The following is a 55,527-nucleotide window of genomic DNA, read 5'->3' as shown; positions in this document are numbered from 1 at the left end:
GCACACTCGATGATGGCGCCGGAGAGGATCGAACCGGTGGTTGCGGCGAACACGGTGCGCAGGGCGCATCCTGCGGAAAATGCCCCGTTTCCCATCAGTTCCCAGGTGTAACGCCTGAAATTGGGTCCTGTTCTCAGCGCTGTTGCTGCAGCATCGCCTGGATCTGCTGCACCGATTCCTGGGTTCGTCGCGCCAGGTTGCGAACTTCGTCCGCCACTACCGCGAAACCGCGACCCTGTTCGCCGGCACGAGCCGCCTCGATGGCGGCATTGAGAGCCAGCAGGTTGGTCTGTTCGGCAATGCCGCGGATCACTCCAGCGACCTGGGCGATCTGCCCGTAGGTGGTCTGGATGTTCGCTTGCTCGCGTTCGTGCAGGGTGGCTGCGGTCTTCTCGTCGCTGATCTCGCGTACTGCACCGGTGACGTACAGTAGCCGGCCACGATCGTCGCGCAGGCAGCGGCCGCGCTCACGGAACCAGATTTCACCACGGGTCTTGTGGCGCATGCGGTACTCCACCGCGTAGAAACCGTCGCTGCTGCTGTCCAACATCGACGCGTTGAAGGCCTTCATTACCTCTTTGACGTCGTCCGGGTTGACCACGCGAAAGTAGCTGTCCCAGCCATCCGGAAACTCCTCGCGCTTGTAGCCGATCAGTTCGCGGAATTGCTCAGACCAGCGGATCAAATTCTGCGGGTGGTCGGGGTCGCCGTTCACCACGTTCATCGCCCAGCAGCCTTCGGTCAGGGTGCGCTTGGTCAGCTCCCAGACTTGGCGCTCCCCGTCCCACTGCTCGCGTCCGGCTTCCAGCGCTTCGAGCTGGTGCAGGTGCTCCCGCAGCTCGCCGCGCAGTTGTGCACACTCCTGCTCGGCGTGAGCCAGGCGCTGGGTAAGGGCGGCATACTCCTCGGCGTTGCAGGGCGGCGGTGCCTGCCGTTCGGCGTGCCGGCGGATGCGCTGCAGCTCGTCCCAGTCGCGCTGCAGTCGTTCCAGGCTGCCGAGCAGCTGGGGCTGGCGTTGCAGGTGGTGCTGGGCGGCACCGTCCGTACCCTGTTCGCTGAACAGGCGGTCGAGCCACTGGCTGAGTTCATTGGCCAGGTTGCTGGATGCATTGCTGAACCACATCGGCCGGTCCTCCTTGGCTGCACGGGTTGGTAAACGCACGATGCCTGTAGGAGCGAGTTCTGCTCGCGAAAAGCACAGAGCTTCGCGAGCAGGGCTCGCTACTGCAATTGGAGATTCCCAAGCAAATTCCTCTCCAATTGCCGCATCAGCCGCGAACGCGGGTCTTCTCCGGGTCATAGGCCACGGTCGTGCTGCTGACGGTGGCGCGAATGCGCTTCTGCTGGCCATCCAGCTTGCCGACCTCCACCACCGTGCCCGGCTCGCAGTAGCCGATGTCGAGCCGGCACAGGGCGATGTTCCTGCCCAGTACCGGCGAGCGGGTAGCGCTGGTGACGACCCCGACCTGGGCGCGGCCAACGTGCACGCAGTCGCCATGGGCGGCCGGTTCGTTGCCGTCCAGTTCCAGCCCAACCAGCTTGTGCTGCGGGTTGGCGCTGCGTCGTAGCAGTGCGTCCCTGCCAATGAAGTCGGCCTGCTTGGACTTCAGAGGCACACAGAAGCCAATGCCGGCCTCGAAGGGGTCGGTCTGGTCGCTGAATTCGTAGCCGGCGAAGATCAGCCCGGCCTCGATGCGCAGCATGTCCAGCGCCTGCAGGCCCAAGGGTACCAGCCCCAGCGGCTCGCCCAGCTGCCAGAGGCGTTGCCACACCGTAATGGCGTCGTCCGGATGGCACCAGATCTCGTAGCCTAGCTCGCCGGTGTAACCGGTGCGTGAGACCATCAGCGGCGGGCCGTTGTAGTCGTCCAGGCGGCCCACCAGGAAGCGGAACCAGCCCAGGTCCTCCAGCTTCGGCTGGGTGCCCGGCGTCCAAATCATGTCCTTGAGCAGTGCACGGGCGAGCGGGCCTTGCACCGCGACGTTGTGGATCTGTTCCGAGGCGCTCTTGATCCACACCTTCATGCCCAGATTCTCGGCCTGTTCGCGCAGCCAGATACCGGCGTAGTCCTCACCGCCGATCCAGCGGAAGGCATCCGGCCCCAGGCGCAGCAAGGTGCCGTCGTCGAGCATGCCGCCGTGCTCGTAGCACATGGCCGAGTACACCACCTGGCCGACCGCGAGCTTGCGCACATCGCGGGTCAGGCAATGGTCGAGGAGGGCTTCGGCGTCGGGGCCGAGTACTTCGAACTTGCGCAGGGCGGACAGGTCCATCACCGCCACTTTCTCGCGGCAGCCATGGTATTCCTCGATCGCGCCGTGGCCGTCGAACTGGATCGGCGTCCAGAAGCCGCGGTAGTCGACGAATTGGCGGGTGAGGGCGGAGGTGCCGAGGTGAAAGCCGCTTTCGCGGGTCAGCACCGGGTCGGCGTCGGGTGTCTTGCGAGTGGCCATGGCGATACTGAAGCGCTCCTGTTCGGAATACACGCGGATGTGGATGTCGGTGGGCTGCCAGCCGTTTGCCGGGTCGATGTCGTCTGGGCAGGAACTACTGGCGCAGACCAGGTCGGTCATCGCGCGCAGCAGCACATAGTCGCCGGGGCGCGACCAGGGCTCGTCCAGGGTCAGGTGCTGGTGCGCATCCACCCCGGTGTTGAAGAAGAAGTTGATCGCCGGCCAGCCCGCGCGGTTTTGTACGCCGTGTTTTGACAGGGCGCGGCTGATGTTGTCGCTGCAATTGGCATGGCCGAAATAGCCCTGGGATTCGTAATAGCGCGCGGTGCAGGCGAGGGCGAACGTGTCGTGGCGGCCGACGGTATCGCGCACCACCTCTAGCATGGGTTGCAGGTGGCGGTCGAAGAAACGGCTGAACAGGCCGGGGCAGGGATAGGCGTTGCCGTTCAGGGTGCGGGTGACGGTGGGGTCGAGGTCGACCTCGCGGCCGGCATCCAGGCCGCGCCGGTCGAAGGCGACGAAGTCTGAGCACTGGCGCCCGGCGACGTCTATCACTTGGATGAACTGACCAGCTCCCACAACGTAGTCCCGCGCGGTGCCGGGGCTGATGGTGAACTCGTCCACCAACTCACCCAACGGCACCGGCAGCGGTGGGGCCAGCACGCGGCGTGGGTTGACGCGCTGGATCAGCAGGCGCAGTTCGCTGGCGCGTAACTGGCTATCCACCGGCGTCTGTTCGCCCGGTGCGGCGACTATCACCACCAGCGTTTCGCTGGCGCTGAAACTGCGGCTGAAGCCGGCCGGCGTGCCGGGTTGCCAGAGCCGCGCGGCGGGCGGCAGGTGGCGACAATCGATGCCGCGTTGCACCAGCCCCGCGCTGACATGGGCGGCCTCGCGGCTGCCGTCGTGCAGCAGGTGGGCGATGAAGTCGGCACCGGAGCTACCGGAAAGACCGAGGGCGGCCAGCGCAGCGCGGCCGCTATTGGCAAAGGCCAGCAGCTCGGCGCTCTGGTCGCCTTCGAGGTCGATCACCTGCAGGCGGTCCCCCGGCTCCAGCGCCACAACCGTCAGCCCGCACGGGGCGACACGATGGCGCTCAAGCCCGGGGGCACGGGCAAACAGGGCCGGCTCCAGCGGCCGGGATATCACGGGCAGGTTCATGGGTACGCTCCACACAAGGCAAGGAGTAAGGGGCGACCCTGCCGCCCCGAGGGACCGCTCAACTGGCGGTCTTGAACTGGTCAGTCGGCTTGTCGGCGAGGTACGCCGCCAGCGAGTCGTCCAGCGCTTCCAGCCAGGGTGTGTGGTGCGGCGTGGCCAGGGTGCCGGTGATCAGTGAGCGGTGGCAGTAGTCGCGGTAGCCCATGATGTTCTCGTACTTGTCCTTCTTCCATTGCAGGAAGGTCTTGTTCACCTCGGCAATGTCGAAGGTCGGGTAGTCGGTGGCTTCGATGAGCTGGCGGATGTACTCGCCCTGGAACTCGAACATCTGCTGGGCGGTTTCCAAGGTTTCCTCTTCCTGGCGCCAGGCCAGGTCTTCGGCGAGCATGGCGGCCGGGTCGGGCAGCGCGATGCGGCCGAGGATGACGTCGCGGGCGTACCAGGCCTGGGCGTCGAACATGTTGAAGCTGTACCACTGGTCCTGCATGCCGAGGTAGATCAGCTTGGGGTTCTGCTCCCAGAACACACCCTTGTAAAGGTTCAACGGCCAGAGGCGGTTGCCGGTCTTCAGGCGCAGCTCTTCCGACAGGAAGGGGAAGTGATGCTTGTAGCCGGTGCAGAGAATGATGGCGTCGACGTGTTTGCTGCTTCCGTCGGAGAAGAATGCGGTGCTGGCCTTGACATGGGTGAGCAGCGGCTTCTCTTCCCAGTTCTCCGGCCACTTGTACCCCATGGGCGCGCTTCGGTAGCAGCTGGTGATGGAGCGGGCGCCGTACTTGAAGCACTGCGATCCGATGTCTTCGGCGGAGTAACTGCCGCCGACGATGAGCACGTCCTTGCCCTTGAATTCCAGCGCGTCGCGGAAGTCGTGGGCGTGCAGCACGCGGCCCGCGAAGCTTTCGAAGCCTTCGAAGTAGGGCACGTTGGGCGTGGAGAAGTGGCCGCTGGCAACCACCACATAGTCGAAGGTTTCGCTGTAGGTCAGGTCCTGCTCGTAGCTGTGGGCGGTGACCTCGAAGGTGCCGCTGGCGGCGTCATAGGTCACACCGCGCACCGTGGTGTTGAAGCGGATGTAGGGGCGCACGCCGGCCTTTTCCACACGGCCCTTGATGTAGTCCCAGAGCACTTCGCGGGGCGGGTAGGAACCCAAGGGGCGGCCGAAGTGTTCGTCGAAGCTGTAGTCGGCGAACTCCAGACATTCCTTTGGCCCGTTGGACCAGAGGTAGCGGTACATACTGCCGTGCACCGGCTCGCCGTGCTCGTCCAGGCCGGTGCGCCAGGTGTAGTTCCACATGCCGCCCCAGTCCGCTTGCTTCTCGAAGCAGACCAGTTCGGGAATCTCGGCGCCCTTGGCATGGGCCGACTGGAAGGCACGCAACTGGGCGAGGCCGCAGGGGCCGGCGCCGATGATGGCGACTCGTTGTTTCATGCGGGGTTCTCCACGGAAGGTTGAGGCAGGCCGGCAGCCGGGTGCTGGAGGTGCGCCGCGGCCAGGGTGTTCTTCATCAGGAAGGCGATGGTCATCGGGCCGACGCCACCGGGAACCGGGGTGATGGCGGCGGCGCGGGTGAGGGCGCTGTCGAAGTCGACATCGCCGACGAGCCTGGAGCGGCCGTTTTCCTCGATGCGGTTGATGCCGACATCGATGACCACGGCGCCGGCCTTGAGCCAGTCGGCGTCCACCAGGCGAGGCCTGCCCACGGCGGCGACGACTATGTCGGCCTGGCGACAGAGCTCGCGCAGGTGGGCGCTTTTCGAATGCACTACGGTCACCGAGCAATGGGCCTTGAGCAGCAGGGCGGCCATGGGCTTGCCGACGATGTTGGAACGGCCGATGACCACTGCGTGCTTGCCGATGAGGTCGCCACAGGTGTCCTGCAACAGGCGCAGGCAACCGGCGGGGGTGCAGGGCGTGAGCACGTCGCGGCCCTGGCTGAGGCCACCGACGTTCTCGGCGTGGAAACCGTCGACATCTTTCAGCGGATCGATGGCCTGCAGGACGCGGGTTTCATCGATATGCGCCGGCAGCGGCAGCTGCACGAGGATGCCGTGCACCGAGGTGTCGTCGTTGAGGCTGTGGATAAGCTTGAGCAGGTCGACTTCGGCGGTTTCCGCCGGCAGCTTGTATTCGAGGGAGCGGATGCCGCATTCCTCGGCGCGTAGCACCTTATTACGCACGTAGACCTGGCTGGCTGGGTCCTGGCCGACCAACACTACGGCCAGTGCGGGGGCGATGCCCCGTGCCTTGAGGGTGAGTACCTCGTTGCCGACTTCGGCGAGCACGCGCGCGGCCGCCGCCTTGCCGTCGATGAGCGCGGGGGGCAGGACGGTGTTCATCGGAAGATCACCGTCTTGTCGCCGTTGAGCAAGACGCGGTGTTCCAGATGGAACTTCAGAGCCTTGGAGAGGGCCACCGTCTCGGTATCCCGGCCGATGGCGACAAGGTCGTCGGGCAGGTAGGCGTGGTCCACGCGCTGCACTTCCTGCTCGATGATCGGGCCTTCGTCGAGGTCCGAGGTGACGTAGTGCGCGGTGGCGCCGATCAGCTTCACGCCGCGCTCGTAAGCCTGGTGGTAGGGCTTGGCGCCCTTGAAGCCAGGCAGGAAGGAATGGTGGATGTTGATGGCGCGACCCGAGAGCTGTTTGCACAGGTCATCGGAGAGGATCTGCATGTAGCGCGCGAGCACCACCAGTTCGGTCCTCGTTTCGTCGACGATCTGCATCAGCGCCGCTTCCTGCTGGGCCTTGGTGTCGCGGGTCACCGGCAGGTAGATGAAGCGGATGCCTTCGCGCTCGGCCATCGGCCGCAGGTCCAGATGGTTGGAGACGATGGCGGTGATCTGCATGTCCATCTCGCCTTTCTGGTGGCGATAGAGCAGGTCGGTGAGGCAATGGTCGTACTTGCTCACCATCAGCAGCACGCGCATCGGGCGGTTGCCTTCGAACAGCTCCCAGTCCATCTCGAAGGGCACGGCGACTTCATCGAAGCCCTGACGCAGAGCGTCGATATCCGGCTTGGCGCCAGTATTGAAACGGAACACCGCGCGCATGAAAAAGCGCCCGGTGAACTCGTCGTCGAACTGCGCCAGTTCGCTCAGGTAGCACTGGCGCCCGGCGAGGTAGGTGGTGACCGCCGCGACGATGCCGGAGGTGGCCGGGCAGCTGATCTTGAGGATGTAGTGATTCATGTCGGTTGCTCTCGTGCAGGCAAGGAACGGCCGGGCTCAGCCCTTGGCGGTGCGCTTTTTCTTCTCGGGGTCGTCGAACGGCAGCGTGTGGGCGATGGCTTTCACGCTGAGGCTGCCGCGCACTTCCAGGGGCACGCCCTGCTCGGCGATGCCTGGCTCGACGCGGGCGATGGCCATGGAGCGTTCGGTGAGGCGCGAGTACATGGCGCAGGTGATGACGCCGACCTGGCGGCCGTCGTGCCAGAGGGTGTCGCCGTTCTGCGCGGCGACATGGCCGTCGAGCAGCACGCCGAAGATCTTGAAGCGTTCCTGGCCCTTGAGCCGGTAGTGCTCGCCGGCGCCACGGAAGTCCTGTTTTCCGGGCGACACGGTGAAGTCCAGGCCCAGTTCCCACAGGGTGTCGCCGGCTTTCTGGTCGGCGAAGGGGTACATCTGCGAGTTGTCGTAGGGGAAGAACAGCAGGTAGCTCTCCACCCGTAGCCAGTCCAGCGCGGTGAAGGCGCAGGGGATGATGCCGAGGTCCTTGCCCTTGGCCAGGATGCCGTCCCAGATGATTGGAGCGTCGGCGGCCTTGCAGAAGATCTCGTAGCCGCGCTCGCCGGTGTAGCCGGTGCGGGAGATCATCACCGGGCGGTCGAACAGCTTGGTCTGGGTGTGGTGGAAGTAGGGCAAGTCGCGGATGCCGGGCACATGCTCGGCGAGGAAGTCCACGGCCTTCGGGCCTTGCAGCGACAGGTCGTGCAGGTCGTCGTCGAACAGCACCGCCACCTGGCGGCCCTGGGCGGAACGAATGAGCACCTCGTGGCCCGATCCAGCGCCGTGCACCACCATGAAGGCGTTGGGGCCGGTGCGGTAGACGATGCAGTCGTCGATGAACTTGCCGTCCTCGTCGAGCATGCAGGCGTACACCGACTTGCCGGGGTAGAGCTTGCTGATGTCGCGGGTGGTGGCGAAGTCCAGCAGGCTTTCAGCGTGGGGACCGACGTAGTGCACCTTCTTCAGGCCGGACACATCCATCAGCCCGGCGCGGGTGCGGATGGCCTCGTGGTGGTCGGCGAGATCGCTGGCATAGGTCCAGGCGGTGCCCATGCCGTTCCAGTCTTCCAGGTTCGAACCAAGTGCCAGATGGCGTTCGCGGAGCGCACTGATGCGCCATGAGTTGGCCATGGGAATGTCCTCTTGTCGTAGTTGTTCTGTGTGGGAGTGAAAGGTCAGGCTTCGGGGTCGAACCGGCGCAGCCAGTCCACCAGCGTCTGGCGGTAACGGGTGATGCCCTTGTAGTCGGCGATGGGGTCGGGCAGGTCGCGCATCACCCGGTGCAGGCGCTGCGCCCACGCCGGATTGGTGACCAGTTCGTCGAGGCTGATGAGGTAGGTACGGATGCCGAACAGCAGCGCGTTGGAGCGCGGCAGGCGGGTCATCAGTTGCAATTCGACGCGCAGGTGCACCAGGCGGCCGACGTTCTCCGGGGTGACCGTGCCACGGTCGCTGCCCCACTCGTGGTAGGTCTCGGGCGAGGTATCCAGGCGCGGGTTGATGGTCAGGGTCCAGTTCAGGCGGCGCACCGGCTGGCCGACCTGGATATTCAGCAGGTATTTCAGCGCACGGTCGAACACGCCGATCTGGTGCGCCATGGGCACCGGCGAATGCCATTGCTTGAAGCTCATGCCGGCGTCGAAGCGCAGCGACCAGTCAGCCGGGCAGGTGACCATGCCGGCGTCCATGTAGAGGTCGCCATCGCGCTGGTCGAGCACCGCGAAGTCACCCTGCATCTGCCGGGTGATGTACTCCAGCGGCTCGCAGGGCAGGGTGGCCGGGTCGCCGTAGATGAAGTGCTGCTCGATGCCCAGCGCCAGGTTCTGCCAGTGCCAGGCGTTGCCGTCGCGCGCCAGGCGGAAGTGCTGTGGGTAGTCGCGGGAAAGGTGCTCCATCAACATTTCCAGCGTGTCCCAGGCGGCCTGGGCCATGTGCGGCATCACCAGGCAGCGGTCGGGGTCGAGTTCCAGCACGCGGGCGCGTTCGGCCATCTCGGAAACGTAGTGCTCGTCGACGTCGAAACTGTGCTCGAACACCGAGCCGGGATCGCGGGACACCGCCGGCTCCAGGTTGACCGAGTACATGTACTGGTCTTCCGGGAACGGAAAGGGAAAACGGGCGATGGCGGCCGGACTGTTGCGAAAGCTGAAGTCGTCCCGGTAGGTTTGCAACGGCTTGAAGGTCAGGGTCATGGGGGCGTCTCCGGGGTCAGATATCGAGCAGGATCGGGCTGCCGCAGCCGCGCGAGACGCAGGGCATCAGGCTGCTGGAGCGTTCATCGGCGCTGAGGAAGTGGTCGCGGTGCTCCACGTCGCCATTCAACCAGGGCGTTTGGCACTGACCGCAGACCCCGCCCCGGCACAGGTTGGGAATGTCCACGCCGGCAGCCTCCAGGGCTTCCAGCAGGCTCTGGTCAGGGCCCACCTCCAGTTGCTGGCCGCTGCGCGCCAGCTCGACGCGAAACGGCTGTCCGGGCTCGGGGGCGGCGAAGGCTTCCCAGTGCACGCGGCGCGGGCTCCAGCCTTGCGTTGCGGCTTGCTCCTGCAGGTCCAGCAGCAGGGATTGGGGACCGCAGGCGTAGACATGGGCACCCAGGGCGCGCTCCTGGAGCAGGGCGGCGAGGTCGAGCCGGCGCACACCGCCCTGGTATTCATGCAGGCGTGGGCCGAGCAACTGGCGCAGTTCGTCTGCATAGGCGTCGCTGGTGCCGGTGCGGTAGGCGTAGTGCAGCTCGAAGTCGGCTCCCCGGCGCAGCAGCTCCCGGCTGTAGGCGAGGAAGGGGGTGATGCCGATGCCGGCGGCCACCAGGATGTGTTCTCGTGCCTCGCCATGCAGCGGGAACAGGTTGGCCGGTGGCGAGAGGCGCAGGCGGTCGCCTACCTCCAGGCTCTGGTGCAGGTAGCGCGAGCCGCCCCGCGAGCCGTCCTGGTGGCGCACCGCGATGCGGTACTGGCGGGTGTCGGCGGGGTCGCCCAGAAGCGAGTAGGCATTGCGCCGGCCGTTGGGCAGGTGCAGTTGCACATGGCTGCCCGCCGAGAAGCCGGGCAGCATGCCGGTCAAGGGTTCGAAGCGGTATTCGCGGATCACCGGAGTGAGCTCACGGATGGCGGCGACGCGGACATCGAGCAGGGCGCTCATGAGCTGACCTCCTGATACGGCTGGTCGGCATCGGCGCATACCCCGAGGTAGGCCCCCAGGCGTTGCGAGAAATGGCGACGCACTTCCAGTACTACGCCGCAATGGACGCAGGTGAGGGTGGTTACTGCAGCGGCGCTTTGGCAGGTGGCGCAGTGCACGCAGAACACCCGGCGGATGCCTTCCGGGCTGCATCTGAGGAGGATTTCGTCCACCTGCAGGCCGGCGGCGCGGGCCAGGGCGTGCAGGGGCCAGACGAAGGCTTCGTCGCCACGCAGGTCCAGGCGCAAGCCAACGCGGGCTCCCTTCAGACGAGCGCTCAGGGCGAGGTGCAGGGCGGCGAGGTTGGCGAAGTCCGGTAGTGCAAGGTGGCTCAGCCGGGCCTGTCCCTGCTCGGCGGCAAGGGCGGCGCAGTCGTTTTGCCCCGTGCCCTGGGTCACCAGCAGGTGCTCGTGGGCTGCCAGGCTCGGCTGGCCGCTGGGGTAGCGCGGCACGCTGAACGGGTGGTCGGTTGCAGTGGCGCTCATGGTGTCCTCGCGAATTCGCCTGTTTCCTCGTGGAGAAAATATTTTCTCTTTGGGAATCAGCGCTCAATCCGCAAGAGGAGATACGCCAAAAGGGGTAATTGCCTCTATGAGGCATAAAAGTTGCTGCTTCCTGGAACTTGCCAATCCAAAGTCGAGCGCCGGAGGAGGAGAGGGATGCACTACGCCAGCCTGTTACTGACCGCCATTCCTCCAGCGCCCGTCTGGAATGAGCTGACCGAACGCGAGGGACAGACCCTAACGTTGATCGCCTCGGGGTTCAGCAACAAACAGATCGCCCGTGAGCTGGGCATTAGCGACGGAACGGTGAAGATCTACGTGCGCAACCTACTGCGTAAGTTCCGGCTTAGTTCACGACTGGAACTGGCCACGCGGGTCTGCCGCAGTGGTCCTTCCTTGCGCACGGCGGATGAGATCCATTTGCACAACGAGGGTGCAATCCCGGCCGCGCCTGCACCGATTCCGCCCGCAATGGGATTGCTGGATGAGCTGCCTGGGCTGATCTACCGGGGGGAAAACGACCGTACTTGGTTCATGGAATACGTCAGCGCCGGCTGCCTGAACCTGACCGGCTACCCCGCCGAGTATCTAACCAGTAGCCCGGGGCACAGCTTCGGTTCGCTCATACTCGACGAATACACCGACTACATCTGGTACTGCGTTCAGTGCGCGCTGCTTAAGCGCGAGCCCTACCAGCTCAATTACCGCATCCGTTGCGCGGACGGCCAGATCAAGAGCGTATGGGAGACTGGGGTGGGTATATACGCTAGAACGGGCGAGGTGCTCGGGGTGGAAGGGGCAATCTTCGAGCGGTGGGACTGACCGCCACGCAAAGCTTACGGGCCCGGCAGCACAAGCAGGCTGATTCAAAGCCGCGAGCTGTCGCTCCTATAATCAGTGTGCCTAGCCGGAAGAGTAGGGCAGCTGAAGATATCGCGAGAAGGTATTTCGCGACCCGGACGTATAAGTTCCGTTGTAGCTGTCACCTAATATTGACAATGAAAGGGCCACTTCTGGCTATGCAATATCCATCCTTGACTATAAAGCATTCAATGCTGTGGCCACCCGAGTACGAAGTAGCTTCACGCCTCTCTAGATGCCCTGATTGAACAATGCCCTCATCGAATTCGCCTCGCAAACCACGTTGCCGTTGTGCGTCGCTACCTGTATTCACTACTTGCCAGATCACTTTGTAAGGGAACTGAGTATTGGTGTTCGCATGGAAGAAAAGGCTGGCCTGCTCGGGAAGTGCTGCCCCATCGTTTCCTACCTCATGCGGTCGGAACCCGTGTTGGCTATGCGGTATCAGCAACCGCCGCCAGGCAGTTGCCGTAAGTTGGAATGGCAGGTGGCTCTGGGGGCGATCTTGATTCGAGGTTGACTTCGTTTCATCAACGGAATCGGCGCGAAAGCGAACGCTACGATGGCGAACAGCTTGCCCTGCCGTTGAGTTGTCTGATCTGGCGAAACGAATTGACCCGCCTTGCCGTACCTTGGACGAATTGGAGGGGGCTGTGCTTCATCGGATGCTGCCAGGGAACTAGTCCTTTCCCGATATCTGCATGACGCTTTTCGAATTGCTGGAGAACAGACCCCTGTTGAAGCCTCCACCTGGCTCAAGCATTGCTAGGTGAAGAGCACGATGATCTATTCACGAGCATGCCGACACATTCCCGCGAGGTCTAAGCTTTCAATCTGCACGCTCTGAGGACGTCTCAGCAGAGGAGAATTTTCGTGGCTTCCTTGCTCCAAATCACACAGCGAAGCCTCTGATTGGATTGCCATGATTTCTAGGCCGTTCAGATTTTGCTCACTTACGCCTAGAAACTTTGTTCTGTTGATCCGCGGAGCAGTTGTAGATGGCGAGGTGAATAACCGGTGCTACATCAGTACTTCCGTAGTTTAGCAGTGCGTGATTTGTGTAGTACCGCTATGGAAAACCGTGCGACCAGGACACTGCGGGAGCTGTCAATATCGGAGGATTGGGATATGGGATTAATACTAGGTTTGACCCAATGAACGGTATAAGTGACCGAAACATGAGGTGCTTGATCTGTGGGGCAGAGTCGGAAGAGTGGAAGCCGGCAGAGGGGTATCGCTCGTTTTACTGCCCTGATTGCGGACATTACCGAATATCTGAAGGTTTGGAGTTGATCATTACACTAGGTCGCTACTCGTTCAAATTGAAACCTGCAAGAGCTCGGCTAAAGGAAAAACTTGCCCAAGGCCACCTTCCAACCCTCACCTCTGCTGACAGTGATTTGGTGCACTTCGTTGACTAACACGGACCCACTTCGCCTCCACTTGACACCCAGCAGCCAATCCTACTGACGGGACAACAGCGGGTGCACACCCACCGAGTAGTCACGCCGAACGTAATCGTCATTACGGGCAACAGCCCTCATCGCATCCAGGGTAATAGCCAACAGCGGGCGCTGGGGGCCGGCAGACATTGCTCCATTTTGGGTTTTGAGATTTGGCGGCTGGTCCCCTGTGGCAGGAACAAGCCCTGCTCCCGGCAGAGGAGCCGTATTGCAGCAGCGCTTTCACACTAAGATCCGGCCCTCGACGGTGCTGACCGTTATTCCGCCTCGGTGATGTTCAGGACGGATGCATTCATTCCTTCAGCCTTGAACTCGAAGGTGACTTTCTCTCCCACTTCAACACTCTCGAGTTGATCCTGGCTGGCAGCAAAGACCATCGTCATCGCTGGCCATTTCAGGTTTGGCACGGCGTCATGGGAAATCGTGATTGTGCCCTTTACTGAATCGACTGCCTTGACCGTGCCACTTGCCTTGGCGGCTTGGACCTGCGCAACGGAAGTCTCCATGGGCATGCTCCCTGTGTTCATACCAGGCATATCGTCGGCGAGAGCGGGTAGGGCCGAGCTCAAGACAAGCTTAACTGCAATGGTGAGTGCTGTTCTCATGAAGATTCTCCGAGGGTGGTTTGCGGAATTGGGTGGGGCTGTGTGCGACGGCGCATAAGCCAGTAGGCAGCCGGGACAACGAACAGGGACAGCAGTGGGGCGGTGATCATGCCGCCGACCATGGACACGGCGATCACGCCATTCGACCTAGTCCCCCGCCACCCCACGCTGCCGGCTGGCATCCGCCTTGATGATGCTGGCGTCGATGGCGAAGTTCTCACCTTTAACCAGGCAGGCAGCCATGCAGCGCCGCGGCACTTCATTGAATAACCAGCGGAATAGGTCACTGTCACGGAAGCGCCCGTGGCGGCCAGCCCCTCCTCTTCAGGAGGAGAAGTGGCAAGTGCGGATTACCTTGTGGACTCAGTCAGGGGGGAGGAAGTGCCGGAAGTTCTTTCGTGGCAATCGCCTGAGCTTCTTTGGCGCCGATTCCCAGCGCCCTCAGAATAAGTTCAGCGGCGTCCGAGCCGGCATCTCTCCAAGTCTTGTGCCCTTCCAGCACGAGGAGCATCCCGGTCAATGCGACGCCACCGATCATAGCGACGACCGACGCCAACTGCTCCTGGCGGAAATCGTAGCGATGCAGGGCCAAGCCACTGAGTACGTCCTGTACGGGCGGGCCGCTCCACATATCCTGCAAGGTGGCACTGGTGGCGGCGTAACGCACGATGAATCGGCCCCAATAGGGCTCTTCATGGGTACGGCGCATGTAGAAGCGGATCCCGTTGGACAGACGTTGAGCAGGATCCATGTCCGGATGCGCGCTCTTGGCGACCCGAAGGTTCATTTCGCTGCTTAGTTGGGCGACAACGTTCTCGAACAAGGATTCGATTGAGCTGAGGTTGTTGTAGATGGTGCCGCGGGAGACCCCGGCGACCTGCGCCAGCTCGCTGACATTCACCTCACCGATGCTCTTCCCGGCAAACAGTCGCAGGGCTGCGTCATGGATGCGTTTCTGAACTGGGCTCATGGATCAGGCACAGCCTCTTATCAAGATGCATGACCCCAATTTAACACTTGTGTTCAATTGGGGTCAGTCTAGTTTTTTGCTATGGCAAGGTATCGCCAATTAGCTCGAAATTGTCCGCGTCCGGATTGGTCTTTCCAGATTATCCGGGCGCTGCTTCCACGTGCTGACCTGCATGCCACCAGTGAAACTACCAGCTTGCCCCAGCCAGGTATTCATATCGAGTTTCGGTGCGGCGGCGACTCCAAACCGAATCGCCAAGGCTGCCATGGAGGAGAACCTGGCCGATGACGATCACGCACCGGGAGAAGCACTGGTCAGACTCTATCGGCGTTGGGCGGAGCAGGGCCGGCCTGATCATTACCGGCAACGCCATGTTGACTGTTACGCGCTGAGGCTCTCGATTTCCGGTGCGCAGAACCACCGAGGGCTTTCCAGCACACCTTGCTTGGCCCTGACTGTAATCAGCTCCGGGTCGTGATCTTGCACGGGGTGATGAGATAGTGAGCGTCTATTCCGGCGCGTAAGCCTTCAGAAAGGTGAAAACAGCTCGATCGGCCGCGAGCGCAATTTCCTTTTCATCGGGAGCGCTGTCCCGCACGCGTAACAGCAAGGGTTCGGCAAGGTCCGCTTCGAGTAGCGAGCGGAGGTGCTCCGCGGCAAGTTGGGGATCGGCGGGTCGCAAGACTCCCAATGCCATGCTCTTGGACAGAAATGCTGCGACGTGCGCCCGCAGGGAGATGATCCTGGAAAAGAACAGTTTGCCAATGTCGGAGCGGTCCGCCTCGGCGATCATCAGGCGGCGCACAGCCACCATGTCGGCGGAACAGATCAAGCGCAGGAAACTCGCTCCGAAATCCCGAAGTACTGAGCCGGGGTCGGATCCAGACGCGTCCAACTGCGCAATGGCCCCCGTGATGTACTCCTCGGCGGCGCCCACCATGCATTCGACGAACAGGTCCTCCTTCGAGGGGAAGTGGCTGTAGATCGTCGCCTTGGAGCCGCCAACCTCGGTGGTTATTTGTGAGACCGAAGTCTTGTCGAACCCCTGCGTTCGGAATAGCCGGTAAGCAGTGTCCAGAATGGCCTGGCGCTTCGCGCTCCTTCTACTCATGCATCCCCCTTCTCAATTGAACTGAACTGTTCGGTACAGTTTTTCTTGACGGCGAGCCGAAGTCAAGGATATAAACTGTACTGTACAGTACGATTTGCGTGTCCGTGAGTGCTATCACCGTCCCAAGGCCGCCCGCCGCCCGCCGTGCTTTCGGTTGATTGCTGGCTGAAATCCTCGTCGCGGTCGGCGGTTTCGCCCGAATCTACGAATGAACAACTCAAGGAATCCGAGGAGCTATCAATGAACCAACCTATCGAACTCTTTACCTCTAGCCCTACCAGATTGGTACGCAAAAAACGCGGGCGACAGACAACCCGGCTCGGGCTGCTTGCCTTTATCCTGGCCATTGCCGGAGTCAGTGAATGGGCCTACTCGACCCTGGTGGATTCTCGCCATATCGAGAAAGAGCCGGGGCTCGTGGTCGATAGGGGAGCGTTGAGCTTCTTCCGCCATGTAATGGAGCAGGACTATTTGATAGGGCTTTCCGGTGGCAAGTCGGCCCTGTTGGAACTGTCCATGGTCAGCCCGGTAGAACGGCTGCAGAGTTCCAGGCTGGCAGCCCTGTACGGAGAAGACGAGGCGACGGCCAATAAGTCCTACAAGGGCAAGAGAGTTATTGTCAGCGGAGAAATAGTTGCCGTCAGGGTCAACCTCAACGATGACGTAATAGTCGAACTTCCCGGTACTCGCCCTTTCTCCAATGTTCAGGCGGTTCTCCACAAAGACGTCAAACGTTACACCGGCCCCATTCTGAAAGGTGAGAATGTGCGGCTTTACTGCAAGGTGCATGGGAAGACGCTCGACGACAGTGCCAGCCTGGTCTACCTGACGGATTGCGAATCGATCGACTTCAGCAATGAGGCCCGAGAGTACTCAGCGCACCTCACCGAAAAGATGAATACCTGGCTGCAGACCGGCGGTGCGCATGAGTTCCCTTCCGATTTCGCCGCCTCTTACTTTCTGGCGACTTACCTCACCGGAACCAGGCTTCCGGGAGAAAACCCATGCCGACTCAACCAGGTTTCCCTTGATCAGTGTGTCAGCGCACTCGAGTCTGTCGACACGCAGGCCCTGTTTGAGATGGCCAGGGGCGACCTCGAACGTTGGCGCCAGTGGCTGGTATTGCGGCCACTGGCAAGGTATGTCTCCAGCCGCTGATTCGCCGCATTCCTGAGGTTCTAAACCATGATGACTCATACCTACTTTCCTGCCCCGTACAGCACGGGGAGGGGACTCCCTTCGTGGCTCCTGCGCAAACCGGGAAGCGCCCTTGGCTTGCTGATACTGTCGCTGGCTTGCCTGGGTTCACCGGCGGCCCTCGCCCAAGCTCAGCTTCGTGCTCATTGGGTGCAGGAAATTCAAGACCAACCGGCTTTAGTCGGCGTCCTGAGCCGTGGGGAAGGTGAAGACGTCCGCTATGTCGATCTCTACGTCGAGGTGTTCAGTTCGGGCATGTCGCTGGGTACCGAGGTCCGCCGGGTCGAGGTGGATGAAACCGTGGCGCTCTTCTCCCTGCCGGTGGCCGAGGGTGTCGACTGCTATGAAGTGGACGCAGTCATCGGTCTGGACCGCGATGGCCAGGAAATGTCAGGCGACGTCAGTTCACCCGTAGAGGAGCAGCGGTGCAGTGCCAGTGGCTTGCACTACTTTGAAACCGCGCTCCACACTCTGGCGATCTGACCCAGGCAGGGCTGATTCGGTTCGACGGCTGAAGAGGTATGCAAACGATAAGTGGGAATGGTCGGTAAACCTAACCGCCAACGTCACCACTCGCGGCTTGTCGCTTTGTTCAGGCGGGTTGGCACTGTCCGATCCTAGGCGCTGACGTCGGCCAGCGGGCACTAACTGTGCGTTGCCTGCTGCCGGTGTCAGGGCATAGACGGGCGGTGGTGTATCGGTTCCGAGGCGCTTCGCTGGAAATGCCCCGAACAATACATTGGCGACCTGTAAATGACGGGTCTTTCGCTCATCGAGGTCATCCTCAGCCGCTTGATCGGCTGAAGCTCGTTGTTCAAGTAGGGTAGGCCGGTCGCCCCAAATGATGTTTATTTGCCGGCGAACGGTTGAATCACTAGTGCTGGGCTTGGCTCTATCGGAGCAGCCTAGGCCTCGCTCAAAGGCCCTCCACCTCAATTCCATGCTCAGCGAGCCAGTCCTTGCGCTGAGCAAAATAGGGCGTGGCGCGCTCCAGGCGTAGCCGGAACTCCGTGGTGTGGTGCGGCTCGTGCAGATGGACCATCTCATGGACGGCCACATACTCGGCGATGTGCTTGGGCAGCAGGATGGTTTTCCAGTGGAAGTGCAAAATGGCGCCTTTGCCGCATGAGCCCCAGCGCAAGCCCAAGTCCTGTACGCGCACCCCGCCGGGCGCCACCTCCATGCGCGCCTGGTAGCCCTCAACTCGCACGGATAGCCAGTCGCGGGCATGCTCCCTGTACCAGCGGATGAAATGCTCGCGCGCCCGCTCGAGCTCGCTGCGCAACAGGCGAAAGCGCCCGCCCGACAGCTTCAGCGGCACATCCTGCTCATCCACCAGCTTCAGGCGATAGCTGCGCCCCAGGTAGAGGAAGCCCTCGCCGTCCACATACTCCTTGATCGGGATGGCTCGCTGCAGACGCTCCTTTTCGGCCAGTCGTGAGTAGATCCAGAAGCTTTTCTCCTGCACGAACTGGGCACTGGCCTTCTGCGTCGGCAAGCGCCAGAGCGAGTACTTTTCCAGCCAGGCATTCCGCCCGGCCCATGTGGAGGTCGAGGTTTCGCCCTCGATGCTCACCGAGTTGACCGAGTAGCAGTCCATCGCAGGCCAGCGCTTGGCCGCACTGCTGGGGTTGCTATTCCCTGGTATGTCCGGGGCCTGTTGCTAGCATCAGCCGAGACAAATCACGAACGAAGGGAACACCCACGATGAACCTTCGACCCTTCATGGCGCTTGCACTGGCCATGGCTTGCAGCACCGCCGCGGCAGACGAGTACCTTGGCAACCTCAGTGCCAATCCCTATGCGCCGAACTCAACCGCCAACCCCTACGGAGCCGGCAGCCGCTACGCGCCGAACAGCATCAACAACCCGGCCGGCCAGTCTGGCAGTCCCTACTCCAGCACCAGCGCCAGCAACCCCTACACGACCAGCGCGCTCAAGCTCTACGACAGCCAGGGCAACTACCGCGGCAAGCTGAGCGGCAATCGCTACGACCCCGGTTCAGTGTCAAATCCCTACGGGCGCTATGGCAGCAAGTACTCGCCCGACAGCATCAATAACCCCTATGGTGCCGGCAGCCCGTACCCTGCGGACAGCCCGAACAATCCCTATGGAAACGGGTTGAGGATTATCGGCGATGATGAATAAGCGCAGGCAGGTTGGCTGTAGCCTAGCGCTGGCCCACCGCTTGCCTCCGACTTGAACAGTAGGCGGCAGGGATGCGACAGGCAGAGATCGGCCAAAAGCTGCCTGCTGGAACCGGCTGAAATCGACCCGAAGCTGCCGGTGGGGACCGGCAGAATCCGGCCATAAGCGGACAGCGGCCGCGCTCAGCTTCTAGCCGATAGCGGATCGTCACGAGATGTAGCTTGTGGGCGAAAAGTGCCGATGTACTGAGACGGCTCCATCCTTGTCGCTCCTCATTAGGCAGGACTAGCCCTGATCACGGTACTCAGCATCATCCTTGGTACCGCCGAAATACATTCGCTGTTCCTCACTCGCACCATTAGGCGCGATCACGCCGCTTCCTCTAGCCGCTGGCCCCACCTACGGGACTAACCGTGGCGACCCGGTCACGGGCAACTGAATGTTCTCCTAGCCCACCGCATCTGGAAGGTCTGACGGCCGTCTGGGCGTCGCATTTGCCACAACGGAAATCTCCTTGACGCCTGTGAGGTGCATCGCTAGCATTCTTCACAAATGCGTCATGTATACATCAAGTATAAAAACAACGGAGAATGAGAATTGAGCAAGCAGCTATGCAATGAGGATCTGGGGCTTTGGTTCACCGGGCCGAACATCGGGATGGCTGAGATCGCGAAGCTCATCGGGTATCGGGTGGCGATCCTGGATGTGGAACACGGGATTTTCGATCTAGGCACGCTGGATAGCTTCATCCCGTTCCTGAAGGCCCTGGGGTTCGAGGTCTTCGTAAAGGCACTTGGTCCGACCCGGGAAGCAGTGCAGCAGGCGTTGGATTTTGGCGCGGATGCGGTGGTTATTCCGCACATCAGCAGTGTGGCTGAAGCACAGCGCGTCTGTGGCTACGCCAAGCTTCCACCGTTGGGTGATCGCAGTCTTGCTGGGGGACGCACGACACGATTCGCCTATCCGGCGGACGAGTGGATCGACCAGCAGAACACCAATACTCGCTGCTACCCGATCATTGAAGACGCGCAGGCGCTTGAGGAAATCGACGGCATTCTCGCGCTGCCGGTGGTAGATGGCGTTTTCATCGGACCGACCGATCTTTCGATTCGCCGGGACCGGGGCATCTACAAGAAGCAGCCGGGGGACTGGGAAGACATCGCGAGGATCGTCGAAGCGGCAAAGGCGGCTGGCAAACCCTGGATCTTCCCTGCATGGAGCCCGGAAGAGAAGGCCTTCGCCATCCAGCATGGCGCGGAGCGAATCTTCATCGCCATGGAACAGTTCGCGTTGGCCATCGGGTTGCGACAGCTCTGGGATGCTTCGGTCACATTGCTGAACGAAAAGGGGTAATGACCAGTGGCTGGGCAATCGAAAGAGACCAATTGCATCGGAGGTTCTGACGTGGTGACCAACGGTACACATTCAGCGAAAGCACCCAGTTACACCTGGGCGTGGGTCACGACCGCTACTCTCGCCATTGCGATGGTCATTTCCTTTATTGATCGATTCGCCCTTTCGCTGCTGGTGGAACCGATCAAGGCGAGCCTGGCTATCAGCGACGCGCAGATCGGTCTGCTGCATGGGCTCGCCTTTGGCCTGTTCTACTCGATTCTGGGAATTCCTTGTGGGTGGTTGGCTGACAGATGGTCTCGCACCGGGACCATTCTGCTGGGCCTGTTCGTGTGGTGCCTGGCCACGGCAGCCTGCGGGCTGGCAGGCAGTTTCGCCGGTTTGCTCGTCGCCCGGATGTTTGTCGGGGCGGGTGAGGCGGCGTTGGCTCCGGCGGCCTATGCAGTGATCTACGAACGATTTCCCAGGGCAATCCTGAACAGGGCACTGACGCTGTTCCAGGCCGGTGCCGTTGTTGGAGCCGGGACCGCCTTTTACATCGTCGGGGCGTTGTACGACTGGCTCGAGCCTATTGGGCTGGTCGACCTCGGCTGGCTTGGGGCCAGTCAGCCCTGGCAGACGACTTTCCTTCTGGTCGCCTTGCCGGGCCTGGCGCTTCTGCCGGTACTGTGGTGGGTGCTGAACCGTCGCGTCGGAGCTGCTCATGGTGCCACCCCGGCGGCTACTGCCGACCCGCGCAGCAAGGGTACGAAAGTCATTCCCTACCTGATCGAGGACCGGGCCTTCATCGCTGCCATATTCATTGGCATGTCGGGCCTGCTGACCATGAGCTATGCCTTGCTTACGTGGATACCCGCCATCTTCGTCCGCGAGTTCCAGTGGGTGCCCGGCGAGATCGGTCGTATCTACGGTGCCGTGGTGCTGTTCTCCTGCATGGGCGGAATGTTCGCCGCCGCCTGGATCGCCGACCGCCTCTCGAGTCGCGTGAGGTCCGCCTTCTCTGCCCTTCGCGTGCCGCTTTACGCCGGCGTGCTGGCGATACCGGCCGCACTGGTATTCCTGCTGGCATCCGGCCCCATCGGCGTGCTGATTGCCTGTGCCGCGCTGCATGGGCTGTGCACGTGCTCCATCGGGATTGCGCCGGCACTCATCCAGAGGCGCTCGCCCGAGGATATCCGAAGCCGTATCTCCGCCCTTTACGTCATGGTCGTGAACATCTGCGGGCTGGCGGTTGGGCCGATTCTCGTGGGGAGTGTTGTTCAGCTTCTGGGCAGTGGTGCTCCAGCCCTGAGAACTGCTGTGTTCATTGTCGGTGGGGGAGGGCTGCTGGTTTCGGTAGCGACGTTGGGATTCTTCCTAAGACGCCAGTCGGCCGTAGGGAAGGTTCCAACTGAGCAGTCGGTGTGACCCCCTGGTGTGATCGAAAATTCGTTGCAACAACAAGAGGAATGAGTAAGTGAGAATTACCGTTATCCAAAAGAACGTTTCTGATGACAAAGGTGCCAATCTCAAGTCCGTGGCGGAACTCATCGAACGGGCGGTGGAGCAGGATCGTTCGGATTTCGTGATCCTGCCTGAGATGATCGCCTGCATCACCGGTTCTCCTGTGTCCATGCGGGAGTCTGCCGAACCATTTCCTGGCGGCGAGCTTTTCGACTTCTTCTCCGGTCTGGCCAAGCGCTTGAAGGTGAATTTGCACATCGGTAGCGCGATGGAGCTGGATGGGGAAAAGGTCTACAACACTTCGCTGGTATTCGGTCGCGAGGGCGATCTGCTGGCCAAGTATCGGAAGATCCATCGCTTCGATGCGGTGCTGGCCGATGGCTCTGAGCTTAAGGAGTCTGCGCACGTTGAGGCGGGCAAGGACATTGTCTGCGTCGATGTGGATGGTGTTCGCGTGGGCCTCGCAATCTGCTACGACCTGCGCTTCCCGGAGCTTTTCCATGCACTCTGTGAAGACGGAGCGGAGGTCATCGTGGTTCCGGCAGCGTTCACCTTCCAGACGGGCGCGGATCACTGGGAAGTGCTCCTCAGGGCGCGTGCCATCGAAGGCCAGTGCTATGTCGCGGCGCCCTGTCAGGTGGGAAGCTTCGACAAAGGCAAATACATGACCTGGGGCCACTCGATGATCATCGATCCTTGGGGGCAGATCGTGGCGCAGACCCCGAACACCGAGGCATTTGCCACGGCCCGGCTCGATTTCACCTATCAGCACGCGATTCGCAAGCGGATGCCTCTGAAGAGCCATCGCCTGCTCGCACGTCGATTCGTGGCTGGCTAGAGGAGCGCCTTACATGTTCAAGATCTGCTCCATGCCAGAGCTGATGCCCTGGAAAATTGTCGAACGCGCTCTCTTGGCCGAACCCGCCACGATCGGACACTTCCGCTTGATGGGCTTTCCTCATTGCCGGATCCGTCCCATGCACCCGGTACCGAGAATTGCTGGACCGGCCGTGACCCTGGCGCTTCCGGCAGCAGACTCGAGCCTGCTGCACCACGCTGTGGGACAGCTGCGTCCGGGAGATGTGGTGGTCATCGATCGGTTGGGTGACAAACACCATGCCTGCCTTGGTGGCGGAGTTGCCTATGCGCTGGCCAAGGCAGGAGTGGCGGGCGTCATCATCGATGGGCCAATTGCCGATCCTGGCGAGTTGCGGGATGTGGGCCTCGCTGTGTGGGCGAGAGGCGTGGCGAGTATTACCACGCGCCTCCAGGGAATTGGCGGGTCGATGAACGTACCGGTTTCCTGTGGCGGCGCTGTGGTTAATCCGGGCGATCTGGTCATCGCCGATGAAGGGGGAGTGGTATTCATTCCACGTGACGAGGCGGCGATCGAGATCGAGCGCGCCATACAACTTCAGGAAATGGAAAAGAGAGGGCTTCCGCTCATTAGCGAGCAAAAGACATTGGGTGACCTGACGGGCGCCAGCGCCATGGTAATGGCCAAACTAGCTCAGTAATTCAATCTCCGAATAAGCCTATTAATACTGTACACATGACTTTTTGAAAGTCTGTGTGCGTTGGTGATCTTTTGTCTGAATTAAGGCGCTCTATTATTTATGCGCTTGCTCAGCTGATCAATGCCGAGGTAAGTAATGATAAGAACAAAAAATATGAGAAAGATGACGGTGAGTGGCAGTGTATTTGCTCCATTTGCTGGAGGTGGCTTGGCTGCACTGTTGCTCTTGGCTAGCGGGAACTCCAATGCGATGGAAATTCCTACTGGAAACGATGATTGGCAGGTACGTTGGGATAACACCCCTCGCTACACCTTGACACGGCGAGTCGAGTCCCAGGACAAGGCGATCATCAATGCCGTTAACAATAACGATGGTGATCGGAACTTTGATCGTGGCTTTGTCTCCAATCGCCTGGATTTGCTGTCCGAGTTTGATGTTATCTACAAGAACAAGTACGGCATGCGAGTATCCGGTGCTGCCTGGTATGACTATCAATACGATCAGGATCTGGATAACAAATCCCCCACAACTTCAAACTATGTGAAGAATGGTGTTCCCACGGTCGGACTCACTCGATTCACGGATCGTTACTTTACCGGTCCGAGTGGTGAGTTCCTCGACGCCTTTGTTTTCGGCGGTTTCGACATCGGCGAAGTACCGCTGGATGTCAAGGCGGGCAGCCACAGCATTTATTGGGGTGAAAGCCTTGGCCTGACTGCGTTCATCAACGGTATTGCCTACGCGCAGATGCCGCTGGATATCGGCAAGGGGCAAGCGATTCCCGGAATCGAAGCCAAGGAACTTTTCCGACCGCTGAACAACCTGTCCTTCCAAGTGCGACCGACCGATTCCCTGTCCGTCGCCGGCCAGTACTTCCTGGACTGGGAGCAGAACCTGTTCCCGGAAGGTGGTACCTACTTGGGTTCGAGTGACCTGAACATCGGCGGTAGCGAAGGCTCTCTGATCGTCGGGCCAAACCGCTTACTGAAGGGGAGTGACGTGACGCCCGACAAGCGGGGGGACTGGGGGCTTTCGGCACGCTGGTCCCCGGAGTGGCTCCAAGGGACGCTGGGGGTCTACTACCGCAACTTCTCCGACCGTATCCCGCAACTGATGCTCAAGAGCGCCACACCCACTAATGGTATAGCCGGCACTTACCACTGGGCCTACGCGGATGACATCGACCTGTTCGGTATCAGCCTATCGCAGAACTACGGAGGGGTTTCCGTAGGGGCGGAGTTGTCCTACCGCCGCAACATGCCGCTGGTGAGCATCGCTGTCCCCATCACCGAACTGCCGGACGACGGTGATACGCCCGGGGCTCGTGGGGAAACTGTGCACGGTGTCTTGAACCTGGTGGGTGTCATGAGCGGAAACAGTATCTATGACTCCGCGTCCTGGAGCACCGAACTCGCCTGGAGCCACCTGGCTGATGTCACCGATGGTGAGAAGTTCTACAAAGGCAGTCGCGGTTACAACCTGCTCGATCAAGCCGACCGCGATGCGTTCGTGCTGACCGCAACCTACACCCCGACCTGGCTCCAGGTGTTCCCGGGTGTCGATCTGTCGATGCCGATGGTCATCAGTTCAGGCATTAGCGGCAACTCGCCTGTCGCCAATGGGGGTAACGAAGACGCTGGCAGTTACAGCTTCGGCGTCGCTGCGGACATCACGCAAAAGTACAAGGCCGAACTCAAGTACGTCGATTTCTTCGGTGACTACAGCAGGGATCCCAAGACTGGCGCCGTGAAGGTGGCCAATGGCGGATCAGCCTTGCTGGAAGACCGCGGAATGCTGACCTTGACCCTCAAAACCACCTTCTAAGGCGAGGACACCGACATGTTCAAACGATTTCTGCTGATGGGGATTGCCTGTGCTGTAGCTGGTTCGGTCCATGCCGCGGTGACGCAATCCGAAGCCCAGCAACTTGGTACCCAGCTGACGGCTGTCGGCGCGGAGATGGCCGGTAATACCGATGGCTCGATTCCGCCTTATACCGGAGGCCTGACGACTCCTCCGCCGGGATTCCAGAAGGACTCGGGGATACGTAACGATCCCTTCGCGGCGGAAAAGCCGCTGTTCTCCATCAATGGGCAGAACATGGGCCAATACTCGGAGCGCCTGACCGAATCGGTGAAGGAGCTGATGAAGCGCTATCCGAGCTTCCGCATCGATGTTTATCCCACCCATCGCACCATGGCCGTGCCGGAACAGATTCAGAAGGGCACTCTGGCGAACGCCCTGAGCGGCGAGACCATCGATGGTGGCCTGGGCGTTAAGAACGTCAAGGCTGGCTATCCGTTCCCGATCCCCAAGGATGCCTATCAGGTCATGTGGAACCATCTGCTTCGCTACAGCGGCGATGCGATGGAGTACCGCTACAAGAGCTGGAACGTCGACGCTTCGGGACGCCCAATTCTCGCCACCGAAGGCATCAATTCGGACGACTATCCTTACTACCACGCCCCGGGGGCTGACATTTTCTGGCGTCTGAAGGTGCGCTATCTGGGGCCGGAGCGCCGCAACGGCGAAGCCATCCTGCTGAAGGATGCCATCGATGTCGTCGGCAAAGGCCGCAGCACCTGGCAGTACCTTCCGGGACAGCGTCGTGTCCGCCTGGCGCCGTCGCTCGCCTTCGATACGCCCAACCCGGGTACCGGTGGCGCCACGACCTACGATGACGCATTTGTCTTCAACGGGTCGATGGAGCGGTTCGATTTCAAACTGGTCGGCAAGAAGGAAATGTACGTTCCGTACAACACCTACAAGATGACCTATGAAACCAAACCGGAAGACCTGTTGACCCCGGACCACTTGAATCCGGACTTCGTGCGCTGGGAGTTGCACCGTGTCTGGGTAGTGGAGGCCACCCTGAAGGAAGGCAAACGCCATATCTACGGCAAGCGGGTGTTCTATATCGACGAAGACAGCTGGGCAGCATTGGCCAGCGACGAATATGACGGCCATGGCCAGCTCTATCGCACCGTCATCGCTACGCCGACGCAAAGCTACGATGCAGTCGCTCCGTTCACCAACTCGTATTTCGCCTATGACCTGATTGCCGGCAACTACGCCATGGTCGTGCACCTGGGCGGCGAGAAAGGTGGATTGAAGTACATCAAGCCGCTCTCCGAGCGGGACTGGAACGCTGATTCCCTGGCCGGTCGCGGCGTGCGCTGATCAATGCAGAGGACCCTTCCTGACGCCTCGCGTCAGGAAGGTTTTTTGTTGGGCGTGTTTTAGGAGCGATGAGGTAATGAAGGCCTATTCCCTACTTATTTCAATAGTGATCGGGGCAACTGGCATCCAAGCGTCATCGGCACTGGCGAGCGACGGTTTTCGGGATGTCCTGGATACGCCCGCGGCCATGACCGAACTGGCTTCCAGGCAGTTGATCACAGGACTGGCCATAGCCGGAAAGCGCATCGTGGGCGTTGGCCGTCGTGGACACATTGTCTATTCCGACGATGACGGCGCCACATGGCAGCAATCCCGAGTTCCGATTTCCTCTGACCTTAATGCGGTGAATTTCCCCAGCCCACAGGTGGGGTGGGCCGTCGGCCATGATGGAGTAGTGCTTCGAACCACTGATGGCGGACTGTCCTGGGAGCGGATGCTTGATGCGCGCATGGCTCGGGACTTATTGGGGCCTGCACCGCCAGCTGGCAATGAAAGCGATCAGGCCGTGGCGCCGGATCTGTCCTTCCTGGGGCTATGGTTCGAGACGGACCAGAAGGGGTTCGTGGTCGGTGCCTTCAATCAGATCCTCCGTACGACCGACGGTGGCAAGTCGTGGGAGTCGTGGTCCGACAGGGCCGAGAACCCTACGGGGCTTCATCTGTATGCGATTCGGGCGATCGGCGAGGACCTATACGTGTCCGGCGAATATGGTCTGCTCATGAAACTGGATCGTCAGGCAGGGCGGTTCAGGCTGCTCGATACCGGAACTGCTGGAACCTTCTTCGGCGTGACGGGAACTCCTGGGCACATCCTCGCTTATGGACTCAGAGGCAACATCGTTCACTCCACTGATGGTGGCGCCAGCTGGCGCAAGGTCGAGTCCCACATCGCGACCTCCCTGATCGCCGATGGCGTGACGCGGGCTGGCGAAGTGCTGCTGCTCAGCTTGGACGGGCAGGTTCTGGTGAGCCAGGGCCCTGGCGACAGTTTCAGCAAGGCCCCTGGTTTGAGTCCTGTTCCGGTTGCTGCATCGATTGTCCCACTGGATGACGGCCAGTCATTCGTGGTGGGAAGTGGACAGGGTGTCAGCAAACGGGTGCTTCGTTGAGCGGAATCGTGAGTGGAGAATAATTGTGGCGTTTTCTGGTGAGAAAGAAACAGGAATGCCCGTCGTATCCGATTGCAAACTCTTCGATCGGACGTCGGGCGGGTGGCTTGAGCGCATGGTCTTCAATTACCGGGTGCTGATGCTGGTTGTTTGCGCAGCACTGACCATGGTGCTGGGCTATCAATTGAAGAACATCAATATCAACGCCAGTTTCGAGCGGATGATTCCGCAGAGCCATGCGTACATCCAGAATTACATCGATAACAAGAGCGAGTTGCGCGGTCTCGGCAACACCATCCGGGTTGTTGTCGAACGGGTGGACGGCGACATTTTCGAGCCCAAGTATCTGGACGCTCTGCAACGGATCAATGACGAACTGATCCTGATCCCTGGTGTCGATCGGGCCTGGGTAAAGTCCATCTGGACGCCCTCGGTCCGCTGGATGGAGGTCACCGAGGAAGGCTTCACCGGGGGGCCGGTGCTGCCACCCACCTATGACGGTACGCCGCAGCAGGTCGAACTCCTGCGGCAGAACATCAACCGCGCAGGCATCGTCGGCAGTCTGGTTGGCACGGACCTGAAGTCCGCGATGATCGTTGTCCCGCTATTGGACGTGGACCCAGCTAGCGGAAAGAAGCTGGACTACCGGGCGCTGTCCAAAGCGCTGGAGGAGAGGATTCGCAGTCAGGAAACACCGGATATCAAGGTTCACGTGATCGGTTTCGCCAAACTGGTGGGCGACCTGATCGATGGGCTCATCCAGGTCTTCTTCTATTTTGCTGTCGCCGCCATCGTTGCTGCGCTGATCATCTATGCCTATACCCGCTGCCTGCGCAGCACCGCGTTGGTAATTACTTGCTCGATCATCGCGGCAATCTGGCAACTTGGACTCGCCACTGCGATCGGGTTCGACCTCGATCCCTATTCAATGCTGGTGCCTTTCCTCGTCTTCGCCATTGGGGTTTCCCATGGTGTGCAGAAAATGAATGGCATCATGCAGGACATCGGGCGCGGCACTCACAAGTTCGTTGCGGCGCGCTACACCTTCCGCAGGCTGTTCCTGGCTGGAGCTACCGCCTTGGTTGCGGATGCTGTCGGATTTGCGGTGCTGATGGTGATCGATATTCCGGTGATCAAGGGCCTGGCTCTGTCAGCCAGTATCGGCGTGGCGGTGCTGATCTTTACCAACCTGCTGCTGTTGCCGGTGCTGCTTTCGTTCACCGGGGTAAGTGCAACCGCCGCTCGCCGAAGCCTGGCTGCGGAAGGACACGGGACAGGCGCGGCGATTTGGAACTGTCTGGGCCGTTTCACCTCTCGCCGCTGGGCGACATTCGCAATTCTCGGCGCCTGCGCACTGATGGTCGCGGGTTTCGGAGTCAGCCTGCATCTGAAGATCGGCGATCTGGACGCCGGGGCACCGGAGTTGCGGCCAGACTCGCGCTACAACCGGGACAATGCCTACATCACCGGTCATTACTCATTGTCGAGTGATCTGTTCGCCGTGATCCTGAAGACTCCGGCGAACGGCAGTTACAAGTACGAGAGTCTGGTAGAGGCCGACCGCCTCGCCTGGGAGTTGCGACGCATACCGGGCGTGCAAATGACGACCTCCCTGGTGGATGCTGTTCGCCAGGTTACCAGCGGCACCTTCGAAGGCAGCCCGAAGTGGCTGACTCTCTCGCGGAATCAGGACGTCCTCAACTACGGAAGCCAGGTCGCATCGGTCAATAGCCCGGAACTGTTCAATGGCGATGCCTCGGTGATGCCAATCATCGCGTTCCTGACCGATCACAAGGCTGAGACCCTCGATCGGGTGTTGGAGGTTTCCGAACGATTCATCGCCGAGCACAGCACGACCGACAGGCAATTCATGCTGGTGGCCGGTAGTGCAGGGATCGAGGCAGCGACCAACATCGTTGTGCGGGACGCCAACAGAACCATGCTGTTGTACGTCTATGTTGCGGTGATTCTGCTGAGCTACATCACGTTCCGCAGTTGGAGAGCCGTAGTGGTTGCAGTCATCCCACTGATCATGACCTCGATATTGTGTGAGGCCCTGATGGTGATGCTGGGCATAGGTGTCAAAGTCGCGACGCTGCCGGTAATCGCGCTGGGCGTTGGCATTGGCATCGACTATGCGCTCTACCTGCTGAGCATCCAGTTGGCTAGGCAGCGTCAGGGGGATTCGCTGGCGAATGCTTACAGGCATGCCGTCACCTTTACTGGCAAGGTGGTCGGGCTGGTCGGCGTGACGCTGGCGGTTGGTGTCGTGACCTGGGTCTTCTCGCCCATCAAGTTCCAGGCTGACATGGGCATCCTATTGTCGTTCATGTTCGTCTGGAACATGCTCGGTGCGCTGGTCCTGGTGCCGGCTTTGTCCCACTTCCTGCTGTCTGATAGAAGCTTCGCACGTCACCATGCGCTCGCTGAAAGCGCGCCCTGTCGCTAGCGTTGGCCAAGAAGTGGCAGGTAGTTCTAGCAAAGGCTCCGCACTTCAGTGCGGGGCCTTTTTTCTAGGGCGCTGAATTGCTGAATACCACTGTGCAGATTCCCAGGCTTCATAGCTAAAGGGGGCCTGACGCGAGCTTCATCATCGCGGAATCAGTCTCGTCGAGTTGATGCGAGGAGGGATCGTAATACAAGGCGGGAGTCTGGAAGCCAGGAAAGAAAGCGGGGTGGATATCGGTCGCTGTCTATTTTGGAACGCATGGCAGAGCAAAAAAAAGCGAGAGCATTTGCTCTCGCTTCCGATACCGCTAGCAGTCCGGTCAGATGTTTCGCGTTAATCGGACAAAACACTACAAGTGATGAGGAAACCCTTGGGCCTTTTGGGCAGTTGGGCCGCAGAAGCACGCCCGCTCCAGGCATTACCTCCACTTCGGACTCTTCCTTGTCCGCATTCAAGCGAGGATCGGAGGTCGCAGCCCAGTGATCCTGACTAACTTTGGGGGGACTATCAGAATCGTCTAAAGCGCAAAGCGAGATTAGGGTCGAGATGCTTGGAAAGAATTGTGACCATCGCTTCCTCGTCATAATTCTTGAGTGCGTCTACCAATTCCCTATGTTCTTGAAGCACTACACCCAGCAATTTAGAGTCAATCGGTATGGAAGCGCAGGAGAGCAGGTGACGGAACTGCAATGCATCATAGAGTTCCAGCATGACCGCATTACCTGAGAGCGCGACAATGATTCGATGGAGTTCCCTGTCGAGTTCCGCAATTTCATGCGCCATGATGAACTGCGTGAGTGTTGCCATTTCGCTGACCAGATCGTCGACTCGCGGCGGAATAGGGGGGCGAATCGCACATACCTGGCGAGCGGCATAGGTTTCGATCACGATGCGGGCTTCGAAGAATTGGTGCATCTCACTGGGCGATATCGCACGAACCCTTGCGCCGCGTCTGGGAATGAGTTCAACGAACCCCTCCGCGCTGAGTTTGTTGAATGCTTCTCTGATGGGCGTTCTGGAAACGCCTATCTCACTTGCAACAACGCCTTCCTCGACGAAAGAACCGGACGGGAATTTTCCACGAAGGATACTGTCGCGAATGTATTCATACGTCCTGGTTTTTACGGAGTCCGTACCGTGCTCAGTGGCTTTCTTTTCCATGGTCTTTCTCACAAAAAATTGGAGCGTTCCGTCCATTTGCAGTCAAGTATACATGAAAAATGCACGACGTATAGTTTGTGGTTCAAGCCTGTTTAGGCCTTCGCAGCACCCTACCTGAATTTACAGCATTGGGCCTTTTATGTTGGGCTTCGCTGCGCTCAGCGGCCCACCCAGGGTCGAATGGGGTCAGATATGCGCCACCTTCTGGTGGCGTTTTTTGCGTTCGGGCTTGCCACCATCTCAATAGGGGGCCGGGCTTGCGTCGGCATCGGCGGCGTCGAAATGGAGCAGGCGGTCGAAGGGGGCCCAGAAATGGCCTTGTTCTTACTAGCAGACCCTGGCACGGGCCGGGCCAGTTCATCAGTACGCACCTGCTCCTATCGCTTTCCCCAAGACAAAGGCTCGAAAGCTTCGCGGGAAAGCATTTTCGCGTCCAGGAAGTCAGAGTCCATGCCGACGTCCGCTTCTGGCCGCTTTCTGCCGGTTTTGATTGTGGTCGGCAGTTCGCAACCCGGAGCAGTTAGCTACTAGTTGAGCCCATCCCCGGCACTGGGAGTTATTCGGCTATCAGCTGTTGTAATCTGGTTGATGCTGACAATCTGCCCGCTCCAGATCATTTCGAAATGAGCGGTCTGGATGATTGATATGACAGGCCGTGGTGTCATTAGCGCCCAACAGGCGTTGCCTGGGGAGCGGACCGAGTTGTAGCGCAGGCCCGGGCAACCCGTCAGCTTCGTTTCCCTTCCCAGTTGATGAGAATGCGCGTAATCGTCTGGGGCATATATCGAGTGCGACAGTGGCACCCCTGTAGCGTCCCTCATCCCGGCATCGGTGAAGCTACAGGTCAGCCCTCTGAATACAAAGCGCTCGTAATTGAGATCCGGTACGTTCGACCAGTAGCGCTTCTGGTGATGGCGCACCTCGGCAATCGCGGTGTCCATTCTGTCAGCCAGGTAGAGCACGCCAAAGCTGCCATTGCTAAAGCGCGATCCGGTCGGGTTCACATGGGTAAAGGGTGCCGTTGCGTATGAGCACCCAGGAATACCGAACGGAATCTCGTCGCGAGGAATCAGCTCCAGCCGGCCAAGCTCGTTCTGCAATCTTGGATTCGTCATTGCCTGAAGCTGGTAAAGGGCTTCGAAGTCCGCTGCGTCAGCGACGTCATCGAACAAGGCAATGGGGGGAAACTTGGAGTTGACCAGGCGGTAAGTCTGCAGGCTCTCGCCTTCGAGGAGGGGAAAGCTGCTTAGCATTACCACTGGGCGCCCCGCAGAGTATCGATCCTTCTGAATGTCTCATACAGCGAGATCATGTCACCCTGCGCCATGATCTCGAGCGGCGTACGCCCGTTGAAGAACTCATTGCGGTTCTCCATCGCAGGGAAACCATAGACGTTCTCGGGGTTGTCGAACACCAAGCGCAGGGCCGCATGAATATTCAGCACAAGGCTGATGCGCTGCATCTGATCAGAGTCCAGGCTCACCGCCCAATCCGAGTCACGTTGGCTGGCCCGGGTGTAGGTGCTGCGCGAAATGCGTAGGACTCGGCAAGCCTGCTCGCAGGAGGCCTTCCATTTGTCCAGGATATTCAGCGCCGCACGGAGGCCGGCCGCACGTTGGCTTTTTGAGAAGTCCTGAGCTTGGATAGCTGCTGACATAGCTGGCACCTAAATTTGTTCTGCAGATTCAAATCTATCAGGTGTGCGTCTGTGGGTCAAAAGAGCAACAGCTCTACCGATGTTGCAAGGGCTTCCACTTCTGGTGTTAGCGCGATGGAGCTAGAACCGCTTGACCGGGTATGAGGTGTAGGGTGTGCCCTTGCCCATGAAGCGCAAGTGCATGGCGTCGGTGACTGCATTATTGGGCATCCCCCAGCTTTGATTGATCAGCCCGGCACTGGAGCCACAGTTCCTCGAGCCTCTCGGGGTTTTCGGCGAGCATTTCGGCCGACTCGAAGGGCATCGGTTTTTTGCACGCTGTCAGCAGCAACGCAATCAGCAGCAACAGAGCCCTGTTCATCAGGCGACTTCCTCTCGTTGGGTACAGTCAGATAGCAATGCCTGGCCATCAACCGGGCTCACCCGCCCCATAAACCTGGAGAGGTGTTCGGGTGGTTCGCTCTCGCGCCGTACCAGGTAGGTTGTCAGCATCGCGGGACAGCCGGCCAGCGGCCGGGCCACGACGTCCGGGTTGTTGAGTTCGGTGATACGCGCCAGGCTGGAGAAGCCCAGCCCATACCCGGCAGCCACCAGCGCCATCATCAGGTCCAGCGTCGGCACGCGGTCGGCGATGGTCAGCCGCGTGTCCACGGTGCCCAACACTTGCTGCAGCTGATGCCAGAAACCTTCGCAGACTTGCGGATCGCAGAGCACCAGCGGATAGCGGACCACCTCGTCGAGCGGCACGTGGCGATAGGTCAACAAGGGATGGCGGGCAGGTATCGCCACCACCAGCGGGTCGAACCAGACCGGTTCGGCCGTTAGCCCTTCTCCGACCGCATCAGACTGGGCGAAGCCAATGTCGAACAGGTCGTCGTTGAGTCTTCTGACCTGCTCGGTGAAGGTGACTTCCGAGAGGCAGATCTCGACCTCAGGCTCCTCTTCGCGGCACTGGGCGAGCAGGGCGGCCAGGCGTGACTGCGGGATACCGTCAGATAGCGCAACTCGAATGCGCCCGCGGTATCCAGCCGCGGCGCTCTTGACGCTGGCCTTGGCCTGGTCGACGACCGCCAACACGCGACGGGCTTCCTCCAGCAGCACCTTGCCGGCCCAGGTCAGGCGCGTGCGCCGCGTCGTCCGCTCGAACAGTTGTACGCCCAGGCGGTACTCCAGTTCCTTGATGATCCTGGAGAGGGGCGACTGTTCGATATGCAGACGCGCGGCCGCACGTGCAAAGTGCAGTTCCTCTGCGACGGCGATGAAACAGCGAAGGTGGCGCAGTTCCACGGCCTTTCCTCCCTTGCGTGATTCAGTCAGTTGTAGGGCTCGGCCTGCACGTCGCAAGTCCAGCTGCGCGGGCGACGCAGATTGACGATCTGCAGCAGGGCGCCCAGGGTGGCTACGCCGCCAGCGCAAGCGGCCAGGGTCCAGGTGGGCATCTGCAACAGCAGCACGAAGCCACCGGCGGCGGCACCAATGGCGCTGCCCAGGTAAAGCGCCGACTCGTTCAGCGCGATGGCCAGGTTGCCGTCGCCCTGGGTCTGGCGCGCCAGGATCAGTTCGTTGTTCTGCGGTACCTGCAGCGCCCAGCCGACGGCTCCCCAGACTGCGATGGGCAGCATCACCAGCCAGGTGCCGAGGGCGGCTGACAGCGGCAGCACGAACAGCGAAACGGCGAGGATCACCATGATGGCGAGGGTCAGGACCGGTCCTTTGATGCGGTCCACCAGGGGGCCGATCAGGAAGCTGCCCAGCACGCCGCCGATGCCCCAGACCCAAAGGTAGGGGGTGACCGAGCGCACCGCGCCATAGGCCGGATCTGCCAGCAGCGGGGCGATGAAGGTGTACATGCCGAGGCTGGCGATGGCGGCCAGCATTGACACCAGCAGGATGACCAGTACATGGCCATCGCCGAGGATGGCCAGCTTCTGGCCAATCGAGCTGGCTGCGGCAGCCGGCAGAGCCGGGAGTTTCAGCAACAAGCCGAGGAGTGCCACCAGGCCGAGCAAGGTGACCAGCCACAGGGCGGCCTGCCAGCCCATCTGCTCGGCGACCAGCAGGCTGAGCGGCACACCCAGCACCACACCGCTGGCCATGCCGCCCATGATGATGGCGATGGCCTTGCCGCGGCGCTCCGGGGTGGAAACGGCGGCCGATGCGCCGATGCCCATGGCCAGGTAGACCCCGGCGCCGATGCCGGCAACGGCGCGCCAGACCATCAGTGTGGTGAAGTCCTTGGCTAGCGCGCTGGCGGCATTGGCGATGACGAACAGGCCCAGGGCCAGCAGCAGCCCGGTGCGCTGGCGATGCGCCGGGGTCAGGGCGACGAAGACCGGCGAGCCCAGGCCGTAGGCCAGGGTGAAGGCAGTCACCAATTGGGCGGCCACCGCCACAGACACCGCGAACGAGGCCTCGATCATCGGGATCAGCCCGGCGGTGACATAGGAAGCCATGCCGAGGGCAAAGGCTCCGAGCGCTATGAGGTAGATGGGAGATTGGTTGGATGTGTGCATGCTAAGGCTCGCTTGCGCTCCAGCGGAGAGCGTTGAGGAGACGACAGGAGGATGCGGCCCCGAGCTGGGGCCGCATCCGGTTGGGGACTAGAGTTCGAGGCTGACGTCGTACTCGCTCAGCCAGGTGTTGAGGCCGACCGCCAGCTCCATACCCATGCGCTCGTACATGGGCGAGACGCTGCCTAGCGGCTTGGCCAGGGTTTGCTGGATACGGCCGCTGTCGAGCAACGGAGCTACCGGCGCATTGCGATCCGCCTGGATGGCGGCCAGGGCGTTACGCAGCGCCTGTTCGTAGGCCGGATCCTGGGTCGAGGGGTAGGGGCTCTTGACCCGCTCGCTGATCGACGCCGGCAGCAGGTCGCGCGTCGCCGCGCGCAGGATGCTTTTCTCCCGCCCGTCGAAGGCCTTCATCGCCCAGGGGATGTTGAAGGCGTACTCGACCAGGCGGTGGTCGCAGAACGGCACCCGCACCTCGAGGCCGACAGCCATGCTCATGCGGTCCTTGCGATCCAGCAGGGTCTGAACGAAGCGTGTCAGGTTGACGTAGCTCATCTGCCGCATGCGCTGGTCTACCTCGCTCTCGCCAGGCAGCATCGGGGCTTCGGCGATGGCTTGGGCGTAGCTGTCGCGCAGGAAGCTCTGCGTGTCCAACTGAGCCAGCAGACCCGGGTCGAACAGGGTCTTGCCATCGAAGTACTTGCCAGTGACTGAGGCCAGCCAGGGGAAGGTGTCCGCCTGGATCGCCTCCGGATCGTGGAACCAGCGGTAGCCGCCGAACACTTCGTCCGCACTCTCGCCGGACAAGGCCACCGTCGAGTGCTTGCGCACCTCCTGGAACAGACGGTAGAGCGACGGCCACATGTCGCCCCAGAAGGCTGGCGGCAGGTCGAGGGCGCAAACAATTTGAGCACGCAGCACCGGGTCGGCCAGCTCGCGGCTGTCGAGGACGATCTCCTGATGGCTGGAACGAATCTTCTCCACCAGGTCGCGGACGAAGGGAGCATCCAGCGTGCCGCGCACGGCATCACCGGTAAAACCGCTGCCGTGGTCGACGAAGTCGACGGAGAAGGAGCGGATGTTCTCCTTGCCGCCGGCGAGCAACTTCTTCGACGCTAGGGCGGTGATGATCGAGGAGTCGAGGCCACCGGAGAGCAGGCTGCACAGCGGCACGTCGGCGACGATCTGGCGCTCGACGATGTCCTCCAGCAGATCACGGGTATGGCGGATGGTCTCCTCCAGCGAGTGGGTGTGCTCGCGCGCCTCCAGTTTCCAGTAGTGGCGACGGCCCAGGCCCTGCCGGTTGATCCGCACGATCTCGCCCGGCATCACCTCGTGCATGCCGGCGAACACGGCATGTCCCGGCGTCTTCACCATTTCCAGGATCTCGCGCAAGCCATCGGCGCGCACCTTGCGTGGCACCAGCGGGTTGGCCAACAGCGCCTTGGGCTCGGAGCCGAAAATCACCCCGTCCGCAGTGGGGAAGTAGTAGAGCGGCTTGACGCCCATGCGGTCGCGGATCAGCAGCAGTTCCTGCGAGCGCAGATCCCAGATTGCGAAGGCATACATGCCGTTGAGTTGCTCGACGAAGGACTCGCCCCATTCCACATACGCGCGCAGCACCACCTCGGTGTCGCTGCGGGTCTCGAACCGGTGCCCGCGCCGTTGCAACTCGGTACGCAGCTCGCGGAAGTTGTAAACCTCGCCGCTGTAAGTAATGGCGGCGACGTCACGCAGACCACCGTGCATGGCTGCCATCGGTTGGCGGCCGCCTTCCAGGTCGATGATCGAAAGGCGGCGATGACCCAGCCCAACTGGTCCGTCGATCCACAGCCCGCCGGCATCCGGTCCACGCTGGGCCATGGTGTCGGTCATGCGCTGCAGGGTGTCGCGTTGTGCTTCCATGTTCTGGCTGTAGGACAGCCATCCAGCGATTCCACACATAGTCTTCTCCTTGTGAATGGGTTATCCGAGGCTTTCCAGGTCGCTGTCCTCGGCCATCAGCACGCGCGTCTCGCCATGGACGTAGCGCGCCGGTGGTGGGGTTTGGGCGTGGGTGTCGAGTTCGTTGAGCAGGCGCTGCAGGGACATGGCCGTATCGAGGTCAGCGAAGGCCTGGCGCGGCGGTTCCTTGAGCGCTACTGCGCGTACCACCTGCAGGCACAGCCGCGAAAGCTTGTGCAGGGTTTCCAGCCCAGGTATGTCGGGGGTGGTAGCGAACTCGTGCAGCAGTTCCTCGGCGCCGTTGGCTCCGCGCGTCCAGATGCGCAACTGGTCGTGATCCCAACAGGGCGTATCGAACACCAGGCGTGCATGGATCAGCCGGGCGTCGCGGTCGACGAAGCTGAAGTCCACCGTGCGCTGGCGGACGATGTTGACGAAGCTGCTGTAGCCAGTGACCGGTGCATCACCCAGGCCAGCGGTGAGCTGCACGGTGTCGAGGACTTCTTCGCCGGATATTGAGAAGTCCGAGCGCACGCCGAGTACGCCATGCAGCCTGAGCGCGCCCGGACGCGGGCAGATCCAGCCAATGAGGTCCAGTGCATGGATCACCTCGCTGGTCACGCCGCAGGTGGGGCGGTAGTCGTTGATGCGATCCTTGCTCCAGTGGAAGCTGGCGCGCACCAGCTGCCAGTCGTGCCGCTCGACCCACTCGCGCAGTTGCCGGGTGGCGTCCGAGTAGCGCTCCACCAGGTCGAGGGCGAAGCCGCTGACTTGTCCCAGCGCAGCGGAGAGCTCGGACAGGTCGTCCTGCGGAGTGACCAGGGGCTTCTCGCAGATCACGAAGCCCCGGTAGCCGGCCAACTGCTTGAGCACGGACGCATGGCTGTGGTCGTTAACGCTGACCACGACGATGTCCGGCGCGTATTCCTCCAGTGCCCGGCCGACGCTGTCAAAGTAGGGCAGGCTGCTTGGTCTCTGCCGACGGCCGACATAGGCCTGCGACAGCGGCATACCAGTGCTGGTGGCGATGTGTTCGAAGGTGCGGCGGTAACGATTGCCGGCGTAGCCCAGGCCGATGATCAGGATCTTCATACCGAGGCCTCCTGACGAACCAGCAGGCGCTCGTCGCTGACCGCGAAGCCCAGGGCCTGGTACAGCCTCCCGGCGGCCTCGGTGCTCTGCAGCACCACGGTGCCGACGCCGCGGTTGGCGAACCAGCGCAGCAGGTGCTGCATCAACTGGAGGGCAATGCCGCGATTGCGCCATTGGGGCTCCACCACCACCGACTGCACCCAGCCGGACAGGCCATTCAGGCAGCCGGGGGTGGGGGCGCGCTGGTCGATGATGGCCGTCGCGCAACCCAGCACTTGGCCGGATTCCTTGTGCTCGGCGGCGAGGATTTGCACGCAGTCGCTTTCGTTCAAACGGTTGCTCAGCCAGCTGCGGTACTCCGCCCGCCACTGCGCCGAATCCTTCGGCGTCTTGCTCGAGTAGCTGGCCGAGGTGCCGTCCAGCAGGTGTGCGCGCATTTCGACCAGACTGGCGAGGTCGGCCAGAGTCGCCGGGCGCACGGTGAAGAAGAACAAATCCATCTCAGGCCACCTCTGCGCGGAAGGCCTGGGAAGCCAGTGGAATCGAGAAATGCTCGAAGGTCTCGCGAAGCGAAGCCGCCAGGTGTTCGATCTGCGCATCGCTGTGGTTCGGCGTGGCGTTGACGCGGAAGCGCTCGGTGCCCACGGGCACCGACGGGTAGTTGATCGGCTGCAGGTACACGCCGTGGGTATGCAGCAGGCGCTCGGCCGCTGCCTTGCAGCGCCGTGCCTCGCCCACCAGCACCGGCAGCACGTGGGTCTGGGAGCAGCGCATCACGGGCACGTCTTGTTGCTTGAGGCGCTCGCGCAGCTTCGCTGTTTGGGTGTGCAAGCGGTCACGCTCAGCGCTGTTGGCCTTGAGGTGCTCGACGCTGGCCAGGCAGCCAGCGGTGATCGCCGGGGGCAGGGAGGTGGTGAAGATGAAACCGGTGGCAAAGGAGCGTACCGCGTCGACGATCACCTGGGTCGAGGCGATGTAGCCGCCGATCACGCCGATGGCCTTTGCCATGGTGCCCTGGATGATGTCCACCTGGTCGGTCCGACCGAGTTCAGCGGCAATGCCCGCGCCGCGTGGGCCATACATGCCGACGGCATGCACCTCGTCGAGGTAGGTGAGGGCGTTGTAGCGCTTGGCAACCTCGACGATCTCGGCGATGGGGGCGATGTCGCCGTCCATCGAGTAGACCGACTCGAACACCACGATCTTCGGCTGACCCTGCGGATAGCTGGCGAGTATCTGCTCTAGGTGCTCGACATCGTTATGACGGAAGACCTTGCGCTCGTTCGGCGTCGAGCGGATGCCATTGACGATGGAGGCGTGGTTCAGTTCGTCGCTGATCACCACGCAGTCGGGAATGCGCCGAAGCAAGCACTGGATGGTGGCATCGTTGGAGCCAAAGCCGGTGGGGAACACCAACGCCGCTTCCTTGCCGTGCCAGTCGGCCAGGCTGGCCTCCAGGCGGGAATACACCTCATGCGAGCCGCCGATGTTGCGCGAGCCACCGGATCCTGCGCCGTAGGTTTCCAGCGCGTCGTGCATCTTTTCGCGGACGATGGGGTGCTGGGACATGCCCAAGTAGTCGTTGCTGCACCAGACGACCACCGGTTCCTGGTCGTGGCCTTCCAATTTGGCCAGTGGGTATTGGCCGCAAATGCGGCTGAGGGTGGTGAAGGTGCGGTACTGGTTGGAGGACTTCAATGTCTCCAGTTGTTCGCGAAGTAGTGCTTGGTACATCCCTTTATCTCCTTAGCAAGTTGATGACACGTCGATATGTGCTTCCTCATCAAGCAAGTGCCTTGGCTCGCGCGTTTGCGGCCAGGCCGGGGTATTCTTCTTGGGATTTATGGGGGTTACAATTTGACTGTTTATACTGTTACTGGAGGTAATCGGATGAGCGTGCCCCGAACACTCGAACGCACCCGGGCAGAGTTGGCCGAATTCCTGCGCAGTCGCCGCGAGCGCATCTCGCCGGAGGAGGTGGGACTACTCGCTGGCAGCCGAAGACGCACGCCAGGGCTGCGTCGAGAGGAGGTCGCCGCTTTGGCGGGGGTGGGCTTGTCCTGGTACACCTGGCTGGAGCAAGGGCGGGAGATCAGCGTGTCCGCGACCTTCCTCGATAATCTCTCCCAGGCACTCAGGTTGGATGCCACCGAGCGTCGTCATCTGTTCCTGCTGGCCCATCAGCGCCTGCCGGCAGAACCTGGACGGACCTGGTGCGTGGTGCCGCCGCTGATCCATCGCCTGATGGCGGATCTCCCGACGCGCCCGGCCTATGTGCTCAACCTGCGTTGGGACGTGCTGGCTTGGAACGCCGCGGCAGACAGGGTCTTCGGCTTCTCCGCGATACCGGCTGACCGTCGCAACCTACTGTGGATGCTATTCACCAGCCCGGCCATGCAAGCGCTGTTTAACCCCTGGGAGGAGCAGGCGCTGCAGATCCTCTCCAGCTTCCGGCGCGACTTCGTACGGGCAACCCAGGATCCGGAAATCGCCGCGCTGGTGAAGGACCTGGCAAAGGTCTCGCCCGACTTCAGGGTCTGGTGGCAACAGCAGGACATCCATGGCCCGTGTCAGGGCATTCGCAACCTTTGCATCGAGCCGATTGGCCAGATGGTGTTCGAGCACACCACGCTGACCATCGACGAGGATCGCCACCTGCGCCTGGTCTACTACGCAGCCAAGGACGGGCGGCCGGAGAGCCGAGCCTTCGAGCAATGGCTGCAACAGGAGCCGGTTCAGGTTTAGGTGGGGAAAGGCATTCAGCCAATCGCCGGTCCGCGCTGACGTCCCAGTTGCCAGGACACGCTGTTGCCCCGGACCACGGCTGAGAGGTTCTGTCCAAGCCTGGGCTCGATAACCGGCTTCCAGGGCACCAGCCTGAAGCCCACACCGTCATCGAGCATGGCGAATCGCCCGCTGGCCAGTTGCACGCTGCGCCGGTAGGTCCCGCTGATCCGCTCGCCATCAACCAGGGGGCGATATTGTAGGCGTGTCTGCGCAGTGATCTCGCGCGCTGCCGCCGTCAGCTCGCGTTCTCGTAGGGTCGCCAGCAGGTTGCGCGCGAGCACAACGCGCTGCCTCCGGCGTTCGGCCAGGCCCAATTCCACCAGGAAGTCCGCACGCTGCCTCAGTGCTTCGCGCACCTCTCTCCCGAAGCCCTTATCCACTAGCCCCTGGTTGCCCCCGATCAACTGCTGATCCAGCCAGGTCGCGCCGATGGCACGTGTCTGCCGCTCCACCGAAAGCGACGTGCGCAACTCGACGACGACATCGCCAAGACGGGGGGCGTCATGCTGTCGGCCTCGTTCCGGCAGGTCGGCGGGCACGCGCCAGACGCCCTCATCCAACCGCTCCACGATACCGGCCCGACGCAGGGCTTCCAGACGGCGCACATGGCGTTCGACCAGCACATCGGGATCGTGTCCCTCGGCGGTCTGTGACCTTGCCAGCGCGAGGTGATGGTCGGAGCGGTAAATCCCATCCGCAGCCAGTGAAGAAATCGAGCGATCCACCGCCCGCGGTTCGCTCATGGTGCGCGTTTCCACTACGGCGCCGATGGGGAAGTCGGCCAGTTCCGTTCGAGCTGGCAGGGAGAGGTAGTGGGCCTTGCCGTCGAGACCATCCACTACTAGATAGCCGCGGTCGTGCAGCTCATCCGCCAGCCCCTTGGCCACCACCCGGCCGATCACGGCAGGGCTGTCGCCACCTGGCTCAAAGACAACCAGATCTCGCTGCGTACTACCCATCGCACGCTGCATCGTGCGCACGATATCGCCGCGCTCGCCCATGGCTCGCAAGGTCGCCTCGGTGTCGTCACGTATGGCCCATTGGCCGGGTCGAACTTCATGGGATAGATCCAGCCGCTGCAGGTGCTGCAGTCGGCCGATGAGCAACTGCCGGCGGGGATTATTGGCGAGTGTCTTCAGGCTCAGCACGCCCGACTGGCGTTCGCGCAGCAGAGTGCGATCCAGGTTGGTCCAGCGCTCCTGTTGCACCTCGCGCTGCAAGCCGCACTGCATCTCCAACTCTGTGCGCGGGCCGAGCCACTCGGTGGCCAGTTCCGCGGCGCGATTGCGCATACCATCGGCGATGTAGTCGCGGGCAATGACCAGGTCCTTGCCGGTATCGTCCTTGCCGCGCAGGACAATGTGGGTGTGCGGGTTGTCGGTGTTCCAATGATCGACCGCCACCCAGTCGAGGCGGGTGCCCAGGTCAGCCTCCATTCGACTCATCAGGTGGCGGGTGTAGGTTCGCAGATCATCCAGCTGCTCGGCATCCTCGGGTGAGACGATGAAGCGGAACTGGTGCCGGTCTTCCCGGCCACGCGCCTCGAAGGCCTCCACGTCGGCCTGGTCGGTCAGCGGGCCGTAGGCTTTACCAGGGTTGCCCTCGCGACTCACACCGTCGCGCTCGATGTAGCGCAGGTGGCTGAGGGTCGAACGCTTGCCGGCCTGGCGCAGGTTTACCAGACGAGTCTTGATGATGACCCTGCGGGCGTTGGGTGCCTGTTGCTGCCTACTGAAACATGCGGCGACATGGCCGCGACCGAGACGGGCACCGGGTTGCTGGCCAGCTTTGCCCGCCTTACCACTGCCGGATTTGTTGGCCTGGCGAAGTACCTGATTGATGAAGGCCTGTCCGCGTTGCTTCGGTTTCCCGGGTTGGGTGCGGAAGCGTTGTTCGTTGTCCTGATTGCGTTCCTTGCTCATCCGGAGGGATCTCCAAGCTGATCTTAGTGGAGCGTGGTAGGCACGCGCTTGAGCCAGCGTTTTCGCGCCAAAGACGCCAAGCCTGCACTTGATCACACCAGCTCTGTGCCACATACAACCCACGTGCAGACTGCCTTCGAGCGCCACGAAGTGCTGCGCCCTTTTATCTTGCCCTCCGCTTTTTCCCTGCCTTGGCGCTTCTGGGGTGGGTAATCATGTGTGGCCGGCCTGGCCTCGGCGCAGGCCTGAACAGGCGGGCAGGGGCATAGCTGCCGGCACGGCGGCGGCGGTCGTTCGCGCAAGCCAATCACTCGAAGTCGCAGGTCTGGAAGACGTGAAGTGGACGGGCTCATCGGCGCGACTCCAACCACAACGGATGCGCCCGACCGACTACAGCGCTGATGGAGACTGGACCGAAATAGCGGCTGTCGAATGACTCCGGGTTGGCGGTGCTGAGCAGGAAGAGTTCATCGCCAACCAGGCGTCGGCAGGACTGCCAGGCTGGCAGCGTTCGACCATGTCGGTCCTGGTGCAGACGCCTGACGACAACCTTCTCGTCGACCAGAACCTGGTCACCCCGTATGCAGACGTTCTGCGGTGGAACGGCGGCCACCCACTTCAGCAGCGGGACATGCGCCGGCAGATAACAACGCTGTGCCGCTAGTGTCGCCGCGTGTGCAGGCAGGCGGACGAGCACCAGGTCGCCGACCGCCAGTGAAGCGTCCGAGGTGATGAGGTACCAGCCGGTGGGCACACTGTTGGAGGCGTTGTAGACAACCTGTGGCAACGACGTTCCAAGCGTCGCCCAACCCAGTGCGACCAAACCGCCGGCAGCCAATGCCAGTGGCCATCGAATGCAGCGAGCACCTATTGTTATCGCAGCGTGCCCCCAGCGAGCTGCCGCATGTGGGCGGACGGACGACTGCCCAGCCTGCGTGCAACAGGGCACGATCTGGTCCGGGGCTTGCCCCAGGGCCTCGATGGCCTCGATGGCCTCGATGGCGTCGATCTCGGCGACACACGCCTGCACCTGCTTGTCGCTATCCGCTTGCGCTGGCGGCATGCTGTTGCAGGCCGTCATGGCGTGACCTCCGGGAACTGCCGCTCCAGTAGCTCGCGCAACATCTCCGCCACTGTGACGCCCTGGCTGAAGGCCGCCAGCTTGATGCGGGTGCGCAGTGCCGGCGTGATATCCAGTGTCAACCGTGCCGTGTAGCGCTCGATTTTGCCGTTGTCGATGGAGGCGCCCTGGCGTATCCAGGCTTCCGCTTGCGGGTCGGCCATTGGACGCGTGCCGATACCGATACGCTTGCTGCTCATGGCGACCACCGCAAGAGCTCGTCCACCAGGCTGCTGACCTCGCGTGCGGCGGCACTATCTGGTGCCAGCTCGCGTGCCAGTCGGCCGGCCGCGGCACTCTCGGCGAAGACGATGCGCTGACGCAGCTCGGCCTGCAGGGCGGGTAGCGGCTGGTCGGCTAGTGCTCCGCGGGCTTCCCGGCCAATAATCGTTGTACTGATGCGCCGGTTGATGGCGAATGCCGCGCGCAGGGTTGGCCGGAACACCTGCGCCTCACGGATCAAGCTGACCATCTCCGCGCTGGCCCACAGGTCATAGGGACTGGGCTGCACCGGGATCAACACGCGCTCAGCGGCTAGCAGTGCCGAGCGGGCGAGGGCGGCGATACGCGGAGGACCATCAATAATCACGTGGTCGGCGCGTCGTGCCAGCTCCGGTGCTTCCTGGTGCAGGGTTTCCCTCGCCAGGCCGACGGCGCTGAACAGCCTAGGCAGGCCCTGCTGGCTGCGTCGCTGTGTCCAGTCCAGCGCCGAACCCTGCGGGTCGGCATCGAGCAGGATCACGTTGTGGCCACGCAGGGCCAGTTCGCCGGCGATATGGGTGGCCAGGGTGGTCTTGCCGACCCCGCCTTTCTGATTGAGCAGGGCAACGATCATGGCCGGATCTCCCCGACCAAACAGTGGCCCTTAGCACCTGTCCACAACGGGGCGCCTGCCCAATTACAAGTTAGAGCTTTTGAGTTAGTAAAGTTAAGAGCGGCTGCAGGCCGCGCCAGGCGTGGCCTGCAGGGGCATCCGTACTCCTGATGGCACGAGGGTCGTACTCCCGATAGCACGAGCCGGGTTGCGCCTGATAGCACGAGTGAATTCACAGCTTGCCCGCAGGATATCCCCGTGCCGTCTACGGCACGGGACGAAAAGCCAGCAGCTCGGTCGAGGGTGGCAGGTGCACGATGCCCAACTGGTACCCCGGTAGCGATTGCCGAGCGACCAGCGCGCGCAGGTCGAAGGCGAAGTCCGAGTAGCGTGCCATGCTCCCCGACTTGCGGTGCAGGTGACGAAAGTCGAACTGCCAGCCATCCTCCTGCCTCCCGCCGTGCTTGCGCACCAGGCGGTACAGCCAGCGTTCGATGCCGCCGGTGAGTCGGAAGTAGGCCGGATCGATGGTCAGCACTAGGGCCTGGTCGAGCACCCCGCTGTAGAACCAGTCCGGCAGGATCAGCTCGATACCTAGCGGGCGGCCATCCGCCGCGGCCAATTCCTTCCACTCGTTGATCCAGGAGAAACGATGCAGGCGCCTGCCGGTGGCCTCGCGGATCGAGGTGGCCACGCTGGTCGACTGCAGCCGATCCAGGGCGGCCTTCAGTCGCTGGTAGTCGCGAAGCGAAGTACCACGTCCGATGAAACGCAGGATCTCGTAGGGCGTCGCCCGCATCAGGCGCGAAGTGGGAATGCCCGCATCCCGCGCCTCGACGATCTGGCTGGCCGCCCAGATCAGGATGTCGGCATCCCAGATCGTGGCAATGCCATGCTCCAGCGTGCCCTCCACGCGCACCGTCACGCCGCCGGAACGGAAGTCGATGGGCACAGTGCGCCGCGACTTGGCTAGCGAAAAGAATGGATGCGCCATCAGGTCCTGGGCATCGCGCGGTGCCATGTCGCCCGGCAGCGCTCGAAACAGATCCAACTGCTCGCTCTCCTTCGGCTGGGCATATTGGCAGCGACTCATGGGCGAAGACTTCACTGGTCATGTCGGCTGGCTCCCTGGTGGCGGTCGACGTACTCGGGATCGAAGGTGGTCTCGAAACTGCGCGCATCGGCCCAGGCTTGAAGGTCGGCCAGCGCGTACATCACGCGGCGGCCGAACTTGTGGAAGCGCGGTCCGCCACCGATCACCCGCTGCTTCTCCAGCGTGCGTGGCGAAAGGCGCAGGAAGGCCGCCGCTTCGTCGTTGGTGAGGTAGCGAGGGGCAGGGGAGGCCTGGGGCATCTGCGCTGTGTTATCGCGCGCAGTCGGGCTCATGGCGTGTGCCGAAGGGCCGGCCTTACGATGCACGGGTGAGTCGAGATCGACGAGGCGAGGATGACGGGTGAGGTCGGGCGAGTGCGGCATGATATGTCCTCCGTTGACGTGGGAGGAGCACCGTGCGCTAGCCGTCGTGCTTGATCATGCCGGGTTGGGTCTGGGCAGCGTCGATGGGGAGCGGGACTTGGATTGTTACCCAAAGGGTCAGGACGTTGACCGAGCACGCCCAGGTAGGAGATCGAGCACTCCCCGGCAGGCGACTCCGCAACGGCCCGTGCGCGCAGCACCGCTGTTTTACGGATTTGCGGCTTCGCGCAGAACCTGAAAAGCGCATCGGCACTTTTCCGTACTTCCGTAAAAACGTAAATCCGCTTCCCCACAGATCCGCAGTTCCGTAGAAGCGGATTAGCTCATTTGTGCAGATACGTAAGTCCGTAACGGTCCGAATGCGCGACCGCGATTCGGTTCATCTGCCGCTGGCTGATCGCAGGGTGCGTGCAGCACCCGATCAGCCTCCAGGGTGGGGCGCTTGGGTGTCCGAATGGACAGGGGCGCAAAAAACAAGGGCACCGAATCGAACCCGGTACCCGCAGCCCACACTACCCGTTCCAGAACACATACACCTGCTCGACGCCGGTCTCGAGGGTGAACAGGTCGCAGTCGATCTCCAAGGGTGGTGGTGACAGGCATCCAGTGGTGATATGGATCTACTCGGCGAGCCGAAATGCCGAGGCCATTCTTTCCTGTTCTTTAGCGCTGATTCCCAGCTTTTTGGCCGCAGGCCGCCAGAGCAGTCGGACCTTTGCGCGAAGGTCTTCGATGATCTCCAGGGCTTCCTGCTGCTTGAGCCGGAAGTAACCGGAAACAGAAATAGCCAGGTCCAGGTCGAGAGCGTTGTCGGACTCCGAGACATTAAGCTTCAGCCCATCGGAGTAAGGCACCGGATTCATATCGTAGGCGGCGGAAAGCTGCCATCCCTTGCCGGGGACGAGGATAAAACCATGGTTGCGCAAGTGGTCATCGGTGTTGCCGACCAGCATATTGAAAACGATGCGCTTCCATAGCTCCTGAAGATCAGCCTCTGGAGTGGCTCCGTGCCGTATCAGCACTTCGGCGATTTCCAGGTAGCTGGCGCCGGTTGAGTGGTCATCGCCATCCACATGTTCCGTCATGGTCATGGCGGAGGCGAAGTGCAATCTCTCGCCCATGGCGGTGCGGTCGAAGCGCTTGACCATGAAGCAGTGATGGTTGCTGGCGTATTTCCCTGCGGTGGCTTCCGCCACGCGCAGGCCGCAGGCGTTGGCCAGGATATTGACCACCATTTCCCAGGCGCCGACATCGTATTCGTCGTTGTTGCTGGGGAACTTGGCGATCCACAAGGCGTTGTCCGGATCTACCACGCTGGCTTTGGGTCGGGCGCCACCCAGTGAGCCGCCCGGGGCTATCAGCATCTTCAACCAGTCTCGGCCGTCGCTCATGTCCTCGCCCTGTTCGAAGCGCCTGGAAGCCTCCTCAAGCTCGCGCATACTTGTCATGGGCGGTGCCGCCATGTCGTGGTGGTCATCCAGGAATGGGCCATCCACATCCGTCTTGAAGCGAATGGCTCCCACACGGAAGCTATCGTGCACACCCAGCAGATAGTCGGACTCGAATAGCTTCGAGCCCTGGAGGGCAACTCCAGCTCGCATATCCCGTTCATGTCTACGCCGCATCAGCAAACGCCCCCAGCGGTCAGGCGAGGCGTCGGCGAAGATACCGAAGGTGGCGGCGCCCTGGGCGGAGAACTGGCGCCCTGCGAATGGCTGGAGTCGCGGATCAAGCAGCGCTTGTTGCGCCAGGCCAGCCAATGCCGCGTCGGCAAATTCGAACTCGAACCGCTCGGTACCGCGTGTGCGCTGGCAATGCAGGGTACCCAGGCTCTGCGGGCTATCGAGCCCCACCCAATCGGCGAAGACCAAGATCTGGCTAGCCATTGAGTTCCTCCATCAACTGGGCCGCCAGGTCGGCGCCGGTAACGACCTTCTTCCGGGCTGATTTGGCTTTGGAGGGATCTTGCTCAATGGTTTTGGAAGGCGTCGTTGCAGGACGTCGGGGCTCACCCCCCGCCGACTTGATCAACACTCCCGCAGCAGGTTTTGTGGCGCGTCGTTGAGATGTGGGCTGGCTTGGAGGGGCCGGCTTGTTCTTGCTGGCAGACGTCCTCGACGGTGACAGGGCTGCGTCCTGAAGGTGGCGACCAAGCTCATCGTGCAGGGCTACCTGGGTGATGTCTTTCTCCAGTCCGAGGACTTGCAGCACGGCCATGTAGGCGCCGAGGGTCACGCCTGCGCTGCCTTGCTCAAGAGACCTAAGCGTCGGCAAAGACATGCCAGCCCGCTCAGCCATCTGCTTGGCAGTGATCTTGCGACGCTTGCGCGCGAGTATCAGACGCTCTCCGAACTCCTCGAGCAGCCGATCAGATCCGGGCAGCAGTGGGGCAGTGCGCTTTGCCATTGGGAAAATATTCTTTCAGAAAAATGTTGGTTATGAAGGAATAATATCACATGTTTTCTCGTTTTTCTCTAAGAGAGGATTCCCAGATAGAGCTATTACTTAATTTTTACCAAAAAAATGAAGCAATATTTTCACTGCTCTGGCGGGTGAGGCGCCCCTGAGCCATCGCCAGAGGCTTCATGAATGCTGCTTAGCATCACGGTTGCTTCAGATCGGTTCTTCCCATATGCACAACGTGTCGCTGTTTTTTGAATTTGGCGACACGTGATGCTCTCGTATCGCTGGTGACGACATGTGTGCGCAAGTGTTCTTGAAATGGCTTTTTTGCGACGTATTGGCTCAAGACTCGGTGGGTAGTGAGGAGCGCCGTGGGGCGCCTGATGTGCGGCTGCGATTAGGCGTGCCTGCTTCTGGCTGATCGCAGGGTGCGTGCAGCACCCGATCAGCCGCTAGGGTGGGGAGCGCGGGTGTCCGAATGGACAGGGGCGCAAAAAACAAGGGCACCGGATCAATCCCTGTGCCCCGCAGCCCAGGCTACCTGTTCCAGAACACATGCACCTTCTCGAAGCTGGTCTCGAGGGTGAACAGGTCGCCGCCGATCTCCATGTCGCGGGCCATGGTCCGGTAATCAATGTAGTGAGTCAGGTGCTGGTGAATGCTGGTGGTCTCCTTGGTCAGCTGCTGGGCATAGTCGGCTACCCGTGGCGCCGGACTGGGGGATGCGACGGGAGCTGATGAGTCAGAGCTATACGACTCGGCTCGATCACCCCCCTGGTTTCAGAGCAAAAGGAAAGGCCCCTCAACGGAAGGGCCTGTCAGTGAATCGGTAGTCGCCGCCAGGGTTTCCTGAACCTGCTTAGCGGCCCATCGACCGGCGTTGTTTAGCTGCCGAACCCAGGCGCCCCGGCTGGGACTCCACTTGAAAGCATGGCTTTTGAGCAGGGTCCGTGTTTGTTCGTCCGGCTTACCTGGGAAGATGAACATCACACGGTTTTCCTGGGTGTCTTCCTTGTATGTGAACCCGGCACCCTCGATCACAGCATCCAGCAGGGCACGTCGGCTTTCCAGCTCTTGGATGCGCTGCTTAATGCGGCGAATGTTCGCGTCGTTGTTGCTCAGCGCGTAGGGGAGAAACCTACCCAGTTGCAAAAATCTGGTTTGATCGCCTCGGCGGCCAGCTTCTCGGTAAAGCCTAACACCATCAGCGCGGCAACCTGGGCGACAGCGGTCTTGTTGTTGCGGATAGCCTGGTTGGAACAGCTAATTCGTCAGCCCATGCGGCTAGCCGGCTGGCCGCCCTCGACCGTCGCAGCAGATGGTCAGACTTCTATCTGATCCACCATTTTTCAGGGCATTATCAAGCCCGATTCCCAGGTATCTGGCTTTGCTTTCAAGCTTCGTATGACCAAGCAGGAGTTGGACCACTCGTAGGTTTCTAGTCCTGCGATAGATCAGCGATGCCTTGGTTCGCCGTAGTGTGTGAGTGCCGTACCTGTAGGCGAATTAATCCAACTCTCATATCCCGGTTAGTTCACCCAGCAGTTCTTCCTTGAGCTTGTGCAGCAGCGGTGCGGCGCGATCACGCGGATGGGGCAGGTCGACCTTGATCTCGTGCTTGATCCGGCCCGGATGGGCGTCCATGACGATGACCCGGTCGCCCAGGTAAAGCGCCTCTTCCACGTCGTGGGTCACCATGATCATGGTGCTGCGCTGCTGCACCCAGATGCGTTGCAATTCGCGTTGTAGATGGACGCGGGTGAGGGCATCGAGGGCGCCCAGGGGCTCGTCCAGAAGCAGGATCTTCGGCTTGGTGATCAGGGCGCGGGCGATGGCCGCCCGCTGCGCCATGCCACCGGAAAGCTGGTGCGGATAGGCGTTTTCGAAGCCGGTGAGGTTCACCAGGGCGATGTGCTCGGCCACCAGACGATCCTTTTCTGCCTTCGACAGCTTGTGGTTCTTCAGTGCCAGGCCGATGTTCTTCTGCACCGTCATCCAGGGGAACAGGCGATGGTCCTGGAAGACGATGCCGCGCTCCAGGCTGGTAGCGACGATGCGCTCGCCATCCAGCAGGATGTCGCCCTGGTATTCGGCTTCCAGGCCGACGATCAGGCGCAGCAAGGTGGATTTCCCGCAGCCGCTGGCGCCGACGATGCTGACGAACTCGCCGGGGTTGACCTTGAGGTCGACGCTCTCCAGCACCGGCAGGCTCCGGCCTTCGATGCGGTACGACTTGGACAGGCGGTGAATTTCCAGGGCGCCTGGCAGGGTTTGCTCCTCGGTAGCCGGAGCGAGCTTGGGAATGGCTGTCATGGTGGCCTCAGCGGAGGTTGCGCCAGCGCAGCAGGTGGCTGGCCAGTCGAGTGAAGAGAAGGTTCATCAGGTAGCCGAGCAGGCCGATGCAGAGCACGCTGAGGACGATCACGTCCATGCGCGAGCCGGCTTCGGCGTTCATCATCAGGTTGCCCAGACCGGCGCCGGAGGAGAGAAACAGCTCGCTGCCCACCGCCGTGACCCAGGCGAACGCCAGGGCGTGCAACACGCCGGTGGCGATGCTCGGCAAGGCGGCCGGCAGCAGCACGTGGAAGAACTGCTGGAAAGGGTTCAGTTCCAGAACCTGGCCCACTTCACGCAGGCGCCGGTCGACGTGGCTGAAGCCTTCATAGGTGTTCAGCACCATGGGGTAGAAGGCTGCCAGCGACACGATGAACACCTTGGAGAATTCACCGTTGCCGAACCACATCGCGATCAGCGGAATCCAGCCGAGCATCGGAACCTGGCGGATGGAATGCAGCAGAGGGCCAATCAGCCGGTTGGCGATTCGCGACAGCGCCATCAGCACACCGAGCGCCACGCCGAAAAGGATGCCGAAGAACAAGCCGCTGCTGGTTCGCGCCAGGCTGGCAAACATGTTGACGAACAGCTCGCCGCCGACCACCAGGGCGACCAGGCTCTTGCCGATCTCCGCTAGCGGCACGAAGGCGTAGGCGCCGGACGCATCCTGGCGCGACATGTATTCCCAGCCGGCCAGGAGCAGGGCAGGAAGCAGCAGGCCGCGCAGGTGGCGCAGGGAAGAAAGGGACAAGGACATAGGCGCCTCCTAGCGGGCTTTCCAGCGGAACAGATGTCGTTCGAGCAGGCGGAACAGGAAGTCGAGGGAGAAGCCCACCACGCCGGCCATCACCACTCCGACCATGACTACGTCTATGCGCAGCATCTGTCGGCTCATTTCGATCATCTGCCCCAGGCCACTGTCAGCGGCCAGCAGCTCGGCGGCCACCAGTACGACCCAGGCACGGGTCAGGCTGATGCGCAGGCCGGTGAGGATGGGCGGCGCGGCGGCAGGCAAGGCAACTTCGCGAATAAGTGTGGGCCAGCGCAGGCGATAGACGTCCGCCACCTCGAAGTAGCTGCGCGGAATCGCCTTGACGCCCTCGCTCGCGGCCAGCGCCACCGGGAAGAACGCGGCCTTGGCGACGATCACGATCTTGAAGGTTTCCTCGATGCCGAAGAACAGCACGAACATCGGGATCAGCGCGATGCTGGGAATCTGCCGCAGGGTATGGAACAGCGGCCCGCAATAGGCCGTCACCGTCTTCGACAGCGCCATCAGCACGCCGAACGCCAGGCCGCCCAGGGAACCGATGGTGAAACCCAGGGCGAGGCGGGACAGGCTGTTCAAGAGGTGTTCCTGCAACTCGCCACTGGCCAGCAGTTCCTCGAAGGCTTGCAGCACGTGCAGTGGCGGCACCAGCAGTTGCTGGGGAAACAGCCCGGCGTCCGCCACCACGGCCCAGAGTGCGAGCAGGGCAACGGGGGAGATGAGCCAACTGGAGCGGCTGGCGAACCATTTCAGTCCTCGATGCATCTTCAATTCTCGTTCAGCAGGGAAAGGGAAGCGCGGCTGCGGCGTTGCGCCAGGAACCAGCAGGCGAGGGCGGCGAGCAGTACCAGTGGAATCCAGCAGAGGAACAGGCGGTCCAGTCCCAGGGCCTGCCCGAGCAGGCCACCGAGCATGGCGCCACTGAAACCACCGAGCATGCCGGCCAGGTTGAACAGCCCGGAAATCTTGCTCTTGTCCATGCGGTGCTCGCTGAGCCGGCCCATGTTCACCAGATGCACCAGCGAGCCGGCGATGCTCAGCAATACCCCACCCAGTGCCAGGAGCGCGTACTCGTGGGCGGTGCCCAACAGCAGCAGGGCGGCGATCGCAGCCGCCAGGGCCACCAGGTAGGCGGTGCCACGGCTGCTGCGCTGTACCAGATAGCCCAGGCTGAACAGGGCGACGACCGACGACAGGCCCTGGACCATCAGCAGGCTTACCGCCTGCGTCTGGGAAAGCCTGGCCACGTCCATCGCCAGCAGGAGGATGAAGGTTCCAAACAGGGCACCGGTTGAATTGCCGAGCATCTCCAGCAGGCAGCTCTCGGCGATATCGGGGTTGGCTAGCATGGCCTTGACCTGTTCCAGGAAATTGCCGCCGTCCACGGGCGTACCGGTCTCCTGCGCGGGGCCGCTTTCCTCACCCCAGAAGCCCAGGCTGTAGACCGCCATCAGGCCGAAGCACAGGCCGATCAGGGCGAAGGCCAGGGCATGGCTGGTGGTACCGGTCAGCCAGTTGCCCAACAGCGGGCCGAGGATGCTCATGCCTATGGTCAGTGCCATGCGATACCAGCCGGCCTTGGCAAGGCCGATATGCCGCAGCTGCTGGAGGAAGGCGCTGTTCATGGCGACGATGCGGAACGGGATGCAGAAGCCGATCAGCAGGCGCGCGGCGGCCAGCCAAAGCCAGTTGGCGAAAAGCGGGATGGCCAGGTTCAGCAGCATCGGGCCGAGACTCGCGAGGAAGTACACGCGGCGAGTGCCGTAGCGGGCGATGACGAAACCGGCGGGAAGGGTCAGGAACACCATGCCGAGGGATTCCATGGCCGAGATGATGCCGATCTGCATGGTGTTGGCCCCGATCTCCATCGCATAGAGCGTGGTGACGATCTTGGCCATGCCGATGGTGGCGCCGCTGAAGGCCGCCAGGAACATGAAATTGACGAGAAAGCGCGGGTTCACGGCTGGGGCTTTCCTGTCTGGGTGAATGGAGTGGATTGCATGCGCAAGGTCCTGATTACGAAGGCAAAGTGACGTTGCAGCATGTGTGCCAGCGGCACTGGAGTGTTGCGAAACCAGCAGTGGCGCGGGTTCCAGGGATGGGGTGAGGTGCGTTTTCGGGAGGCATTGCTGTTGGGGCAGCAGCAGGGTGCTGGTGGAGCAGCAATAGGGACGCAGTAGTGCGATCTACGAGGTCCGGCGAACAAAAAAGCCACCTCCCCCCTGCCTGAAGGGAGGCAGCCAGGTCTGTCAGCGCGCGGTAATCACCGCGAGCTTGGTGATGCCCGCCCGCTCGATGGAGGCCATGGCGCGGGCCACGACGCCGTAATCCACCTGGTCGTCGGCCTGCAGTTGCACGCGCAGTTCCGGGTCCTTGGCCTTGGCTGCTTCCAGGCTGGTCTGCAGCAGGTCGGGCTGGATCTCGTCCTTGTTGATGAACAGCTTGCCGGCGCCGTCGATGCTCACCACCAGCGGGTCCTTCTGCTCGGGCGGGGCCACCGCCTCGGTCTTCGGCAGGTTGATCGGGATAGAGTTGGTCAAGAGCGGTGCGGTGACGATGAACACCACCAGCAGCACCAGCATCACGTCCACCAGCGGGGTGACGTTGATTTCGGAGAGGACTTCGTCGTTGTCCTGGGTGGAGAAGGCCATGTCAGGAAGCCTCCTTCACAGTGGTCGCGGTGCGCGCCGGATGGGGATTGACGATCAGCTTGAAGGCGCTCTTCTGCGCCAGCAGGTAGAAGTCGTGGGCGAAGTCGTCGAGGTCGGCTGCGGTCAGCTTGAGGCTGCGCAGAAAGTAGTTGTAGACCAGCACCGCCGGGACGGCGACGGCAATGCCGACGCCGGTGGCGACCAGCGCCGCGCCGATCGGCCCGGCCACGGTTTCCAGGCTGGCCGAACCGGCCGCGCTGATGCCCTTGAGGGCTTCCATGATGCCCCAGACGGTGCCGAACAGGCCGATGAAAGGCGAGGTGGAGCCGATCGAGGCGAGCACCGCCAGGCCGGACTCCAGGGAACGGCGTTCGCGCTGGATCTGCTGACGCAGGGCACGCTCCAGACGGTCCTGGTGGTTGATCGCCTGGCTCAGGTCGCCGGGCTGGCCACCTTGTACCTGGATGGCGGCGAAGCCGGCCTGGGCCACGTGAGCGGCGGCGCCGGCATGCTGCTGCAACTGCTCGACGGCGCTGTCCAGGCTGGTGGCGCTCCAGAAGCGCTTCTGGAACTGGCGGTCGCGGTGTTTCAGGCGGGCGAACTGGATGCTCTTGACCAGGGCCAGGCCCCAGGTGACGACGGAGAAGCCGATGAGCAGCCAGATCACCAGGTGCTCGATGGAGGCGAAGGGGTTGGTTAACAGGTCCATGGAGAAGTCCTCTGATCAGTTCAATTTGAAATCGATGGGCACGCTGACCCATCCGTCGCGGGCGACGTCGCCCTGCTTGGCCGGCACGAAGGTCCAGCGCTTGACCGCACGCACCGCCGCCTCGTCGAGCAGTTCGCGGCCGCTGCTGTTCTGCACCTGCACCTCGCTCGGCGAGCCGCTGGCCAGCACATGCACGCGCAGCAGCACGGTGCCTTCCCAGCCGCGCCGCTGGGCAAAGGTGGGGTACTCAGGCGC

53 protein-coding genes and 4 pseudogenes are annotated in these 55,527 nt (G+C 61.8%); 15 read left to right on the top strand and 42 right to left on the bottom strand.

Features of this window, described 5'->3' with window-relative positions:
- Positions 1–151 precede the first annotated feature (151 nt).
- The 10 genes and pseudogenes from E8F12_RS02860 to E8F12_RS02815 all read right to left on the bottom strand — a co-directional run.
- Positions 152–376, bottom strand: a pseudogene (locus E8F12_RS02860) (methyl-accepting chemotaxis protein); the annotation flags it as partial.
- Between the two features lie 15 nt (positions 377–391).
- A pseudogene (locus tag E8F12_RS02855) lies at positions 392–724 on the bottom strand (PAS domain-containing protein); the annotation flags it as partial.
- Positions 725–1,268: 544 nt separating this feature from the next.
- On the bottom strand, positions 1,269–3,614 hold the full coding sequence (locus E8F12_RS02850; protein WP_280323785.1) for an aminomethyltransferase family protein: 2,346 nt from the start codon (positions 3,612–3,614) through the stop codon (positions 1,269–1,271).
- A 58-nt stretch (positions 3,615–3,672) separates the two neighbouring features.
- Positions 3,673–5,043: an NAD(P)/FAD-dependent oxidoreductase gene (locus E8F12_RS02845; RefSeq protein ID WP_280323784.1), complete on the bottom strand. Its 1,371-nt coding sequence runs from the start codon at positions 5,041–5,043 to the stop codon at positions 3,673–3,675.
- Positions 5,040–5,951, bottom strand: a complete 912-nt coding sequence (gene folD, locus E8F12_RS02840) for a bifunctional methylenetetrahydrofolate dehydrogenase/methenyltetrahydrofolate cyclohydrolase FolD (RefSeq protein WP_280323783.1) — start codon at positions 5,949–5,951, stop codon at positions 5,040–5,042. The genes E8F12_RS02845 and folD overlap by 4 nt, the downstream gene beginning before the upstream one ends.
- A complete protein-coding gene (purU, locus tag E8F12_RS02835; RefSeq protein ID WP_280323782.1) occupies positions 5,948–6,802 on the bottom strand; it encodes a formyltetrahydrofolate deformylase in 855 nt (284 codons plus the stop codon). The genes folD and purU overlap by 4 nt, the downstream gene beginning before the upstream one ends.
- 36 nt (positions 6,803–6,838) lie before the next feature.
- Complete coding sequence (locus E8F12_RS02830) at positions 6,839–7,969, bottom strand: aminomethyltransferase family protein (RefSeq protein WP_280323781.1); 1,131 nt, start codon at positions 7,967–7,969, stop codon at positions 6,839–6,841.
- A 44-nt stretch (positions 7,970–8,013) separates the two neighbouring features.
- On the bottom strand, positions 8,014–9,030 hold the full coding sequence (locus E8F12_RS02825; RefSeq protein ID WP_280323780.1) for a DUF3445 domain-containing protein: 1,017 nt from the start codon (positions 9,028–9,030) through the stop codon (positions 8,014–8,016).
- Between the two features lie 16 nt (positions 9,031–9,046).
- Entirely contained in the window at positions 9,047–9,976 is a 930-nt protein-coding gene (locus E8F12_RS02820; protein WP_280323779.1) for a PDR/VanB family oxidoreductase, read from the bottom strand.
- Positions 9,973–10,500: a dimethylamine monooxygenase subunit DmmA family protein gene (locus E8F12_RS02815; protein WP_280323778.1), complete on the bottom strand. Its 528-nt coding sequence runs from the start codon at positions 10,498–10,500 to the stop codon at positions 9,973–9,975. Before E8F12_RS02815 ends, E8F12_RS02820 begins: the two co-directional genes overlap by 4 nt.
- Before the next feature lie 174 nt (positions 10,501–10,674).
- Here E8F12_RS02815 and E8F12_RS02810 point away from each other — a divergent pair, with 174 nt between their 5' ends.
- A complete protein-coding gene (locus tag E8F12_RS02810; protein ID WP_280323777.1) occupies positions 10,675–11,340 on the top strand; it encodes a LuxR C-terminal-related transcriptional regulator in 666 nt (221 codons plus the stop codon).
- Positions 11,341–13,099: 1,759 nt separating this feature from the next.
- Here the strand turns inward: E8F12_RS02810 and E8F12_RS02805 are convergent.
- The 4 genes and pseudogenes from E8F12_RS02805 to E8F12_RS02790 all read right to left on the bottom strand — a co-directional run bounded on the left by E8F12_RS02805 (position 13,100) and on the right by E8F12_RS02790 (position 15,528).
- Positions 13,100–13,348: a copper-binding protein gene (locus E8F12_RS02805; protein WP_280323776.1), complete on the bottom strand. Its 249-nt coding sequence runs from the start codon at positions 13,346–13,348 to the stop codon at positions 13,100–13,102.
- 249 nt (positions 13,349–13,597) lie between these two features.
- Positions 13,598–13,756: pseudogene (locus E8F12_RS02800) on the bottom strand (IS5/IS1182 family transposase); the annotation flags it as partial.
- A gap of 58 nt (positions 13,757–13,814) precedes the next feature.
- A complete protein-coding gene (locus tag E8F12_RS02795) occupies positions 13,815–14,417 on the bottom strand; it encodes a TetR/AcrR family transcriptional regulator (protein WP_280323775.1) in 603 nt (200 codons plus the stop codon).
- A gap of 508 nt (positions 14,418–14,925) precedes the next feature.
- The gene (locus tag E8F12_RS02790; RefSeq protein WP_280323774.1) at positions 14,926–15,528 is read right to left on the bottom strand and encodes a TetR/AcrR family transcriptional regulator; all 603 of its coding nucleotides are present in this window, start codon (positions 15,526–15,528) and stop codon (positions 14,926–14,928) included.
- A 240-nt stretch (positions 15,529–15,768) separates the two neighbouring features.
- Between E8F12_RS02790 and E8F12_RS02785 the strand changes: the two genes are divergently transcribed.
- On the top strand, positions 15,769–16,686 hold the full coding sequence (locus tag E8F12_RS02785; protein WP_280323773.1) for a hypothetical protein: 918 nt from the start codon (positions 15,769–15,771) through the stop codon (positions 16,684–16,686).
- Between the two features lie 27 nt (positions 16,687–16,713).
- Complete coding sequence (locus tag E8F12_RS02780; protein WP_280323772.1) at positions 16,714–17,208, top strand: hypothetical protein; 495 nt, start codon at positions 16,714–16,716, stop codon at positions 17,206–17,208.
- Between the two features lie 433 nt (positions 17,209–17,641).
- Here the strand turns inward: E8F12_RS02780 and E8F12_RS02775 are convergent, their stop codons facing one another.
- Positions 17,642–18,325, bottom strand: a complete 684-nt coding sequence (locus E8F12_RS02775; protein WP_280323771.1) for a SprT family zinc-dependent metalloprotease — start codon at positions 18,323–18,325, stop codon at positions 17,642–17,644.
- 107 nt (positions 18,326–18,432) lie between these two features.
- Between E8F12_RS02775 and E8F12_RS02770 the strand changes: the two genes are divergently transcribed.
- The 9 genes from E8F12_RS02770 to E8F12_RS02730 all read left to right on the top strand — a co-directional run bounded on the left by E8F12_RS02770 (position 18,433) and on the right by E8F12_RS02730 (position 29,923).
- A complete protein-coding gene (locus E8F12_RS02770; protein WP_280323770.1) occupies positions 18,433–18,873 on the top strand; it encodes a hypothetical protein in 441 nt (146 codons plus the stop codon).
- 597 nt (positions 18,874–19,470) lie between these two features.
- Entirely contained in the window at positions 19,471–20,226 is a 756-nt protein-coding gene (locus E8F12_RS02765) for an aldolase/citrate lyase family protein (protein WP_280323769.1), read from the top strand.
- Between the two features lie 54 nt (positions 20,227–20,280).
- Entirely contained in the window at positions 20,281–21,633 is a 1,353-nt protein-coding gene (locus E8F12_RS02760) for an MFS transporter (protein WP_280323768.1), read from the top strand.
- A gap of 49 nt (positions 21,634–21,682) precedes the next feature.
- A complete protein-coding gene (locus E8F12_RS02755; RefSeq protein ID WP_280323767.1) occupies positions 21,683–22,507 on the top strand; it encodes a carbon-nitrogen hydrolase family protein in 825 nt (274 codons plus the stop codon).
- A gap of 13 nt (positions 22,508–22,520) precedes the next feature.
- Complete coding sequence (locus E8F12_RS02750) at positions 22,521–23,186, top strand: RraA family protein (protein ID WP_280323766.1); 666 nt, start codon at positions 22,521–22,523, stop codon at positions 23,184–23,186.
- Between the two features lie 153 nt (positions 23,187–23,339).
- Positions 23,340–25,010, top strand: a complete 1,671-nt coding sequence (locus E8F12_RS02745) for a DUF1302 domain-containing protein (RefSeq protein ID WP_280323765.1) — start codon at positions 23,340–23,342, stop codon at positions 25,008–25,010.
- Positions 25,011–25,025: 15 nt separating this feature from the next.
- A complete protein-coding gene (locus tag E8F12_RS02740; protein ID WP_280323764.1) occupies positions 25,026–26,366 on the top strand; it encodes a DUF1329 domain-containing protein in 1,341 nt (446 codons plus the stop codon).
- Between the two features lie 76 nt (positions 26,367–26,442).
- A complete protein-coding gene (locus tag E8F12_RS02735) occupies positions 26,443–27,474 on the top strand; it encodes a YCF48-related protein (protein ID WP_280323763.1) in 1,032 nt (343 codons plus the stop codon).
- A gap of 55 nt (positions 27,475–27,529) precedes the next feature.
- Positions 27,530–29,923 carry an MMPL family transporter gene (locus E8F12_RS02730; RefSeq protein WP_280323762.1) on the top strand — a complete coding sequence of 798 codons (2,394 nt, stop codon included), beginning with the start codon at positions 27,530–27,532 and terminating at the stop codon, positions 29,921–29,923.
- Positions 29,924–30,430: 507 nt separating this feature from the next.
- Here E8F12_RS02730 and E8F12_RS02725 read toward each other — a convergent pair.
- From E8F12_RS02725 to hemA, 10 genes are all read right to left on the bottom strand, one after another.
- Complete coding sequence (locus tag E8F12_RS02725; protein ID WP_280323761.1) at positions 30,431–31,084, bottom strand: GntR family transcriptional regulator; 654 nt, start codon at positions 31,082–31,084, stop codon at positions 30,431–30,433.
- A 527-nt stretch (positions 31,085–31,611) separates the two neighbouring features.
- Entirely contained in the window at positions 31,612–32,337 is a 726-nt protein-coding gene (locus E8F12_RS02720; RefSeq protein ID WP_280323760.1) for an RES family NAD+ phosphorylase, read from the bottom strand.
- Positions 32,337–32,741, bottom strand: coding sequence for an antitoxin Xre-like helix-turn-helix domain-containing protein (locus tag E8F12_RS02715; protein ID WP_280323759.1), 405 nt, complete (start codon positions 32,739–32,741; stop codon positions 32,337–32,339). The genes E8F12_RS02720 and E8F12_RS02715 overlap by 1 nt, the downstream gene beginning before the upstream one ends.
- Before the next feature lie 199 nt (positions 32,742–32,940).
- A complete protein-coding gene (locus tag E8F12_RS02710; RefSeq protein ID WP_280323758.1) occupies positions 32,941–33,102 on the bottom strand; it encodes a hypothetical protein in 162 nt (53 codons plus the stop codon).
- Entirely contained in the window at positions 33,102–34,028 is a 927-nt protein-coding gene (locus tag E8F12_RS02705; protein WP_280323757.1) for a LysR family transcriptional regulator, read from the bottom strand. Before E8F12_RS02705 ends, E8F12_RS02710 begins: the two co-directional genes overlap by 1 nt.
- Positions 34,029–34,054: 26 nt before the next feature.
- Positions 34,055–35,254 (bottom strand): MFS transporter, encoded by a 1,200-nt coding sequence (locus E8F12_RS02700; RefSeq protein WP_280323756.1) that lies wholly within the window; start codon positions 35,252–35,254, stop codon positions 34,055–34,057.
- A gap of 87 nt (positions 35,255–35,341) precedes the next feature.
- Entirely contained in the window at positions 35,342–37,195 is a 1,854-nt protein-coding gene (gene asnB / locus E8F12_RS02695) for an asparagine synthase (glutamine-hydrolyzing) (protein WP_280323755.1), read from the bottom strand.
- Between the two features lie 21 nt (positions 37,196–37,216).
- Positions 37,217–38,287, bottom strand: a complete 1,071-nt coding sequence (locus tag E8F12_RS02690) for a Gfo/Idh/MocA family oxidoreductase (protein WP_280323754.1) — start codon at positions 38,285–38,287, stop codon at positions 37,217–37,219.
- The gene (locus E8F12_RS02685; RefSeq protein ID WP_280323753.1) at positions 38,284–38,787 is read right to left on the bottom strand and encodes a GNAT family N-acetyltransferase; all 504 of its coding nucleotides are present in this window, start codon (positions 38,785–38,787) and stop codon (positions 38,284–38,286) included. Before E8F12_RS02685 ends, E8F12_RS02690 begins: the two co-directional genes overlap by 4 nt.
- A gap of 1 nt (position 38,788) precedes the next feature.
- Positions 38,789–40,021 (bottom strand): 5-aminolevulinate synthase, encoded by a 1,233-nt coding sequence (gene hemA / locus E8F12_RS02680; protein ID WP_280323752.1) that lies wholly within the window; start codon positions 40,019–40,021, stop codon positions 38,789–38,791.
- A 156-nt stretch (positions 40,022–40,177) separates the two neighbouring features.
- Between hemA and E8F12_RS02675 the strand changes: the two genes are divergently transcribed.
- Positions 40,178–41,032, top strand: coding sequence for a helix-turn-helix transcriptional regulator (locus E8F12_RS02675; RefSeq protein WP_280323751.1), 855 nt, complete (start codon positions 40,178–40,180; stop codon positions 41,030–41,032).
- Between the two features lie 14 nt (positions 41,033–41,046).
- On the opposite strand, the gene E8F12_RS02670 is transcribed toward E8F12_RS02675, so the two are convergent.
- The 9 genes from E8F12_RS02670 to E8F12_RS02630 all read right to left on the bottom strand — a co-directional run bounded on the left by E8F12_RS02670 (position 41,047) and on the right by E8F12_RS02630 (position 49,469).
- Positions 41,047–42,996 carry a relaxase/mobilization nuclease and DUF3363 domain-containing protein gene (locus E8F12_RS02670; protein WP_280323750.1) on the bottom strand — a complete coding sequence of 650 codons (1,950 nt, stop codon included), beginning with the start codon at positions 42,994–42,996 and terminating at the stop codon, positions 41,047–41,049.
- Between the two features lie 349 nt (positions 42,997–43,345).
- Complete coding sequence (locus E8F12_RS02665) at positions 43,346–44,077, bottom strand: S26 family signal peptidase (protein ID WP_280323749.1); 732 nt, start codon at positions 44,075–44,077, stop codon at positions 43,346–43,348.
- Positions 44,074–44,316, bottom strand: a complete 243-nt coding sequence (locus tag E8F12_RS02660; protein ID WP_280323748.1) for a hypothetical protein — start codon at positions 44,314–44,316, stop codon at positions 44,074–44,076. Before E8F12_RS02660 ends, E8F12_RS02665 begins: the two co-directional genes overlap by 4 nt.
- Entirely contained in the window at positions 44,313–44,951 is a 639-nt protein-coding gene (gene parA / locus E8F12_RS02655) for a ParA family partition ATPase (protein ID WP_280323747.1), read from the bottom strand. Before parA ends, E8F12_RS02660 begins: the two co-directional genes overlap by 4 nt.
- A gap of 244 nt (positions 44,952–45,195) precedes the next feature.
- A complete protein-coding gene (locus E8F12_RS02650) occupies positions 45,196–46,023 on the bottom strand; it encodes a replication initiator protein A (protein ID WP_280323746.1) in 828 nt (275 codons plus the stop codon).
- An 11-nt stretch (positions 46,024–46,034) separates the two neighbouring features.
- On the bottom strand, positions 46,035–46,406 hold the full coding sequence (locus E8F12_RS02645) for a helix-turn-helix domain-containing protein (protein ID WP_280323745.1): 372 nt from the start codon (positions 46,404–46,406) through the stop codon (positions 46,035–46,037).
- Positions 46,407–47,026: 620 nt separating this feature from the next.
- Complete coding sequence (locus tag E8F12_RS02640) at positions 47,027–48,292, bottom strand: HipA domain-containing protein (protein ID WP_280323744.1); 1,266 nt, start codon at positions 48,290–48,292, stop codon at positions 47,027–47,029.
- A complete protein-coding gene (locus tag E8F12_RS02635) occupies positions 48,285–48,812 on the bottom strand; it encodes a helix-turn-helix transcriptional regulator (RefSeq protein WP_280323743.1) in 528 nt (175 codons plus the stop codon). Before E8F12_RS02635 ends, E8F12_RS02640 begins: the two co-directional genes overlap by 8 nt.
- A gap of 534 nt (positions 48,813–49,346) precedes the next feature.
- Positions 49,347–49,469, bottom strand: a complete 123-nt coding sequence (locus tag E8F12_RS02630) for a hypothetical protein (protein WP_348532399.1) — start codon at positions 49,467–49,469, stop codon at positions 49,347–49,349.
- Between the two features lie 44 nt (positions 49,470–49,513).
- On the opposite strand from E8F12_RS02630, the gene E8F12_RS02625 reads away from it, so the two are divergent.
- Together E8F12_RS02625 and E8F12_RS02620 are read left to right on the top strand one after the other, a co-directional pair.
- Positions 49,514–49,642, top strand: coding sequence for a DUF4113 domain-containing protein (locus tag E8F12_RS02625; protein WP_280323742.1), 129 nt, complete (start codon positions 49,514–49,516; stop codon positions 49,640–49,642).
- A 97-nt stretch (positions 49,643–49,739) separates the two neighbouring features.
- Positions 49,740–50,147, top strand: a complete 408-nt coding sequence (locus E8F12_RS02620; protein ID WP_280323741.1) for a hypothetical protein — start codon at positions 49,740–49,742, stop codon at positions 50,145–50,147.
- Here the strand turns inward: E8F12_RS02620 and E8F12_RS02615 are convergent.
- The 8 genes and pseudogenes from E8F12_RS02615 to E8F12_RS02580 all read right to left on the bottom strand — a co-directional run.
- A pseudogene (locus E8F12_RS02615) lies at positions 50,094–50,303 on the bottom strand (hypothetical protein); the annotation flags it as partial. The gene E8F12_RS02620 and the pseudogene E8F12_RS02615 sit on opposite strands and share 54 nt — an antisense overlap.
- A 24-nt stretch (positions 50,304–50,327) precedes the next feature.
- The gene (locus E8F12_RS02610; protein WP_280323740.1) at positions 50,328–51,122 is read right to left on the bottom strand and encodes an ABC transporter ATP-binding protein; all 795 of its coding nucleotides are present in this window, start codon (positions 51,120–51,122) and stop codon (positions 50,328–50,330) included.
- A 7-nt stretch (positions 51,123–51,129) separates the two neighbouring features.
- Complete coding sequence (locus E8F12_RS02605) at positions 51,130–51,900, bottom strand: ABC transporter permease (protein WP_280323739.1); 771 nt, start codon at positions 51,898–51,900, stop codon at positions 51,130–51,132.
- A 9-nt stretch (positions 51,901–51,909) separates the two neighbouring features.
- The gene (locus tag E8F12_RS02600; RefSeq protein WP_280323738.1) at positions 51,910–52,677 is read right to left on the bottom strand and encodes an ABC transporter permease; all 768 of its coding nucleotides are present in this window, start codon (positions 52,675–52,677) and stop codon (positions 51,910–51,912) included.
- A gap of 2 nt (positions 52,678–52,679) precedes the next feature.
- Positions 52,680–53,873 (bottom strand): MFS transporter, encoded by a 1,194-nt coding sequence (locus E8F12_RS02595; RefSeq protein WP_280323737.1) that lies wholly within the window; start codon positions 53,871–53,873, stop codon positions 52,680–52,682.
- Positions 53,874–54,161: 288 nt separating this feature from the next.
- On the bottom strand, positions 54,162–54,563 hold the full coding sequence (locus E8F12_RS02590; RefSeq protein ID WP_280323735.1) for a biopolymer transporter ExbD: 402 nt from the start codon (positions 54,561–54,563) through the stop codon (positions 54,162–54,164).
- Position 54,564: 1 nt separating this feature from the next.
- Positions 54,565–55,272: a MotA/TolQ/ExbB proton channel family protein gene (locus tag E8F12_RS02585; RefSeq protein WP_280323734.1), complete on the bottom strand. Its 708-nt coding sequence runs from the start codon at positions 55,270–55,272 to the stop codon at positions 54,565–54,567.
- Positions 55,273–55,287: 15 nt separating this feature from the next.
- The coding region (locus E8F12_RS02580) for an energy transducer TonB (protein WP_280323733.1) at positions 55,288–55,527 on the bottom strand (240 nt) is incomplete at its 5' end.

Origin of the sequence: Pseudomonas sp. BN102 (assembly GCF_029871245.1) — a bacterium.
Lineage (GTDB): Bacteria > Pseudomonadota > Gammaproteobacteria > Pseudomonadales > Pseudomonadaceae > Metapseudomonas.
The sequence above is the reverse complement of the archived record's forward strand: the minus strand, read 5'-3'. Positions and strand labels throughout refer to the sequence as shown.

What these genes read in the sequence shown, in the direction of transcription:
- E8F12_RS02850 (WP_280323785.1), bottom strand. Translation starts at nt 3,614, where the DNA reads ATGAACCTGCCCGTGATATCCCGGCCGCTGGAGCCGGCCCTGTTTGCC.
- E8F12_RS02845 (WP_280323784.1), bottom strand. Translation starts at nt 5,043, where the DNA reads ATGAAACAACGAGTCGCCATCATCGGCGCCGGCCCCTGCGGCCTCGCC.
- folD (WP_280323783.1), bottom strand. Translation starts at nt 5,951, where the DNA reads ATGAACACCGTCCTGCCCCCCGCGCTCATCGACGGCAAGGCGGCGGCC.
- purU (WP_280323782.1), bottom strand. Translation starts at nt 6,802, where the DNA reads ATGAATCACTACATCCTCAAGATCAGCTGCCCGGCCACCTCCGGCATC.
- E8F12_RS02830 (WP_280323781.1), bottom strand. Translation starts at nt 7,969, where the DNA reads ATGGCCAACTCATGGCGCATCAGTGCGCTCCGCGAACGCCATCTGGCA.
- E8F12_RS02825 (WP_280323780.1), bottom strand. Translation starts at nt 9,030, where the DNA reads ATGACCCTGACCTTCAAGCCGTTGCAAACCTACCGGGACGACTTCAGC.
- E8F12_RS02820 (WP_280323779.1), bottom strand. Translation starts at nt 9,976, where the DNA reads ATGAGCGCCCTGCTCGATGTCCGCGTCGCCGCCATCCGTGAGCTCACT.
- E8F12_RS02815 (WP_280323778.1), bottom strand. Translation starts at nt 10,500, where the DNA reads ATGAGCGCCACTGCAACCGACCACCCGTTCAGCGTGCCGCGCTACCCC.
- E8F12_RS02810 (WP_280323777.1), top strand. Translation starts at nt 10,675, where the DNA reads ATGCACTACGCCAGCCTGTTACTGACCGCCATTCCTCCAGCGCCCGTC.
- E8F12_RS02805 (WP_280323776.1), bottom strand. Translation starts at nt 13,348, where the DNA reads ATGGAGACTTCCGTTGCGCAGGTCCAAGCCGCCAAGGCAAGTGGCACG.
- E8F12_RS02795 (WP_280323775.1), bottom strand. Translation starts at nt 14,417, where the DNA reads ATGAGCCCAGTTCAGAAACGCATCCATGACGCAGCCCTGCGACTGTTT.
- E8F12_RS02790 (WP_280323774.1), bottom strand. Translation starts at nt 15,528, where the DNA reads ATGAGTAGAAGGAGCGCGAAGCGCCAGGCCATTCTGGACACTGCTTAC.
- E8F12_RS02785 (WP_280323773.1), top strand. Translation starts at nt 15,769, where the DNA reads ATGAACCAACCTATCGAACTCTTTACCTCTAGCCCTACCAGATTGGTA.
- E8F12_RS02780 (WP_280323772.1), top strand. Translation starts at nt 16,714, where the DNA reads ATGATGACTCATACCTACTTTCCTGCCCCGTACAGCACGGGGAGGGGA.
- E8F12_RS02775 (WP_280323771.1), bottom strand. Translation starts at nt 18,325, where the DNA reads ATGGACTGCTACTCGGTCAACTCGGTGAGCATCGAGGGCGAAACCTCG.
- E8F12_RS02770 (WP_280323770.1), top strand. Translation starts at nt 18,433, where the DNA reads ATGAACCTTCGACCCTTCATGGCGCTTGCACTGGCCATGGCTTGCAGC.
- E8F12_RS02750 (WP_280323766.1), top strand. Translation starts at nt 22,521, where the DNA reads ATGTTCAAGATCTGCTCCATGCCAGAGCTGATGCCCTGGAAAATTGTC.
- E8F12_RS02745 (WP_280323765.1), top strand. Translation starts at nt 23,340, where the DNA reads ATGAGAAAGATGACGGTGAGTGGCAGTGTATTTGCTCCATTTGCTGGA.
- E8F12_RS02740 (WP_280323764.1), top strand. Translation starts at nt 25,026, where the DNA reads ATGTTCAAACGATTTCTGCTGATGGGGATTGCCTGTGCTGTAGCTGGT.
- E8F12_RS02735 (WP_280323763.1), top strand. Translation starts at nt 26,443, where the DNA reads ATGAAGGCCTATTCCCTACTTATTTCAATAGTGATCGGGGCAACTGGC.
- E8F12_RS02730 (WP_280323762.1), top strand. Translation starts at nt 27,530, where the DNA reads ATGCCCGTCGTATCCGATTGCAAACTCTTCGATCGGACGTCGGGCGGG.
- E8F12_RS02725 (WP_280323761.1), bottom strand. Translation starts at nt 31,084, where the DNA reads ATGGAAAAGAAAGCCACTGAGCACGGTACGGACTCCGTAAAAACCAGG.
- E8F12_RS02720 (WP_280323760.1), bottom strand. Translation starts at nt 32,337, where the DNA reads ATGCTAAGCAGCTTTCCCCTCCTCGAAGGCGAGAGCCTGCAGACTTAC.
- E8F12_RS02715 (WP_280323759.1), bottom strand. Translation starts at nt 32,741, where the DNA reads ATGTCAGCAGCTATCCAAGCTCAGGACTTCTCAAAAAGCCAACGTGCG.
- E8F12_RS02710 (WP_280323758.1), bottom strand. Translation starts at nt 33,102, where the DNA reads ATGAACAGGGCTCTGTTGCTGCTGATTGCGTTGCTGCTGACAGCGTGC.
- E8F12_RS02700 (WP_280323756.1), bottom strand. Translation starts at nt 35,254, where the DNA reads ATGCACACATCCAACCAATCTCCCATCTACCTCATAGCGCTCGGAGCC.
- asnB (WP_280323755.1), bottom strand. Translation starts at nt 37,195, where the DNA reads ATGTGTGGAATCGCTGGATGGCTGTCCTACAGCCAGAACATGGAAGCA.
- E8F12_RS02690 (WP_280323754.1), bottom strand. Translation starts at nt 38,287, where the DNA reads ATGAAGATCCTGATCATCGGCCTGGGCTACGCCGGCAATCGTTACCGC.
- E8F12_RS02685 (WP_280323753.1), bottom strand. Translation starts at nt 38,787, where the DNA reads ATGGATTTGTTCTTCTTCACCGTGCGCCCGGCGACTCTGGCCGACCTC.
- hemA (WP_280323752.1), bottom strand. Translation starts at nt 40,021, where the DNA reads ATGTACCAAGCACTACTTCGCGAACAACTGGAGACATTGAAGTCCTCC.
- E8F12_RS02675 (WP_280323751.1), top strand. Translation starts at nt 40,178, where the DNA reads ATGAGCGTGCCCCGAACACTCGAACGCACCCGGGCAGAGTTGGCCGAA.
- E8F12_RS02670 (WP_280323750.1), bottom strand. Translation starts at nt 42,996, where the DNA reads ATGAGCAAGGAACGCAATCAGGACAACGAACAACGCTTCCGCACCCAA.
- E8F12_RS02665 (WP_280323749.1), bottom strand. Translation starts at nt 44,077, where the DNA reads ATGACGGCCTGCAACAGCATGCCGCCAGCGCAAGCGGATAGCGACAAG.
- E8F12_RS02660 (WP_280323748.1), bottom strand. Translation starts at nt 44,316, where the DNA reads ATGAGCAGCAAGCGTATCGGTATCGGCACGCGTCCAATGGCCGACCCG.
- parA (WP_280323747.1), bottom strand. Translation starts at nt 44,951, where the DNA reads ATGATCGTTGCCCTGCTCAATCAGAAAGGCGGGGTCGGCAAGACCACC.
- E8F12_RS02650 (WP_280323746.1), bottom strand. Translation starts at nt 46,023, where the DNA reads ATGAGTCGCTGCCAATATGCCCAGCCGAAGGAGAGCGAGCAGTTGGAT.
- E8F12_RS02645 (WP_280323745.1), bottom strand. Translation starts at nt 46,406, where the DNA reads ATGCCGCACTCGCCCGACCTCACCCGTCATCCTCGCCTCGTCGATCTC.
- E8F12_RS02640 (WP_280323744.1), bottom strand. Translation starts at nt 48,292, where the DNA reads ATGGCTAGCCAGATCTTGGTCTTCGCCGATTGGGTGGGGCTCGATAGC.
- E8F12_RS02635 (WP_280323743.1), bottom strand. Translation starts at nt 48,812, where the DNA reads ATGGCAAAGCGCACTGCCCCACTGCTGCCCGGATCTGATCGGCTGCTC.
- E8F12_RS02620 (WP_280323741.1), top strand. Translation starts at nt 49,740, where the DNA reads ATGGCTTTTGAGCAGGGTCCGTGTTTGTTCGTCCGGCTTACCTGGGAA.
- E8F12_RS02610 (WP_280323740.1), bottom strand. Translation starts at nt 51,122, where the DNA reads ATGACAGCCATTCCCAAGCTCGCTCCGGCTACCGAGGAGCAAACCCTG.
- E8F12_RS02605 (WP_280323739.1), bottom strand. Translation starts at nt 51,900, where the DNA reads ATGTCCTTGTCCCTTTCTTCCCTGCGCCACCTGCGCGGCCTGCTGCTT.
- E8F12_RS02600 (WP_280323738.1), bottom strand. Translation starts at nt 52,677, where the DNA reads ATGCATCGAGGACTGAAATGGTTCGCCAGCCGCTCCAGTTGGCTCATC.
- E8F12_RS02590 (WP_280323735.1), bottom strand. Translation starts at nt 54,563, where the DNA reads ATGGCCTTCTCCACCCAGGACAACGACGAAGTCCTCTCCGAAATCAAC.
- E8F12_RS02585 (WP_280323734.1), bottom strand. Translation starts at nt 55,272, where the DNA reads ATGGACCTGTTAACCAACCCCTTCGCCTCCATCGAGCACCTGGTGATC.